The 57,671-nt window shown below is 39.5% G+C and carries 55 protein-coding genes and 1 pseudogene (2 of these 56 only partly in view); 36 read left to right on the forward strand and 20 right to left on the reverse strand.

Translation table 11 applies throughout. The annotated features are described in order from the left end of the window. The 5 genes from CZ487_RS13615 to CZ487_RS13640 all read right to left on the reverse strand — a co-directional run. Positions 1-1,262: the 5' portion of a spore germination protein gene (locus tag CZ487_RS13615; RefSeq protein WP_077212808.1), read on the reverse strand. It extends 181 nt beyond the left edge of the window; only the first 1,262 of its 1,443 coding nucleotides appear in the window; the start codon lies at positions 1,260-1,262; its stop codon lies off the left edge, out of view. After that, complete coding sequence (locus tag CZ487_RS13620) at positions 1,259-2,341, reverse strand: GerAB/ArcD/ProY family transporter (protein ID WP_077212810.1); 1,083 nt, start codon at positions 2,339-2,341, stop codon at positions 1,259-1,261. Before CZ487_RS13620 ends, CZ487_RS13615 begins: the two co-directional genes overlap by 4 nt. Before the next feature lie 443 nt (positions 2,342-2,784). Continuing rightward, a complete protein-coding gene (locus CZ487_RS13625) occupies positions 2,785-4,224 on the reverse strand; it encodes a DDE-type integrase/transposase/recombinase (RefSeq protein ID WP_077211710.1) in 1,440 nt (479 codons plus the stop codon). 406 nt (positions 4,225-4,630) lie between these two features. After that, complete coding sequence (locus tag CZ487_RS13630; protein WP_077211710.1) at positions 4,631-6,070, reverse strand: DDE-type integrase/transposase/recombinase; 1,440 nt, start codon at positions 6,068-6,070, stop codon at positions 4,631-4,633. Between the two features lie 1,074 nt (positions 6,071-7,144). Continuing rightward, positions 7,145-8,041, reverse strand: a complete 897-nt coding sequence (locus tag CZ487_RS13640; protein WP_077212821.1) for a sulfurtransferase — start codon at positions 8,039-8,041, stop codon at positions 7,145-7,147. Between the two features lie 104 nt (positions 8,042-8,145). Between CZ487_RS13640 and CZ487_RS27720 the strand changes: the two are divergent. Then, a pseudogene (locus tag CZ487_RS27720) lies at positions 8,146-8,247 on the forward strand (peroxiredoxin); the annotation flags it as partial. Between the two features lie 108 nt (positions 8,248-8,355). Here the strand turns inward: CZ487_RS27720 and CZ487_RS13650 are convergent. Further along, entirely contained in the window at positions 8,356-8,574 is a 219-nt protein-coding gene (locus tag CZ487_RS13650; RefSeq protein ID WP_077212824.1) for a hypothetical protein, read from the reverse strand. Positions 8,575-8,707: 133 nt separating this feature from the next. Here CZ487_RS13650 and CZ487_RS13655 point away from each other — a divergent pair, with 133 nt between their 5' ends. The 6 genes from CZ487_RS13655 to fdhD all read left to right on the forward strand — a co-directional run bounded on the left by CZ487_RS13655 (position 8,708) and on the right by fdhD (position 14,272). Further along, a complete protein-coding gene (locus CZ487_RS13655; RefSeq protein WP_077212826.1) occupies positions 8,708-9,541 on the forward strand; it encodes a formate/nitrite transporter family protein in 834 nt (277 codons plus the stop codon). Between the two features lie 3 nt (positions 9,542-9,544). Then, positions 9,545-12,526 (forward strand): formate dehydrogenase subunit alpha, encoded by a 2,982-nt coding sequence (gene fdhF / locus CZ487_RS13660; RefSeq protein WP_077212827.1) that lies wholly within the window; start codon positions 9,545-9,547, stop codon positions 12,524-12,526. Further along, the gene (locus CZ487_RS13665) at positions 12,501-12,998 is read left to right on the forward strand and encodes a helical membrane plugin domain-containing protein (RefSeq protein WP_077212829.1); all 498 of its coding nucleotides are present in this window, start codon (positions 12,501-12,503) and stop codon (positions 12,996-12,998) included. Before fdhF ends, CZ487_RS13665 begins: the two co-directional genes overlap by 26 nt. Positions 12,999-13,012: 14 nt before the next feature. After that, positions 13,013-13,225, forward strand: coding sequence for a heavy-metal-associated domain-containing protein (locus CZ487_RS13670; RefSeq protein ID WP_077212831.1), 213 nt, complete (start codon positions 13,013-13,015; stop codon positions 13,223-13,225). Positions 13,226-13,246: 21 nt separating this feature from the next. Beyond that, on the forward strand, positions 13,247-13,390 hold the full coding sequence (locus CZ487_RS26645; protein ID WP_154676036.1) for a hypothetical protein: 144 nt from the start codon (positions 13,247-13,249) through the stop codon (positions 13,388-13,390). 78 nt (positions 13,391-13,468) lie between these two features. Next, a complete protein-coding gene (fdhD, locus tag CZ487_RS13675) occupies positions 13,469-14,272 on the forward strand; it encodes a formate dehydrogenase accessory sulfurtransferase FdhD (protein ID WP_077212832.1) in 804 nt (267 codons plus the stop codon). Positions 14,273-14,327: 55 nt separating this feature from the next. Here the strand turns inward: fdhD and ade are convergent, their stop codons facing one another. Next, positions 14,328-16,091 carry an adenine deaminase gene (gene ade, locus CZ487_RS13680; protein WP_077212834.1) on the reverse strand — a complete coding sequence of 588 codons (1,764 nt, stop codon included), beginning with the start codon at positions 16,089-16,091 and terminating at the stop codon, positions 14,328-14,330. 329 nt (positions 16,092-16,420) lie between these two features. Here ade and CZ487_RS13685 point away from each other — a divergent pair, with 329 nt between their 5' ends. The 3 genes from CZ487_RS13685 to asnA all read left to right on the forward strand — a co-directional run bounded on the left by CZ487_RS13685 (position 16,421) and on the right by asnA (position 19,618). Further along, positions 16,421-16,894, forward strand: a complete 474-nt coding sequence (locus tag CZ487_RS13685; protein ID WP_077212836.1) for a hypothetical protein — start codon at positions 16,421-16,423, stop codon at positions 16,892-16,894. 40 nt (positions 16,895-16,934) lie between these two features. Beyond that, positions 16,935-18,152, forward strand: coding sequence for an L-2-hydroxyglutarate oxidase (lhgO, locus tag CZ487_RS13690; protein ID WP_077212837.1), 1,218 nt, complete (start codon positions 16,935-16,937; stop codon positions 18,150-18,152). Between the two features lie 515 nt (positions 18,153-18,667). Next, positions 18,668-19,618 (forward strand): aspartate--ammonia ligase, encoded by a 951-nt coding sequence (asnA, locus tag CZ487_RS13695; RefSeq protein WP_237562885.1) that lies wholly within the window; start codon positions 18,668-18,670, stop codon positions 19,616-19,618. 64 nt (positions 19,619-19,682) lie between these two features. Here the strand turns inward: asnA and CZ487_RS13700 are convergent, their stop codons facing one another. Beyond that, positions 19,683-20,099, reverse strand: a complete 417-nt coding sequence (locus CZ487_RS13700; protein WP_077212840.1) for a hypothetical protein — start codon at positions 20,097-20,099, stop codon at positions 19,683-19,685. A gap of 442 nt (positions 20,100-20,541) precedes the next feature. Here CZ487_RS13700 and CZ487_RS13705 point away from each other — a divergent pair, with 442 nt between their 5' ends. Then, positions 20,542-20,742 carry a cold-shock protein gene (locus CZ487_RS13705; RefSeq protein ID WP_077212842.1) on the forward strand — a complete coding sequence of 67 codons (201 nt, stop codon included), beginning with the start codon at positions 20,542-20,544 and terminating at the stop codon, positions 20,740-20,742. Positions 20,743-20,866: 124 nt separating this feature from the next. On the opposite strand, the gene CZ487_RS27185 is transcribed toward CZ487_RS13705, so the two are convergent. Both CZ487_RS27185 and CZ487_RS13710 read right to left on the reverse strand, forming a co-directional pair. Further along, positions 20,867-21,040 carry a hypothetical protein gene (locus CZ487_RS27185; protein ID WP_202617836.1) on the reverse strand — a complete coding sequence of 58 codons (174 nt, stop codon included), beginning with the start codon at positions 21,038-21,040 and terminating at the stop codon, positions 20,867-20,869. Positions 21,041-21,144: 104 nt separating this feature from the next. Beyond that, on the reverse strand, positions 21,145-21,357 hold the full coding sequence (locus CZ487_RS13710; RefSeq protein ID WP_077212844.1) for a hypothetical protein: 213 nt from the start codon (positions 21,355-21,357) through the stop codon (positions 21,145-21,147). A gap of 551 nt (positions 21,358-21,908) precedes the next feature. On the opposite strand from CZ487_RS13710, the gene CZ487_RS13715 reads away from it, so the two are divergent. The 3 genes from CZ487_RS13715 (at position 21,909) to CZ487_RS13725 (ending at position 23,087) form a co-directional block, all read left to right on the forward strand. Next, entirely contained in the window at positions 21,909-22,400 is a 492-nt protein-coding gene (locus tag CZ487_RS13715; protein WP_077212846.1) for a DUF2975 domain-containing protein, read from the forward strand. Between the two features lie 10 nt (positions 22,401-22,410). After that, on the forward strand, positions 22,411-22,632 hold the full coding sequence (locus CZ487_RS13720) for a helix-turn-helix domain-containing protein (RefSeq protein WP_077212847.1): 222 nt from the start codon (positions 22,411-22,413) through the stop codon (positions 22,630-22,632). A 125-nt stretch (positions 22,633-22,757) separates the two neighbouring features. Beyond that, positions 22,758-23,087, forward strand: a complete 330-nt coding sequence (locus tag CZ487_RS13725) for a hypothetical protein (RefSeq protein ID WP_077212849.1) — start codon at positions 22,758-22,760, stop codon at positions 23,085-23,087. A gap of 386 nt (positions 23,088-23,473) precedes the next feature. Here the strand turns inward: CZ487_RS13725 and CZ487_RS13730 are convergent, their stop codons facing one another. Next, positions 23,474-24,409, reverse strand: coding sequence for a DMT family transporter (locus CZ487_RS13730; RefSeq protein ID WP_077212850.1), 936 nt, complete (start codon positions 24,407-24,409; stop codon positions 23,474-23,476). A 306-nt stretch (positions 24,410-24,715) separates the two neighbouring features. On the opposite strand from CZ487_RS13730, the gene CZ487_RS13735 reads away from it, so the two are divergent. From CZ487_RS13735 to CZ487_RS13750, 4 genes are all read left to right on the forward strand, one after another. Continuing rightward, positions 24,716-25,651 carry a sugar ABC transporter substrate-binding protein gene (locus tag CZ487_RS13735; RefSeq protein ID WP_077212851.1) on the forward strand — a complete coding sequence of 312 codons (936 nt, stop codon included), beginning with the start codon at positions 24,716-24,718 and terminating at the stop codon, positions 25,649-25,651. A gap of 25 nt (positions 25,652-25,676) precedes the next feature. Next, positions 25,677-27,185 carry a sugar ABC transporter ATP-binding protein gene (locus CZ487_RS13740; RefSeq protein ID WP_077212852.1) on the forward strand — a complete coding sequence of 503 codons (1,509 nt, stop codon included), beginning with the start codon at positions 25,677-25,679 and terminating at the stop codon, positions 27,183-27,185. Next, the gene (locus CZ487_RS13745; protein ID WP_077212853.1) at positions 27,182-28,153 is read left to right on the forward strand and encodes an ABC transporter permease; all 972 of its coding nucleotides are present in this window, start codon (positions 27,182-27,184) and stop codon (positions 28,151-28,153) included. Before CZ487_RS13740 ends, CZ487_RS13745 begins: the two co-directional genes overlap by 4 nt. Positions 28,154-28,239: 86 nt before the next feature. Continuing rightward, positions 28,240-29,715, forward strand: coding sequence for a xylulokinase (locus CZ487_RS13750; RefSeq protein ID WP_077212854.1), 1,476 nt, complete (start codon positions 28,240-28,242; stop codon positions 29,713-29,715). A gap of 40 nt (positions 29,716-29,755) precedes the next feature. Here CZ487_RS13750 and CZ487_RS13755 read toward each other — a convergent pair whose 3' ends face one another. Together CZ487_RS13755 and CZ487_RS13760 are read right to left on the reverse strand one after the other, a co-directional pair. Continuing rightward, positions 29,756-30,496, reverse strand: a complete 741-nt coding sequence (locus tag CZ487_RS13755) for a metallophosphoesterase family protein (RefSeq protein WP_077212855.1) — start codon at positions 30,494-30,496, stop codon at positions 29,756-29,758. 13 nt (positions 30,497-30,509) lie between these two features. Further along, positions 30,510-31,241, reverse strand: coding sequence for a hypothetical protein (locus CZ487_RS13760; protein ID WP_084783264.1), 732 nt, complete (start codon positions 31,239-31,241; stop codon positions 30,510-30,512). An 83-nt stretch (positions 31,242-31,324) separates the two neighbouring features. Between CZ487_RS13760 and CZ487_RS13765 the strand changes: the two genes are divergently transcribed. The 6 genes from CZ487_RS13765 (at position 31,325) to dctP (ending at position 36,939) form a co-directional block, all read left to right on the forward strand. Beyond that, a complete protein-coding gene (locus CZ487_RS13765) occupies positions 31,325-32,506 on the forward strand; it encodes a DUF1835 domain-containing protein (RefSeq protein ID WP_237562886.1) in 1,182 nt (393 codons plus the stop codon). Between the two features lie 28 nt (positions 32,507-32,534). Next, on the forward strand, positions 32,535-32,840 hold the full coding sequence (locus CZ487_RS13770; RefSeq protein ID WP_077212856.1) for a TMEM128 family protein: 306 nt from the start codon (positions 32,535-32,537) through the stop codon (positions 32,838-32,840). 662 nt (positions 32,841-33,502) lie between these two features. Further along, entirely contained in the window at positions 33,503-34,291 is a 789-nt protein-coding gene (locus CZ487_RS13775) for an enoyl-CoA hydratase/isomerase family protein (RefSeq protein WP_077212857.1), read from the forward strand. A gap of 378 nt (positions 34,292-34,669) precedes the next feature. Next, a complete protein-coding gene (locus CZ487_RS13780; RefSeq protein ID WP_077212858.1) occupies positions 34,670-35,143 on the forward strand; it encodes a glycine/sarcosine/betaine reductase selenoprotein B family protein in 474 nt (157 codons plus the stop codon). Between the two features lie 63 nt (positions 35,144-35,206). Further along, the gene (locus CZ487_RS13785) at positions 35,207-35,449 is read left to right on the forward strand and encodes a hypothetical protein (RefSeq protein ID WP_139339573.1); all 243 of its coding nucleotides are present in this window, start codon (positions 35,207-35,209) and stop codon (positions 35,447-35,449) included. 398 nt (positions 35,450-35,847) lie between these two features. Beyond that, complete coding sequence (gene dctP / locus CZ487_RS13790) at positions 35,848-36,939, forward strand: TRAP transporter substrate-binding protein DctP (protein WP_077212860.1); 1,092 nt, start codon at positions 35,848-35,850, stop codon at positions 36,937-36,939. Positions 36,940-37,136: 197 nt separating this feature from the next. Here dctP and CZ487_RS26650 read toward each other — a convergent pair whose 3' ends face one another. Together CZ487_RS26650 and ltrA are read right to left on the reverse strand one after the other, a co-directional pair. Continuing rightward, positions 37,137-37,454, reverse strand: a complete 318-nt coding sequence (locus CZ487_RS26650) for a hypothetical protein (protein WP_154676037.1) — start codon at positions 37,452-37,454, stop codon at positions 37,137-37,139. Between the two features lie 42 nt (positions 37,455-37,496). Continuing rightward, a complete protein-coding gene (ltrA, locus tag CZ487_RS13800; RefSeq protein WP_077212863.1) occupies positions 37,497-38,753 on the reverse strand; it encodes a group II intron reverse transcriptase/maturase in 1,257 nt (418 codons plus the stop codon). A 631-nt stretch (positions 38,754-39,384) separates the two neighbouring features. On the opposite strand from ltrA, the gene CZ487_RS13810 reads away from it, so the two are divergent. Continuing rightward, positions 39,385-39,933: a hypothetical protein gene (locus CZ487_RS13810; RefSeq protein ID WP_077212864.1), complete on the forward strand. Its 549-nt coding sequence runs from the start codon at positions 39,385-39,387 to the stop codon at positions 39,931-39,933. Between the two features lie 57 nt (positions 39,934-39,990). On the opposite strand, the gene CZ487_RS13815 is transcribed toward CZ487_RS13810, so the two are convergent. Beyond that, complete coding sequence (locus CZ487_RS13815; protein WP_084783267.1) at positions 39,991-42,075, reverse strand: sigma-54-dependent Fis family transcriptional regulator; 2,085 nt, start codon at positions 42,073-42,075, stop codon at positions 39,991-39,993. Positions 42,076-42,277: 202 nt separating this feature from the next. Here CZ487_RS13815 and CZ487_RS13825 point away from each other — a divergent pair, with 202 nt between their 5' ends. Continuing rightward, positions 42,278-43,438 (forward strand): acyl-CoA dehydrogenase family protein, encoded by a 1,161-nt coding sequence (locus CZ487_RS13825; protein WP_077212866.1) that lies wholly within the window; start codon positions 42,278-42,280, stop codon positions 43,436-43,438. 106 nt (positions 43,439-43,544) lie between these two features. Further along, a complete protein-coding gene (locus CZ487_RS13830) occupies positions 43,545-45,227 on the forward strand; it encodes a long-chain-fatty-acid--CoA ligase (protein WP_077212867.1) in 1,683 nt (560 codons plus the stop codon). Between the two features lie 119 nt (positions 45,228-45,346). Here CZ487_RS13830 and CZ487_RS13835 read toward each other — a convergent pair whose 3' ends face one another. From CZ487_RS13835 to CZ487_RS13845, 3 genes are all read right to left on the reverse strand, one after another. Continuing rightward, complete coding sequence (locus CZ487_RS13835; protein WP_077212869.1) at positions 45,347-46,540, reverse strand: chromate transporter; 1,194 nt, start codon at positions 46,538-46,540, stop codon at positions 45,347-45,349. 17 nt (positions 46,541-46,557) lie between these two features. Then, positions 46,558-46,866, reverse strand: coding sequence for a PadR family transcriptional regulator (locus CZ487_RS13840; RefSeq protein ID WP_077212870.1), 309 nt, complete (start codon positions 46,864-46,866; stop codon positions 46,558-46,560). Between the two features lie 168 nt (positions 46,867-47,034). Beyond that, positions 47,035-48,030, reverse strand: coding sequence for an alpha/beta fold hydrolase (locus CZ487_RS13845; RefSeq protein WP_237562962.1), 996 nt, complete (start codon positions 48,028-48,030; stop codon positions 47,035-47,037). A gap of 312 nt (positions 48,031-48,342) precedes the next feature. On the opposite strand from CZ487_RS13845, the gene CZ487_RS13850 reads away from it, so the two are divergent. Next, positions 48,343-49,635, forward strand: coding sequence for a uracil/xanthine transporter (locus CZ487_RS13850; protein WP_077212873.1), 1,293 nt, complete (start codon positions 48,343-48,345; stop codon positions 49,633-49,635). A 41-nt stretch (positions 49,636-49,676) separates the two neighbouring features. Continuing rightward, positions 49,677-50,948 (forward strand): hypothetical protein, encoded by a 1,272-nt coding sequence (locus CZ487_RS13855; protein WP_077215318.1) that lies wholly within the window; start codon positions 49,677-49,679, stop codon positions 50,946-50,948. Positions 50,949-50,995: 47 nt separating this feature from the next. Here CZ487_RS13855 and CZ487_RS13860 read toward each other — a convergent pair whose 3' ends face one another. After that, positions 50,996-51,676, reverse strand: coding sequence for a response regulator transcription factor (locus CZ487_RS13860; RefSeq protein ID WP_077212874.1), 681 nt, complete (start codon positions 51,674-51,676; stop codon positions 50,996-50,998). 163 nt (positions 51,677-51,839) lie between these two features. Between CZ487_RS13860 and CZ487_RS13865 the strand changes: the two genes are divergently transcribed. From CZ487_RS13865 to CZ487_RS13895, 7 genes are all read left to right on the forward strand, one after another. Then, positions 51,840-52,733 carry a R2-like ligand-binding oxidase gene (locus CZ487_RS13865; protein WP_077212876.1) on the forward strand — a complete coding sequence of 298 codons (894 nt, stop codon included), beginning with the start codon at positions 51,840-51,842 and terminating at the stop codon, positions 52,731-52,733. 152 nt (positions 52,734-52,885) lie between these two features. Beyond that, positions 52,886-53,704, forward strand: a complete 819-nt coding sequence (locus CZ487_RS13870; RefSeq protein WP_237562887.1) for a C39 family peptidase — start codon at positions 52,886-52,888, stop codon at positions 53,702-53,704. A 165-nt stretch (positions 53,705-53,869) separates the two neighbouring features. Further along, positions 53,870-54,211: a PadR family transcriptional regulator gene (locus CZ487_RS13875; RefSeq protein WP_077212878.1), complete on the forward strand. Its 342-nt coding sequence runs from the start codon at positions 53,870-53,872 to the stop codon at positions 54,209-54,211. Continuing rightward, a complete protein-coding gene (locus CZ487_RS13880) occupies positions 54,208-54,747 on the forward strand; it encodes a DUF2812 domain-containing protein (protein ID WP_077212880.1) in 540 nt (179 codons plus the stop codon). The genes CZ487_RS13875 and CZ487_RS13880 overlap by 4 nt, the downstream gene beginning before the upstream one ends. Positions 54,748-55,010: 263 nt before the next feature. Then, complete coding sequence (locus CZ487_RS13885; RefSeq protein WP_077212881.1) at positions 55,011-56,555, forward strand: class I adenylate-forming enzyme family protein; 1,545 nt, start codon at positions 55,011-55,013, stop codon at positions 56,553-56,555. A 71-nt stretch (positions 56,556-56,626) separates the two neighbouring features. After that, positions 56,627-57,427, forward strand: a complete 801-nt coding sequence (locus CZ487_RS13890) for an enoyl-CoA hydratase/isomerase family protein (RefSeq protein WP_077212883.1) — start codon at positions 56,627-56,629, stop codon at positions 57,425-57,427. 220 nt (positions 57,428-57,647) lie between these two features. Further along, positions 57,648-57,671, forward strand: the start of a protein-coding gene (locus tag CZ487_RS13895; protein WP_084783269.1) for an MFS transporter. It continues 1,254 nt past the right edge of the window; only the first 24 of its 1,278 coding nucleotides appear in the window; it begins with the start codon at positions 57,648-57,650; its stop codon lies off the right edge, out of view.

The raw sequence follows: 57,671 nt of genomic DNA on the forward strand, positions 1-57,671 counted from the left end.
TAAACGCCCAAAAAAATCGAAAGTAGCAAAATATAGAGCCGTAAAACGGTAACGGTACCGACAAGGGATTGGTTAACGAGTGTGTAGCTGGCAACGGCTGTCAATGCAATCATGACGATCATCGTAGGGGATGCCATTCCTGCACGTATAGCGGCATCTCCAATAATCAATCCACCAACAATGGAAATGGTTTGTCCAACAACCGTAGGCATGCGAATCCCGGCTTCTCTTAATAATTCAAAAAGGGCAAGAATAAAAAAGGCTTCTAATCCAATCGGTAAAGGCAAGCCCTCTCGAGATACGATCACTGTAGCCAGCAAGGCAAAAGGGAGTTGGTCCATATTGACAGAGGATAATGCTACCCAAAACCCTGGCAGGAAAATAGCAATACATAAGCCAATAATCCGAAGAATACGACCAAACATCACAAAATAATAGGGGAAATGAATATCTTCAGGTGACTTAACGAGCTCGAAAATATTAATCGGACCAATTAACACAGAGGGGGAACCATTTACAATTAGAATAAATCTTCCCCGAAGCATGGTTTCTATCGCAAAATCTGGACGGGTTATATAATCAATCAATGGGAAGAGAGAAAAGCTTTTATCAGATAACCATTGCTCCAATTGGCCGCTGCTTATCACACTTTCCGATTCAAACTCACCCAAACGCTTTCTAACTTCTTCAATGACTTCCATATTGGCTTTATTTTTTAAATAGAGTAAAGATACTTCGGTTTTACTAAGAGATCCTAATACAAAGGACTCACAATAAAGCTGTTCAGACTTCATCCTTTTCCGAATCAGTGAGATGTTAACATTCATTTCCTCTGTAAAGCTATCCTTTGGACCCTTGATTGACACCTCTGTAGTAGATTCTTCCGGATTACGTTGAGGAATTTTGCCAATATCAAATACATGAAAAAAAGAGGTGCCTTCCTTGTAAAGAATAAGAAACCCCGAAAATACAGAATTCAGCATTTCCTTGATATTTCGGACATGCTTGACAGGAGGAAGTTCACCGATTTGATTCCGATGGTGCTCGTCGGTACTGATACTTAGAAGAATACGATTGAAATATTCATTTAGCTGAGAGGTATCCAGCATTCCTTTACAATAGAACACTTGAAGTGCTAAATCATCCTCCAGCGAAATAAATTCAATATCACCATAGTGTTTGAAAAAACTGTTGATATCCTCAGTAGTCAATTCTCCATTTTGTAAAGCCTTTTGTAATTCATCCATTTGGTTCTCGTTCATACGTCTTGATATCCTCTCTTAATAGGCAGATAACTGATCAAAAGCAGGGCAAACGTAAAGATTATGCTGCTAATAAAAGCAATTGGATAAAAGAATTTCCCGACCATGATTTGAACCCACATATCACTTGTTGGAACAGTTGTCACAACTGCTAATGCAAGAGACACGATTACGAGTAGTATGATTTTTTTTCGATTAGAACGCATCTTCAGGCAATCTAAGAGCAGATATAATCCTAAAGACACGCGAATAACCACTCCGCTTAACAATTGAAAAACGGCTAAAAAGTCTACATGGGAAACATATTCCCCCAAAGTAATCAGCCTCCACTGTTCAAATGCAGGGAAGCGCATATCTGCTGCTACAGTTGGCCCAAATGATGAGATGACCCCTAGCGTTGGACCGAGGATCAATCCAGTCAGAGTCGTGATCAGAATAAAAAGATTGAAAAAACTAAATGATTTCTTCATATGATGCTGGACCATCAAAAGAATTAGAAAATCTGCACTCCCGCCAAGAATGACGATGATCCCTTTTATAATTGGATCATAGCCTTCAACCAGTATTGGAAAAATGTAAGAATAATCTTTTTCCTGCATCGTGAAAAAGGCAACAAAATACCCTAACAACCATACGATTGGCAATAAAACCGCGGACATATAAACAATCGATTTCATTCCGCTATAGGCGGAAAAGGCGCATATTAATAGGAAGGGCAGCATAACCACAAACGATGGAGTTTGTGGAAGAAAATAAATATTCACCGATTGTATTAAGTCATAAAAGGATATACCACTAATGGTTAATACATAAAGGAACAGAAATGCAATAATCAAGCGTGAGATCACCTTGCCAGTACGTGCCTTTACCCAGTCGTACAATCTTTGTCTTTCTTGATTTCGTTTCATAATCAAAAAAATTAGGAATCCCCAAAGGATCAAGAAAAAATAAGCAATCAAGGCACACACCCATGCATCACGCTTTCCCGTCGTTAACAAGTGAGGCATAATCAACACATGATTCGATATACCAATAAACAACGTCAGCACAAAAAACATTTGAAGCCGGGAAAACGTCACAGTACCACCACCAATATCTGGGTCGATACTAGTTATTGTTTGGATATCATTCCATTTTATACAAGTTAAACTGTGATAAAGGTTTTGATAGAAAAGGAGGGGGAGCGGGGCATAAGGACAGCCGTTACCCATAAAATAATGGGTATTAATATCCAATTGAGAAAGATAATAAAATATAAAAAACGAGGTAGTGTAAAAAGTTCTATGAAAACTTAACACTAACCCTTTGATTCCTTCCAGTTTTTATGTGGTAAGGCCACGCAATCGCTCTTGACAAACACGCCAATGGTTTAACAAAAGGCTATCAAGGGCGAAGAGGACAAAAAGAAGGCATACCAAATAAGCCCTTGGTTGTTTCCATTTTAAACCATTGGCAAGTTCGGTTTGTCAAGAGTTCGCTCCGCCGATTGCTGAATAGCTTAAGGGCTCTGCTAAACAAAAAGTTAGGCTACCTGTTGCTCGATAATCCATTGTTGGGCTAACTCTATAAGCTTTGTCCAACGTGCTGGCATGGTGGGAAGCCCTTGTAATTGAGGGTTTACCACAGGCACTTTTCCTTCTAAGGATGCATGAGGCCGTAGAAAATTAAAATAGGCCACAAACAAAGTGACAAAGGATACAGATCCTTTTTCCGAACCAAATCCATGAGTCGAGCGATAGTTGCCTTTAAATGTTCGATTGAGCCTCTCTATAATCTGTTTTAAAGGTCTGTATTCCGTTGAGACTGGGTCTTCATTTGTAAGCCCAATCACTTGCTTCACATCAAAAGAAATATCATGCTGAGCGAAAAAGTGTTGTGCTAAAAGATAGATTGGGTTTCCATCCACTACAAAAGTAAGGTCTTTTGGAATCTCTTTCATCTTTACTAACACTTCATCTATCGCACGAATGGCTGACGCTGTATCTCGATTGGCAGACACCGGGTAAGATAGGATGATCTTTTTCACTGCGTCAAAAAAGAAAAACAAATAATGCCAGCGTCCATTCACTCGAATATAAGTTTCATCACCACAAAATTGATCTGAAAGATCATACGGATAGTGATCGACGTAAGGCTTAAGCAAGAGCGCAACACTATTTTCGTAGTTCAATATCGTCTGATGAGAAATCATAACTCCGTGAACATCCTGCATAATCGCGGCTGTTTTACGGGCCGAAAGGCCATAGTTTACATGATAGGTCAATATAAGTCCTAAGGTATGTGGGGATGCATAAATCCTAGATAAATCCACTCTCGGCAACTCTGGTGAATCTTTGGATAAAGGTTGAAATTCAATATGAAACTGACGAAAAATGTATCTCAGTTTAAATGCCTGAGGGTCCTTTCTAAACCTTTTCTTCTCTTTTGAAGACATTGCGTTTATTTTCTTTTGATAGTAAGAACAATCATTGTTTTTACATTTGTACACATCAAAGTCTTTACGTTCCTTGATTTTTTCTAGAGTCTTCGAACAATGAGGGCACTTCAAAATGGCCTCTTTGGAATAACGGCTTTTATCATTGAAAAGACAGGAACAGACTTTGCATAGATACTGTCCTTTATCTCCATTATTGGCATAAAGGTAATCTGATGGAGCACCACACTTTGGACAGTTCATAGATTTAGGGACTGAAATTTTTGCATTCTTACGCCTTTGAACAGGTTTAAGGGGTTTCCCGTTTTTCTCTAAGTATTCAGTAAGGAGAAGTTGATAATCGAGATTTTCTAGTAGTTCTATGATCGGTAGATCATCTACCTGAAGTTTACGATAGGGTTTATTCACCGGCTGTTCTGTTGGCTTATCAAACATACTTTTACCAATTAATAAGGTAAGTAATGTTCGAATCATTTGTTCTTGATAGTTTATAAAAGTTAATAAATAGGTTATAATTTGAGGGTACAAATTGTCACTTCCATTCTAGGTTGTTGGGTGTGTGGTAACCTCAATTATCCTTAGAATTCAGGGGGTGGCAATTTTTTTGCTTATAAAGCCCTCTATCAAGGTATTTAATAGCCTATTTCTTATAAAAGTTTTGACAATACGAATGGGAAGGTAGTGTAAAAAGTTCTATGAAAACTTAACACTAACCCTTTGATTCCTTCCAGTTTTTATGTGGTAAGGCCACGCAATCGCTCTTGACAAACACGCCAATGGTTTAACAAAAGGCTATCAAGGGCGAAGAGGACAAAAAGAAGGCATACCAAATAAGCCCTTGGTTGTTTCCATTTTAAACCATTGGCAAGTTCGGTTTGTCAAGAGTTCGCTCCGCCGATTGCTGAATAGCTTAAGGGCTCTGCTAAACAAAAAGTTAGGCTACCTGTTGCTCGATAATCCATTGTTGGGCTAACTCTATAAGCTTTGTCCAACGTGCTGGCATGGTGGGAAGCCCTTGTAATTGAGGGTTTACCACAGGCACTTTTCCTTCTAAGGATGCATGAGGCCGTAGAAAATTAAAATAGGCCACAAACAAAGTGACAAAGGATACAGATCCTTTTTCCGAACCAAATCCATGAGTCGAGCGATAGTTGCCTTTAAATGTTCGATTGAGCCTCTCTATAATCTGTTTTAAAGGTCTGTATTCCGTTGAGACTGGGTCTTCATTTGTAAGCCCAATCACTTGCTTCACATCAAAAGAAATATCATGCTGAGCGAAAAAGTGTTGTGCTAAAAGATAGATTGGGTTTCCATCCACTACAAAAGTAAGGTCTTTTGGAATCTCTTTCATCTTTACTAACACTTCATCTATCGCACGAATGGCTGACGCTGTATCTCGATTGGCAGACACCGGGTAAGATAGGATGATCTTTTTCACTGCGTCAAAAAAGAAAAACAAATAATGCCAGCGTCCATTCACTCGAATATAAGTTTCATCACCACAAAATTGATCTGAAAGATCATACGGATAGTGATCGACGTAAGGCTTAAGCAAGAGCGCAACACTATTTTCGTAGTTCAATATCGTCTGATGAGAAATCATAACTCCGTGAACATCCTGCATAATCGCGGCTGTTTTACGGGCCGAAAGGCCATAGTTTACATGATAGGTCAATATAAGTCCTAAGGTATGTGGGGATGCATAAATCCTAGATAAATCCACTCTCGGCAACTCTGGTGAATCTTTGGATAAAGGTTGAAATTCAATATGAAACTGACGAAAAATGTATCTCAGTTTAAATGCCTGAGGGTCCTTTCTAAACCTTTTCTTCTCTTTTGAAGACATTGCGTTTATTTTCTTTTGATAGTAAGAACAATCATTGTTTTTACATTTGTACACATCAAAGTCTTTACGTTCCTTGATTTTTTCTAGAGTCTTCGAACAATGAGGGCACTTCAAAATGGCCTCTTTGGAATAACGGCTTTTATCATTGAAAAGACAGGAACAGACTTTGCATAGATACTGTCCTTTATCTCCATTATTGGCATAAAGGTAATCTGATGGAGCACCACACTTTGGACAGTTCATAGATTTAGGGACTGAAATTTTTGCATTCTTACGCCTTTGAACAGGTTTAAGGGGTTTCCCGTTTTTCTCTAAGTATTCAGTAAGGAGAAGTTGATAATCGAGATTTTCTAGTAGTTCTATGATCGGTAGATCATCTACCTGAAGTTTACGATAGGGTTTATTCACCGGCTGTTCTGTTGGCTTATCAAACATACTTTTACCAATTAATAAGGTAAGTAATGTTCGAATCATTTGTTCTTGATAGTTTATAAAAGTTAATAAATAGGTTATAATTTGAGGGTACAAATTGTCACTTCCATTCTAGGTTGTTGGGTGTGTGGTAACCTCAATTATCCTTAGAATTCAGGGGGTGGCAATTTTTTTGCTTATAAAGCCCTCTATCAAGGTATTTAATAGCCTATTTCTTATAAAAGTTTTGACAATACGAAAAACGAACAGGTGAAAGGGTTATGAGATGAAGAAAAATCAGAACTCAAAGTATTATACATTGCTCATTTTTGTTCACTTTTTTCTTCTACTTTATGTTCTTTATAAAAAGAAAGATAGAAAGACGATACTCCTCACATTTTTGTCTATAGTAGGTTTAGCTTTTTATTTTGAATACCCGTTATATATATCAAAAGCATATAGTTATAAAACCAATCTCTTAAAAAATAAAGAACAAGACAATTCGTTTGGGTCTGTTTTGTCCCAAGGATTGTTTGTTCCAACGGTTGCGATATTCATATCTTCTTACCAATTAGGATGGAAAATAAAACTCTTATTTACCCTTTATTTTGTTTTTATCGAAAGAATATTTATCATGTTAAATATTTTTAAAAATAATTGGTGGAACACCATTTATACGATGTTCTCTATTTTTGTTTATTTTTTTATCAGTGATGGTTGGTATAAGGGGTTGAAAAAAGGAAACAAGTTCATTACAACTATGACTCACTACAATACCTTCCACGTAATTTATTTGAATTTTTTATTTTCACTTTCGATTTTTCAGAAATTCAGGTTCATACCTGTAAAATTTACAACAAAGCGATGGTATCATCACTACTCTTTTGTCAAAATATATATCACTCTTGAAACGTTATTAACGATGTATTTTTCTGAACAAAAGAACAGCAAATTAAAGGCACTTCCTTTGCTAATTGTTACCATAATAGACACGATCCTGAGGAAAGTAAACTTTTTAACAGTAAAAGGTAATTATTGGGTATCCATATTTCCGGTAAGATTTCTCTCGTATTTGTCATTATATTTATTACAGAAAGGAGATAGGTCTCGCTACTGAAGCAGTACAGCTAATTTTATATAAAAAAGATGGGAAGTTTTGCGTACCTCCCATCTTTATAGCTTATTAGAGATTTAAATCCCAGTAATCAACGGACAATCAGGATCGCTTGCCCATTCATTCATCGAGCCGTCATATACGGCTACGTTTTTTTGCCCCAGCATATTTAGAAGAAGTGCATTCCAGGTAGCGGCAATTCCACCCCCGCAATAGGTAATCACTTTTTTAGCAGGATCCAATGCACCTGTTTTTTCAAAAGTCTCTCGCAATTTAGATTCATCATACACTTGTCTAGTATTCGGGTCAGCATGACCTCCAAAGAAGACATTTACGCTGCTAGGGATATGACCTTTTCGTGGGTAAGTGTTTGTTTCACCTCGGAAATCTTCTGGTGATAAACTATTGATGAGAACTATATTTTCATTTTGCATGGCTTCTCTAACATCATCTTTCGTTGCCAGCAATTCTGGACGGCGTTGGCCGGTAAAATTCCCCTTAGGATAATGGCCGGGCTCAGTTGTGATGGGACGTCCTTCATCATTCCATTTTTGAAAGCCGCCTTCTAGTATAGAAATATCATCAAATCCTTCGTATCGCAGCTGCCACGCTAACCGTGAAGCCCACTGTGCTGCGACCACCGGACTGCCTACCAACGCCCCTTGATCGTAGATGACTACGTATGTTCCTTCTCCAACACCGAGTTCCTCCATTTTTTTGACAAATTGATCTCTTGGCGGCACGGTCATGGGAAGAGAGGCTTCAGGATCGGATAATTCATTCATTAAATCCGCATACACTGCCCCTGGGATATGACCTTTATTATAGGCGTCTCTGCCAGACCACATTCCGACCTGTTCTCCTTCTTTCTCAGGCATTTTCAAAAAGGTAGTGGCATCAATTATCCTTAAATTTGGATCTTCTAATCTAGCCGCTAGCCATTCTGTATTCACAATCAATGGATGCTTACTCATTTGTTCCCTCCGGTTAACCTTAATCAAAAACCTTCTAGATTAACCTTTCCAAAAAAAGAAAAACTATTAGGTCTTGAAGGTTTTTACCGCAGGTTTTCAACAGTGGCAGTAAATATGGCAGAAGAACCGGGGAAGGAGTCCCGGCTAATTGGGTACCCGGTCAACCAGGCATTATACGGGACCCGAAGTACATTGGCAGAATTTGAGGCAGCTCACATCTATTAGGTTAATAGGTAAAACACTAACTTTTATTAATGATTATGAAAAATAATGACAGGCGCCATCTGCTCAAGAAGGCTGCCTGTCCTTTTTAACTAGGGGAGCATATAAACTTCGTAGTTTGGAAGATCGGATAAGTTGGTCTTAAGCAAACGACCTTCTTGGACAAGCTCATCGATCGTCTGTTGAATGATTTCTGGGTTGGTTCCGTATAAATCAGCCATTTTCACGGTTGAAAGTGACATATACTTTGGTTGTTTTGTAGATGATGTAATCATTGATTCAACACTTTGAAACACTTGCTCTTTGTCCATGGTACTCCTCCTCATTTCTTTGGTGATATTTTTCATAATCACATCATTCTTTATACCTTGTGTTTTCGGTTATATGAATTATTTTTGATGTTTAAGAAATTCTATAAACATTACGAGAAAGGGAGGAGAATACATGGGGTTTCATCAACCACAGCGAATTGCTGAGTTAGCGGTTGAAGCCGGAGCTCGCAAGGCTTCATTGCCATTGGTAACGATGCTTATGCTTGGTTTTCTTGGCGGAGCTTTTATCGCAATGGGGTTTCTTCTTGATATAAGAATTGTGGCAGGGCTTCCGGCTGAATGGGGGACTTTTAATACTTTTTTAGGTGCAGCCGTGTTTCCGGTAGGTCTCATTTTACTTATTATTGCTGGCGGCGAACTCCTTACTGGGAATATGATGGCCGTGACCATTGCTTGGGCCTCACGTAAAACAACTACATCTAAATTACTGAACAACTGGTTCTGGATTACAATTAGTAATTTTGCAGGCAGTATTTTTGTTGCTTACTTGTTTGGACATGTCATTGGATTAACAGAAACCGAGCCATATTTATCAAGCACAATTGCCATGGCAGAAGGAAAGCTCAATGCTGGATTTTGGGCAAGCCTCATATCTGGGATTGGCTGTAATTGGATGGTTGGTCTTGCCGTATGGTTATCCTATGGTGCAGATGATATTGGCGGGAAAATTCTCGCGATTTGGTTTCCAATTATGGGATTTGTCGCGATAGGCTTTCAACACGTAGTTGCAAATATGTTTTTAATACCCGCAGCGATTTTTGCCGGCTATTTTAGCTGGGTTGACTATTTCGGAAACTTCATTGCTGTTTTCATTGGGAATGTAATCGGGGGAGGTTTATTTGTTGCCTTTGCCTATTATATTGCGTATATCGGCAATGCGGAGCCTGTTGTGGAAAAAGGAAGTAATCTATTGCAAATAAAAAACAGACAAAAAGCAAGGAGGTAGAGCATGCAGGAATCTACTTTTTCTATCCAAATCAATGACAAAGAATATTCTGCAAAAAAGGGCCAGACAATCCTAGAAGTTGCACAATCACAAGATTACTTTATTCCGAGCATCTGCTATCATCCAAATCTAGGTTCAATTCAAACTTGTGATACTTGTTTTGTGAATGTGGAAGGAGAAATGGTGCGTGCCTGTACAACCAAGGCAGAGCCAGATATGAAGGTTGACACGCTTTCAAGGCCAGTAAAGGATGCACAATATGAAGCGATGTCGAGAATTTTAAAAAATCATGAGCTGTATTGTACGGTTTGTGATAACAACAACGGTAACTGTGTCGTTCATAATACGGCGGAGTACTTGGAAGTAGAGCACCAAAAATACGAATTTGTACCGAAACCTTATCCGCCTGACAACTCGCACCCCTTTTACCGATACGAACCGGACCAGTGTATTTTATGCGGCCGCTGCGTAGAAGCCTGTCAAGATTTGCAGGTCAATGAAACGTTAACGATTGATTGGAAACGAGAAGCTCCTCGTGTCATTTGGGACAATGATGTTCCCATTGACGAATCGTCCTGCGTATCTTGTGGACATTGCGTGACTGTATGTCCTTGTAATGCGTTAATGGAGAAATCCATGCTTGGAGAAGCGGGCTACTTAACGGCTATCCCGCCAAAGATTCTTGAGCCGATGATCGATTTAACAAAAGAAGTAGAACCGGGTTATAAGGAAATTTTTGCGATATCTGAAGTAGAAGCAGCAATGAGAAAATCCCGCATCAAACGAACAAAGACCGTTTGTACTTATTGCGGGGTCGGATGCAGCTTTGAGGTTTGGACGAAGGATCGTGACATTTTAAAAATAGAACCGCAGGCCGAAGCTCCTGTAAACGGAATTTCAACTTGTGTAAAAGGCAAATGGGGGTGGGACTTCGTCAACAGCGAGGAACGTCTCACCAAGCCTTTAATCCGCAAGGGAGACGAATTTGTTGAGGCAACATGGGACGAAGCTTTAGGTTTAATTGCAACGAAACTGAGTGGTATTAAGGAAGAGCATGGACCCGATTCAATCGGTTATATTGCTTCTTCAAAATGTTCCAATGAAGAGAATTATATTTTTCAAAAGTTTGCACGTGCGATAATGGGAACGAATAATATCGATAACTGTTCGCGTTATTGTCAGTCACCTGCATCGGCTGGTTTAATGAGAACGGTCGGAATTGGGGCTGATTCGGGAACGATGCGTGATATTGAACAGACAGAATTAGTCATTGTCGTAGGGGCGAACCCGGCAGAGTCTCATCCAGTTTTAGCGACGCGTATTAAGCGGGCTCACAAACTGCATGGGCAAAAATTGATTGTTTCTGATATTCGTAAACATGAGCTTGCGGAACGTGCTGACCTTCATGTTCATCCTAAGCCAAGCACCGATATTGTATGGTTGAATGCGGTGGCAAAATACATATTCGATCAAGGCTGGGAAGACAAGGAGTTTTTACAAAATCGAGTAAACGATGTTGAGAAATATAAAGAATCCCTTGAGAAATATACGCTCGAGTACGCAGAAGAAATTACTGGTTTATCCCGTAAAGAACTGATCCAGCTGGCTGAAATGATTCATGAAGCGAAATCAGTTTGTATTTTATGGGCGATGGGAATTACCCAGCATTTAGGAGGTACTGACGGAAGTACCGCGATAGCCAATCTCTTGCTTGTGACTGGAAACTTTGGACGTCCTGGTACGGGAGCATATCCTTTAAGAGGTCATAACAATGTTCAAGGCGCATGCGACTTTGGAACAATGCCTGCTTGGTACCCAGGTTATGAGCCTGTTCAAAACAAAGAAGTACGTGAACGATATGAAAAAGCTTGGGGCGCTAGCTTGCCAGAGAAACCTGGCTTGAATAATCATCAGATGGTCGAGGCTATTGATAATGGAAAACTGAAAGCGCTGTACCTTTTCGGTGAGGATATGGCGATTGTTGATTCCAACTCCAACCATGTGGAAGCATCGTTTGAAAAGCTAGAATTCTTTGTCGTTCAAGACGTCTTTTTCTCAAGAACAGCACAGTATGCGGATGTTATTTTACCAGCTGCTCCAAGTCTTGAAAAAGAAGGAACCTTTACGAATACGGAACGCCGCATTCAGCGATTCCATAAGGTGCTTGAGCCGCTTGGGGATTCAAAGCCAGACTGGTTGATTTTTCAAGAAATCGCTAATCGTCTTGGTGCTAATTGGAATTATCAGCACCCAGGGGAAATCATGGCAGAAGCCGCTTCGTTGGCGACGGTGTTCCGAGGGGTAAGCTATGAACGTCTGGAAGACTGGGAAAGCTTGGTTTGGCCTGTTGATCAAGATGGTACGGATACTCCGCTTTTATATGAAGATCGTTTTTTCTTCCCTGATGGGAAAGCACGGTTATTCCCAGTGGAATGGACTCCGCCGTTTAACGCCGGGGAAGAGTATGACCTGCATTTAAATAACGGAAGATTACTGGAGCATTTCCATGAAGGGAACTTGACGTATCGTTCAGAAGGATTAACGCATAAAGTACCGCATCCGTGGCTGGATGTTTCTGAAGAATTGGCGCAAGAGCGGGGCCTTGAAGACGGTTCACTGGTTCGCTTGGTATCCCCTTATGGCCAAGTCAAAGTCCGTGTGATCGTGACCGATCGCGTTAAAGGAAATGAGATTTACTTAACAATGAATAGCAGTGAAGAATACGAAGCCGTTAACCGGTTAACAAGCAGTTATCATGATAAAATAACCCACACTCCAAACTACAAAGAGATGGGTGTGAAAATGGAGATCCTTGAAGAAAAAGGTGAATCTCCTTTGCCAAAGGTTAATTACCGTTTTGGCAATCGGATTCCGCAGCTTAGTGTAAAAGTTGAAGATAAATGGGCGCGTCCTGATTTTACACCAATTCCAGAATTGTTTAGTGCAGAGGGGGAGGCATATGGCGAAGGCAATCAGGCAAATTAGTAAATCGGTTCCAAATCCCGTGACAGAACAGATGCAAGCTGTATCAGAACTATTGAATGCGATAACGGAGAATAAAGAAGTACTGCTCACCACGATTGACATTTTAAAAGGACTGCATGAAATGGGGGTTTTAGACGCTGCCAAAGCAATGCTGGAGCAGCGTACAGATATTGGCGCAATCGCCATTCAGCAGATTAATCAGCCCGCCATGCATAATACGATCAAAAATGCTATGAATGCGTTTAAATTTTTAGGATCCATTGACCCGGATCAGCTTCAAGCGATTCTCAATGGAGTTAGTCAAGGATTCGACCGGTCTGCGGAAGTTTTAAAAAATGGTGAAAATCAAAGTTTATGGAAGTTAGGGACTAGCTTGCGTGACCCTGATGTTAAAGCCTCCTTGTCTACGATGATGGAATTTTTACATGGAATGGGAGAAGCGTTCAATCAGGACCCGAAAAATGTTCATTAAAGGGAGGTTGAAGGATGGAAAAAGCCAAGTTGAAACTTGAGGGAGTAGAATCCCAGGATGATGCAGATAAAGTCCTTCATGCTTTACACGAAGTTTGGGGGATTCGAGAGGCAGAGGTCAATTTTAACAGTAAAGAAGCACTGTTCAGTTTTGATGAGAAGTCTGCCTCATTGCAGGATTTTGAACAAGCGGTGATTGATTCTGGTTTTCATGTGACGAAGCAGTAGGAGTGAAAGGAGGGAAAAAGGATGAAGGTTTGTGAAGTTTGCGGAACAGAGGAAGAATGGAGTCAAAGTGAGAAGGACGAAACGAGAATGGAAACAGGGTTGCTTCACGTTTGTGATACTTGTCAGCAAGACCGAAATTTTCATCCATTTGACCGTTTTGAATAATGGGAAGGTTGGTGGGCGTACCATTTATCAGAACTGCCCATCAACCGGCCACTTCTTTAATTTGAAGGAGAGATGGGTGTGAAACCAATACAGGTAAAACGGCAGACCTTGAGATTTACCAATGGCAATGCCGAACAAACCGAGGATCACATCGTAACCGAATACCCCGTAACGGTTAAATTGAATGGAAATGAACTTGTGACGATGGTCTGCACACCAGAATACATCGAGGACTTAGTGATTGGCTTTTTAGCCTCTGAAGGGGTCATTCGGAGATATGAGGACATTCAAGATATATGGATTCAAGAAAAAGATGGATTTGTTCATGTCAAAACAGAGAAAGTGAATCCCTTTTATCAAAAAATACAAAGCAAAAGATACATTACCTCATGCTGCGGGATGAATAGACAAGGTTTTGTCTTTGCTAGTGATGCTTTGACGGCAAAGAAAGTAAATGGAGTTCAGGTAAAGCTCTCAGTGGACGATACCTTTCGCTTGATGAATGATTTGCAGAACGCTGCGACTGTATTTCAACAAACCGGCGGCGTCCACAATGCGGCACTATGTGATGTGAACGGGATGATCCTATCAAGAATGGACATTGGCCGGCATAATGCTTTAGATAAAATTTATGGCTACTGCTTAAAAAATCAACTGTCAATATCTGATAAAATCATTGCATTCAGCGGTAGGATTTCCTCTGAGATCTTAATAAAAGTAGCAAAAATCGGGTGTGAGATTGTTCTTTCAAAATCAGCCCCAACCGAACTAGCACTGGAACTAGCAGAACAATTAGGCATCACCACCATCGGCTTTGTTCGCAACCGCTCCTTGAATGTATATACCTATCCCGACCGAATCTTAAATGCGTCAAATCTTTAAAGAGGTGACAGGCTCTTCTAGAAAAACTAGGCAGGGCCTGTTACTATTTTGTCTTTTATGACTGGACGTTTGGATTTTGGGGGTTTTGATTACAGCTTACTGGCAAGTGATGAAACTTACCGACGTGAAACAACCCTTGAACAGTGAGTTTCAATTCCGGAATAACGGGTAATGCCAAAAAGGATAAAGTGAGAAAGGGATTAAACTCAGATGTCACTCCCAGTTTCTTTAAAGCGTCATTTACGTTTGTCAGTTTTTCATTGACTTCGGTGTGGGACAAAGGGGACATAAGGCCGCTAATCGGTAACTCTAGTGAAGCTAAAATCGCTCCATTTTTTACGACGATTAAACCACCCTGCATCTTTTTTAATTGTGTTGATGCCAAAAGAATATCATCATCGTTTTCTCCACAGACTATCAGATTATGTGAATCATGCGAAACCGTCGAAGCAATCGCACCAGCCTTTAAACCAAGACCCTTGACAATCCCAAGGCCGATTTTACCTGTCAGACGATGTCTCTCAATCAAAGCAATTTTCATTAAATCTAAGGTCGGAGATGTTTGAAAATGCCCTTGTAAATTTGCTGGGACTTGAACAATTTGATGCCGGGTCATTAGACTGTTTGGAATCACCTCTATCACGTTCGCGTACTCTCCAGCAAGGGGAATGGTTAAATCTTCACGACAGATGTCGTTAAAAACAACTGTTTTTGACAGATCTGCTTTTTTAGCTGGATTTGGTTTTAGTATTTTCTTGAAAATGCCATCACTTACGACTTCTTCTCCATTTTTTATCACCTGTTTAATCTTCATTTCTTTTAAATTTTCTACTATGAGCAAGTCAGCCTTGTACCCTGGTACAATTGCACCGCGATCCCCTAATCCGAAACACTCTGCTGCATTAAGTGTTGCCATTTGAATGGCTGTGATGGGGTCGATCCCGGAAGAAATCGCCAATTTCACATTATGATCAATGCTTCCTTCCATGAGAAGGTCATCTAAATGTTTATCGTCCGTGACGAATAGGCAGCGACGGGAATTCATGTTATTGACAACTCCAATGATGTTTTTTAAATCCTTTGCTACTGTTCCTTCACGAATCATGACATACATTCCTTTTTGAAGTCGTTCTTTTGCTTCTTGGGCCGTTGTGCATTCATGATCGGTTCGGATTCCTGCCGCCATATAGACGTTCAAGTCATTTGCAGTTAATCCAGCACCGTGGCCATCGATTTTTTTTCCAAGTGAAGAAGCTTTGCGCAATTTCTTTAGGATTTCTACTTCTCCACCATGAACTGCCGGGAAATTCATCACTTCTGCAAGTCCAAGGACTCTAGGATGATGGAAGAATGGCAGTAAATCCTCCATTAAGAGCTTAGCTCCAGCAAATTCAAATTTAGTCGCTGGAACACAAGAGGGGAGCATCACGAACAAGTCAAATGGGAGGTCTTCGGATTGATCAAGCATATACTGAATGCCTTGAATTCCAGAAACGTTTGCGATTTCGTGGGGGTCCGAGATGGCGGTTGTGACACCATGCATAAGAAGAACCTTAGCAAACTCTTGGGGTGTGACCATGGATGATTCCACATGGACATGACCATCAATCAGTCCAGGGGAAATGTAGGAACCTTTGGCATCAATAATTCGATGTCCTTCAAAACTTCCAATTCCAGCAATATACCCATCGACAATGGCAACATCTTCTTTTATTATTTCTCCATTGAATACATCAACTATATTCCCGTTTCTGATCACGGTATCAGCAAGTTCTCTTCCCGATGCAACGGCAACCCTGCGCGATAAACTATCTTCCATGAACCATCACTCCTTATCAGAATTAATAGGGTACATACCGCTGACAAGCCTCCTGAATGACTTCACCTCAACATAAGCGGCAGGATCTTTTATATTTTATTTACCAAAGCAATTTAAAATGTTCATTTTAGGAAGTTCGCAGGGACGCCCCGAATTTTCTTGTTTCACATTATGTTCCACAAAGTGTCAATTGATATGAATTTACCATTTAGATTGAATTTTGTTAGAGACTAATTAAAATTACTAGGAAAACAACAAGGAGTGATAGAATAATATAATAAGAACAATAAGCTTAAATCATTTGCATTAGTCAATAAGGGGGTTACGCAATGGATGAGATGGAGTTTATCACAAAATTACAACTCATAAGAAAAGGTTTTCACGGATTGACGAATGAGCGGGAATACGAAATTGTTGAGAGAATTGGAAAAGATACCGTTTATTCTGATTCTTTTATTCAACCATCCTTTATTGTGAGCAAAACAGGGAAACAAAGAATTTTCTATAAGATATATGGTTCACCTAAATATTTTGCAGGCTTATATAGTTTGTATGCGATTGTCCGTGCTGCCAAAAAAGTAGCAGATGAGGAAGGAGCGTTTACCAATCTCGAACTGATTGATGAAACGGACTATCAAGAGATTGTGATCGAATATGTCCATAACAAGGGACATATCTCAGGATTAGAACTTTTTAGAACGATAGAAGAGGGAAGGATCATGCTAGCTAAAAAAATAAAAGATGAATTGTTAGAAGAAGCGAAACATTATAACTTAATTGACAGCATGGATCTTTTTTTATAGATAACTCTGAACTACTATTTAGGAAAAGGGGGGGCTGCTAGTGTATGATTTTGCCATTGTAGGCGGTGGAATTGTTGGACTATCAACAGGGATGGCGATTTTTCAACGATTCCCAAATGCTAAAGTTGTTTTGATTGAAAAGGAAGCAGCAGTGGCCCAGCATCAAACAGGTCATAATAGCGGGGTCATTCATTCTGGTATTTATTATAAGCCTAATAGTCTTAAAGCGCGGTATGCTCGTCAAGGCAACCAATCGATGAAAGAGTTCTGCCTAGAACATGGAATTGATCATGACATTTGCGGGAAGGTGATCGTGGCAACGAAGCAGGAGGAGATACCACTATTGGATAATCTCTATCAAAGAGGCCTGGAAAACAAATTGAAGATTAGAAGAGTCGGACCTGATGAATTAAAGGATATGGAGCCGCACGTAAATGGTCATGGAGCGATTGTTGTTCCTCAGGCAGGAATAGTGGATTATCGACAGGTCAGTGAAAAGTTTGCCAGCCTTATAGAAGAGCATGGTGGTGAGATTGCTCTTAATACGAAAGTCGAGAAAATCTATGAAGAATCTGATGAAGTAACGATCGAAAGCAGCCGTGGATCGTTTAAAGCACGCTTTATGATTAACTGTGCAGGCCTTCATAGTGATCGAGTCGCGTTAGCAGCGGGCTATAAAACAGATATGAAGATTCTTCCATTTCGAGGGGAGTATTATAAGTTAAAGCCTGAAAAACGTTATCTAGTAAACAATCTCATCTACCCTGTGCCAAACCCGAAATTCCCGTTTTTAGGTGTTCATTTTACGAGAATGATCGGCGGGGAAGTGGAGGCAGGGCCAAATGCCGTTCTTAGCTTTAAACGTGAAGGCTATAAAAAAACGGATTTTGATGCAAGAGACTTAGCAGAAGCACTAACATACAGCGGCCTTTGGAAGATGGCAGGAAAATTTGCAAAAGAAGGACTGGAAGAATATGTTCGCTCTTTTAGCAAGAAGAGATTTACAAAAAGCCTGCAAGAATTAATTCCTGAAATACGAGAGGAGGATTTAATTCCTGCGCCAGCGGGTGTTCGTGCCCAGGCCATCAAGAATGACGGAAATATGGTCGATGATTTTCAAGTGATTTATGGAAAAAGGACCATCCATATTTGCAATGCGCCTTCCCCTGCAGCCACCGCTTCCATTGAAATAGGAAGAGAAGTTGTAAAACGACTGCCAAAGCTGACTAATCTAAAAGAGACAGCATTGATTGTATAATTACTTTTAGAGGCGGATATCGAGAAAAAGAAAAGTTTAGCGGATTATAGTCATTGTCCAGTTTGTGAATTCTGAATTTTTAGATATATAATAAAACCTATGTGTTCATAGTATATGTTATAAAAAATTGATATACTAAAGATCCTTGGCAGGGGCATAAAGTACCGTGAAAAGAGCAGGAATCTCAAACATAGAAGATACCTGCTCTTTTCCTATTTTCTGTGAATGACATTTTCTTTAAATTACGTTCCTTATAATTTCCCTTTATTTTGTAACATGAAAAATGAAAGAGATGTAGTAACAACACTCGAGTTTAATCATAAAGTATAACGTTCGTTACGTTGAGAAATTGATGTCATAACCCACTCCGAAAGTAAAGGGAAGAAGGAAACTTATAAAAGTATTTGTGCAGTCACTTAAATTGAATGAATAGTTAACTGGAGGTGGTTAAGATCAATCATACAGTAGTAATTCCCAATGGATACAAATCAATTCTAAATTTAAGACAGACTGAAATGGCCATAAATGAGCTAAAGAAGCACTTTGAAGAAGAGCTCTCTGCAGCACTGAATTTAATTAAAGTATCGGCCCCTTTATTTGTCAGCGAAGGCAGGGGAATCAACGATAATTTAAATGGTGTTGAAAGAATGGTCACTTTTGATGCCTTGGATATTAAAAATAAACAAATTGAAATCGTCCAATCGTTGGCAAAGTGGAAAAGAATCGCCCTTGCTCGATATGGTTTTGACATTGGTGAAGGCCTCTATACAAATATGAATGCAATTAGAAGAGATGAGCTCTTAGATAATCTTCACTCTGTCTATGTTGATCAATGGGATTGGGAAAAAGTGATTTCAAGGGAACAACGTAACCTCCATACATTACAAGCAGAAGTTTTAAAGATTTATCATGCCATGAAATCAACTGAACGCCATATGTATGAATATAACCACGTGCTAACACCTGCATTGCCAGAAAGCCTTTCCTTTTTTACTACCCAGGAACTAGAGACTCTGTACCCAGATCTCACTCCGAGTCAAAGAGAGAATACTGTTACTAAAGAATATGGAGCCGTTTTCATTATGCAAATTGGCGGTAACTTACGTTCTGGAGAAAAACATGATGGACGGTCACCAGATTATGATGACTGGAATCTAAATGGAGATCTTCTATTTTGGAATCCTATTTTAGAGAGAGCTATTGAAGTGTCATCAATGGGAATAAGAGTTGATGAAAAAGCACTGCTAAAGCAATTAACGCTTGCAAACAGCGAGGAACGGAAAGAATTAGAATACCATCAATCCATATTAAGTGGAAAGCTTCCTTTTACAATAGGCGGAGGAATTGGGCAGTCAAGGATATGCATGTTTTCCCTAAAGAAAGCACATATCGGCGAAGTTCAAGCTTCGGTCTGGAATGATCAAATCGTAGAAGATTGCGAAAAGAATAATATTATTTTGTTGTAATGTGGTGAAAGAATCCTCATCTCTACTGATGATGAGGATTCTTTGATGCAATCATTTCTTTCTATTAATCATCTAACTCTACAAAATCTTCATGTTTGAATACCATTGACAATACTTGACGTCCATCGAAGGTCGTACCTGATAATGTTACTACAATGCCTTCTGCATCTTCATCGGTATCACCAGCAATTTCAACACGCAGCATATTGTTCCCCGTGAAAGTATTTGCTCCAGATTCTATTCTGACAACTGCACAGTCTCCTGCAGGAATAACGACTTTTTCACGGAAAAATTGTACTTCTGGCGGAGTGTTAGGTGGGTATAAAAGAATATCTGCACATTTATGAACAGTCAATATCACAGATGAAGTAGTGTCCGCGAGATTTTTGAAACCAATAAATAAATACTGTACGGCGCCTGTAGCTGTATTATCAATAGATAATGGTACAAAAAATGGGCCTGATGTGATTCTGTTAGCCATTCGGAAATCCCTCCTTTCCTTATGAATGTGCTATATCTATATTCCAACTTGATTGATACTGAATGGACAAACTGTTCACTATAAACGCCAAATTTTAAAATTTACATTTCTTTAATAAAAAAAGAAGAGGCCGCAAAGGATCAGCCTTCTTCTCAAATGATTTATTCTTACTTTTGGGGCGGTAAAACCGCTCCTTATCGACCACGAAACTCCACACCAAGTTCAGCTAATTGTTCCTGTGCCTCCTCTTTATTGTGCATTTACCTGAGCAGCTGGTTGGTGGTTTTTTCCTCCTTTAAGATTAACTTGAGTTTCTTAATGTTTTCTGTTATTCTATAGAAGAATTATTTTTGACCGGTGTAAAGAATAGACTTTTCGTTCTGATGATCGCTTTGGGCAAGGATAGTAACAATTGTGCACAATGCACTGGGAGGCAACAAATATGGAACAAGGTACAGTTAAATGGTTTAATGCAGAAAAAGGATTCGGATTTATCGAGCGCGAAGGTGGAGAAGATGTATTCGTTCACTTCTCTGCAATCCAAAGCGATGGTTTCAAATCATTAGACGAAGGTCAAAAAGTAACATTTGACGTTGAGCAAGGCCAACGTGGACCACAAGCTGCTAACGTTCAAAAAGCTTAATTTTGACTAAAACATGCAAAAAACAGACTCTTGTACAAGAGTCTGTTTTTTTGTTTGTTTATATTAATGCTGAAAAAAGCCCTACTCGAGGATCGAATAGGGAATAAAATGTTATGTTTCCTTTTTAGTCATTTTTCATTAACTCATCTTCGAAGTAAAAAGTTGAAGGGTGCTCTTTTACAGTATAAGAATACTGTTTCATATTTTTTACATACATCCATTTATTTATTGTTACATATTCATCTGTTGTTCTGATTGTTACTCTTTCCCCACTCTGAAACTTATTTTTACCCGCCACACTTACACCTCTTTTTTTATAAGTCCAACGCTAATCTTTGTTCATGAGTAGCGATTTGCTTTTTTATTATTTGTATTCCTATCAATAATTATAAGAACACTCGCTTATTCCGACGCATACTTAATAATCCCGTGTAAATAAACGGAGTATTCCCGTTCCAAATACTCTCTTAATTTAATTCTTCCTTCACTTTCTAACTCTGTCGTCCATTCTCGAATGTTCTGTTCATCACTCGTCTTCGCAGTTGGAATCTCAATTGTGAAAAAATTTCCTTGACTAGCTTTCTGCAGGTTTTTTAATAATATTTCCTTATTCATCGGGTCATCCCTTTCTGTACTACATTAAAATATTCGACATACACAAATAAATACCTTGTAATCTGAACATTTTTAACGAGAAAACCCCAATAGGGAGGCAGACTGCTATTCATAGGTAAAAAGAAGCCGTTTCTAAGAAGCGGCTCCCAATACCTGCTTGAATTTTACTTCTGCGAATCTTTTAGGGCAGGTTCTTTAGTCTGGGGTGGTGATAAACGGTCTAAAGCATCCGCAATCCTTTTTAATTGTTTAATCATTTCTTCGGACTGTTGATCGTTCATACCTATTCACATCCTCCCTAAGTCGTTTTGACTTAAATTAAATATAACATAAACCTGATAATTTTGATTGTTATCTAAAGTTGATGTTTTTTTAACGAGAGAATCAGGTTGATTTAAAGAGTATTTCCTATGAGAAATGCTCTTTATTTTTTCTAAAAAGTAAGTAAAATCCAAACAATAATAATTTAGTTAAATCCAATAATTATTTATTGTAAATCGATAAATAATATGCTAAATTCAATATGACACTAAATAAACGAGGTGCTTTTTATGAAACGAGGTTCAACACTTTTTTTAAAGGTGGCTGTTATTTTTATTGGGATTCCAGTACTAGCGGCATGTCTATTCTTGCTGCCACAGATAGCGAATGAAGCAAATGAGGCGGCAAGTAGAGGCTCAGATTTGGCTTTTGTGGTTTATGCCATTTTAATGGTTATGTATGTTTCGGCGGTCCCGTTTTACTTCGCATTGTATCAATCATTTAACCTTTTAAGCTATATCGATAAAAACCAAGCTTTCTCGGAGTTATCTGTTAGGGCTCTAAAGAAAATCAAAAACTGTGCCCTTATTATCAGTGGATTATATGTTGTAGGAATTCCATTCGTCTATATTCTTGCTGAGGTAGATGACGCACCAGGTCTCATCCTTGTCGGAATGGTCATGATTTTTGCTCCACTAGTGATTGCTGTATTCGCGGCGGTTCTGCAAAGGCTCTTACAACAAGCGATTGATATAAAATCAGAAAATGATTTAACGGTTTGAGGTGAAAACAATGGCGATTATAATCAATATCGATGTAATGCTGGCTAAAAGGAAAATGAGCGTAACAGAACTTTCGGAGAAGGTTGGAATAACAATGGCTAACCTTTCTATTTTGAAAAATGGCAAAGCAAAAGCGATTCGAATATCTACATTAGATGCGATTTGTAAGGCTTTAGACTGTCAGCCAGGGGATATCCTTGAATATCAAACTGACGCTGACATTCAAGAATAAGGAAATGAAGGGGGTGGGGGGAAATTAAAAGGACTTTTCTACTTTTCATTACAATTTGTCTTATGGTTTTATTGTCCGCTTGTAAGGGGGCTTCAGGTAATCCTATTGAACTAAATGAGAATAATATGATCGTTAACATTAAGAACAACAGTCAATTTGATTTTTATGGACTAGAAGCGGCGATCCTTGACCATTCACCAGGTGTGGTGAATGCCGATGGCTCGCTTGTTGCAAAAGGACAGGAACTCAGGTTTGAATTATTAAAAGAAGATTTTGAGTTAGAGGGAGAAGCTGAAATGGAATTTTTCATTTTGACAGACACTAACACTGATGATGACGGAGATCGAGTACCCATCAACAAAAAATTGACTCTTGAATTAGCAAGTAATAAGGAGATTTCTCTCGAATTGACAGGTGATTCGATACAAGAAGCTGATATAAATTGGGGAAAGTGAGCGGGTGAATTCTAGCTCAAATCATCCTGTGATTCAGACAACATGCTTTTTAAGCGGAGAATTTCCCTCTATGTATTGAGAGGAGTCTTAAGAAGCAGTAATAAGCGGAGAAATTACCCTTATCCTCTCTAATTAAGGCAAAATCCAAAGATTTGGATGATATAACGGGAAAATCTGCCCTTATTTTTAAAGGAATATAGGTATTCCCCAATTTAAGGGTAATTTTTCCCTTTATTTTTCAACACAGTTCAATCAACATATTTGCCCAAACTATTGATAAAGAAATAAAAAATAGTGTGAGAAATCAATACGATTTCTCACACTAGCAGTTTACTGGAATGCAACTTTATAGAGAACCCGTTTGTAATGGGAGGGAGGCGGTCTTTTTATACACTTTCCTGCCTAACAAGATTAGTAGGATTCTTTCTTTTGAAAAGTTTAGTATTCGTCCCAACATATACACCTGAAAGAACAAAAGCTGCACCAACGCCATGTGCCCAGGTGAAGGTTTCGCCCAAGAAAATCGTCGCCATAATAACGGCAGAAACAGGCATGACGTTAATAAAGATTGATGCTTTAGCAGCGCCCACTTCTTTGATCCCGTTGTAGTACATAATAAAGGCAATGACCGTAACAAATATGCTCATATGAGCAATTGCAATCCAAGTGGCGCCGCTCGCTTGAGTTACATCTTGCCACGTAGTTTCGGTAACAGCTAAAGGGAACAATAACAAGGTTCCAAAAGCAACGGCATAGGTCGTTGATTCAACCGAACTGTACTTCTTCAAAACTACTTTTCCCACAACACTATAGAGAGCCCAGCAGACAACAGCCCCAAGCAGAATAAAATCGATTGGTTCAAATCCGAACTGGAAAAGCGCTAGTACATGTCCGTCCGTAATAATAAACACGACACCGATCAGCGCAATCGCCATTCCGATTACATTGTTCTTTGTGATCCTTTCTTTTAAGAACAAGCCCGATAACAGAACAATCAATACCGGATTGGAAGCGATAAACAACGAGCTTTTGATAACAGGTGCATGTTTCGTGGCTAGGAAAAAGAAAATATTGTATAACGCAATTCCAGTCAATCCCAAAACAGCAAATAAACCATAGTCCTTCAAAGTCGGTTTCTTCCGATTCTTCTCCATGATCCACATTAATGGAAAAAGTAAAATTGCCGCTCCTAAAAACCGAAAAAAGGCAACCGTGGCAGGCTGGAAATCCTCGACAGCTACCTTCCCAGCAATAAATGCACTTCCCCAAGTGGCGGTTGCCAATACCAGCATCGAATAGGTGAGATATGTCCTCTTTTTCATCGTTTCCCCTACATTCTATTATTATTTATAGATAGTATTGTACCATCTTTTTCGAAAATCGAAATACATTTTTTGTAAAAGTAAGGATTAACGATTGATATTATAACTACCCAATATTCAAGATAGGCACCGTTAAAAGGGATGTATTTTTATAAAAATAGTCGGATTTCCTCAATTTATGTTATTCTAATAAAATCAAACAATTCCAAACTTTATTGACATTAATAGTTTGCAAATGTAAATTATTAATATATTTTGTAAAAATTCTTTATTTTTTAAGAAATTTTTGAGGGGGAAATACTAGAAATGAAAAAACTATTGTTTATCTTGGCAGCCTTCATGCTGGTGCTCTCGTTAAGCGCATGTGGTGAGGAGAGCAGTACGGCAAGTGAGGGAAGTGGAGAGACCGCAAAAAAAGTAGCAATCATGACTCCATATTTATCGTCTGTTACCACGAAACAAATGGTAGATACATTGGAAGCAAGTGCTAAGGAAAAAGGTTGGTCAGCAAATATCGTTGATACGAATGGTGATGTAGGTGCACTGGCATCACGGATGGAAGATGTTATCTCCTCTAAAGTAGATGCGATTATTTTGGTAAGTACAGATCCAAATCAAGTGCAATCTCAAATTCAAAAGGCTAAGGAAAATAACATTCTCGTATTTGGAAGTGATTCCAGTTACATTGACGGAATGACTGCTAATGCTACAAGTGATAATGCCGAAATGTCAAAACTGATGACAGAGTACTTAATTGAACAAATCGGTGAAAAGGGGAATTTGATCGTTTTCACACACCGTCCTCATCCAGGTGTGTTAAAGAGAACAGAAATGCTTGATGAGATTTTGAAAGACTATCCAGACATTAACGTGATTACTGAACAGGAAATTAAAGTACCAGGTCCAATTGAAAACGCCCGTCAGCAAATGGAAAGCTTATTGCTTGCGAATCAAGAAGAAGGATCGATTACGGCTGTTTGGGCAGGCTGGGATGAACCGGCTATTGGTGCAGCACAGGCAATCGAAGCTGCAGGTAGAGAGAACATTGTCGTTACTGGAATTGACGGGAACAGCCAGGCTGTTGAAATGATTGAAAAAGGATCTTCTATCAAAGCTACTGTGAAACAAAATTTCGACGGAATGGCTGAAATTGTTATTGAGCAAATGGAAAAAGCTTTTAACGGAGAAGAAGTGGATGGTACTGAGCTATATGCACCAGCGGAATTAATAGAAGGAAAGTAACGAGATCGATATAGGAGGAGGTAACATGGCATTACTTCAGATTGACAACATCTCCAAAGTTTTTGGAAAAACAAAAGCATTGGATGACATCTCAATGTCCATCCAAGAAGGGGAAGTTCATGCATTAGTGGGGGAGAATGGCGCCGGGAAGTCTACTCTTATTAAAATTCTAACGGGTGTTTATTCTCCAAGTGAGGGCCAGCTCCATTGGCAGGGCAAACCCGTGTATGTCAGCAGCCCAAAGGATGCACAGGATATCGGAATTAACGTCATTCATCAAGACAGGCAGCTGATCTCTTCCTTTACAGGTCTAGAAAATTTATATCTCAATAAACCGTACCCTAAAAAAGGACTGCGCATTAATTGGCAGGCAATGAAAAAAGAAGGGGCAGAATTAGCAGCAAGATGGGGGATGAATATTCCCCTTCAGAAAACAGTCTCCGACATGACCCCTTCCGAAAGAACGATGCTCGAGATCGCGCGTTGTATGATGTCAGAATCGAAACTATTAATCTTAGACGAACCCACTGCTTCTCTAACAGACAAAGAATCTGAACTTTTATTTCAATTCATAGAACGAGTAAGAAATGAAGGAGTAGCCGTTATTTATATTTCACATCGTCTGGAAGAGGTTATTAGCCTATGTAATAGAGTTACGGTGTTAATGGGCGGAAAGCTCATCAAGACTTTAGCAAAAGAAGAAGTAACAGAGGAACGTCTCGTTTATTACATGACGGACGGTCAAACTTCTGTTAAAAAGGGGAAGCAAACAAAGCGAACCAACGGGAAAGCGCTCGTAAAGGTACAAGATTTGAAAACGGCTGACGGAACGGTGAGAAAAGCAAATTTAGAATTATATGAAGGAGAAATTCTCGGCGTATACGGCCTCGCCGGTGCAGGAAGAACAGAAACGATGGAAGCAATCTACGGTCTGAGAAAAGTAGAGTCAGGCACTATTACCCTTCATCAACAACAGGTTCCGAAACCAAGCCCTTCAGAAGCAATCTCTAAAGGAGTCGTTCTGATCCCGGAAAATCGTCATGAAGATGCGTTAATTATGAACAATTCCATCTTGGAAAATATGTCTCTGCCTATCTTGAAAAGAATGACAAGAGGCGGGATCTTACAAAAGAAAGAGGAAAAAAGTTTAATCAAAAAAGAAATGGAACGATTCCAAGTAAAGGCTTCAGGCATCCATCAAACAGTTGGGGAGTTAAGCGGCGGAAATCAGCAAAAGGTTGTTTTCGCAAAAGCATTGTTGACCAACCCTTCTATTTACATATGCGATGAGCCGACTCAAGCTGTCGATATTATGACTAGACAGGAGATACACCAATTTTTAAGAGGACAAGTTGGCGAGAACAAGGGCGTGATTTATGTTTCCTCTGATTTGCACGAAATCTTAGAAATTAGTGACCGCATTATTGTCATGAGTGAGGGAGAAACAGTCGCCAATTTACAAAATGATCATTTAAAGCCAGACGATATATTAGAAATTTGTTATAGGTTTCAGAAGGGGGTTGTAACGCAATGATGATTCAGACAGAAAAAGGCCCCAAAAAACGATGGAACATTAATATGCTTAGTTCCTACGGGACAATTATAGCAGGAATTCTCATCGTCCTTATTTTTAGTCTATTAAGTCCATCTTCCTTTGCGACAGTGGACAATTTTATGAACATTACCAGACAAATTTCTTTGTTAGTCGTGATTGCAATTGGGGCCACGCTGGTCATGTCAGTGAATGAATTTGATTTATCAATCGGAGCGATGGCAAGCTTGGGTGGTGTGGTATCAGCAAAGCTGGCAACAGAAGGGGTTCCGATTATCCTTTGCGTTCTCATTCCGTTATTGGTTGGTTTATTTGTAGGGGCGGTCAACGGTTACATTATTACCCGTTTTAATGTTTTGTCGTTCGTCACTACATTAGCAATGGGAACGGTTATTGGCGGGTTTACGTTCTGGTTTACCGAAGGGGCAACCATCTTTGAAAATATCCCTGAAGGATTTAAATGGCTAGGCCAGACTGTTGTTGCCGGCATTCCAATGTTATCGATCATGATGGTCATCATCGTCCTTGTGTTTTGGTTCTTCATGTCGCAGATGGGAATAGGGCGCCGTTTCTATGCGATTGGTGGAAACGAACGAGCATCAAGGGTTTCAGGTGTACCAATCCAGCGATACAAAACATTAGCCTTTGCGCTTTGCGGAATGTTAGCAGCTTTTACAGGTGCCTTACTCGCATCACGTCTCGGTTCAGCTCACCCAACAGGTGGAGATGGCTATTTCTTAAATGCGTATGCTGCTGTCTTTCTTGGAATGACAGTGGTCAGAACCGGCGTGCCGAATATATTTGGAACGTTATTTGGTGCAGCAGTCCTCGGAATCCTTGCGAATGGCTTAACGATCTTGCAGATTCCGACGTTTTTACAGAATGTCATTACAGGGCTGATCATCATCGCAGCACTTATAATTCAAAAGCTTGGCCGTGAAAAGGGATGAAGTGACATGATGAAGGCTGCCATTCTGGGAATGTTCGGCCTTCATTTAGGACCTAATGAAACAAAGGATGAAAAGGATGTGTAAAAATGAGCTATATTGCCGTTTTTGATCTAGGAACAACAGCGATAAAAGGAGTGTTAGTAAGCCGAGATGGACAGCTTCATTTTGGGCATGCCTTACCGATCGAGACGAAATATGGTTACAAGCAAGAAATCGAACAGAATCCAGAGCAGTGGTGGGAACGTGTTCAATGTATTACCCGCCAGTGGTTCTCTGAGGATGGAGTATCTCCTGAAACCATTGAAGCAGTGACCTTTAGCGGACAAATGGAGGATGTCATCTTAATTAAAGAGGGAGAGCCTGCGACAAATGCCATTCTTTATTCTGATCAGCGTGCTGCAAAAGAAGCGGAATTGATTCAACAGAAGATTCCTCAATTAAGTGAAATTACGGGAAATGGGATTACTTCATCAACGCCCCTCGCTAAATTATTGTGGCTGAAAGAGCATGAGCAAGATGAGAAAGGCGAGGAAGTTCACGTTGTTTTTAGTGCAAAAGATTATCTTATTTATAAATTGACGGGCAGGATCGTAACCGATATTGTCACAGCAGCCACAACAGGAATGATGAATCTTCAAACAAGAAAATGGCATGCTGATTTATTGAGTTTATTACATATTGAAGAGTTCGTATTACCGAATCTTTTATCACCTGAAGAGAAGGCGGGCAAGGTTTCCACAAATGGGGCGAGCCAAACAGGGTTCCTAGAAAACACACCTGTCCTCTGCGGCGCTGGAGATGCTGGTGCGAGCACACTGGGTGCTGGGGCCATACTCGAGGGTGATTGTTATATGTATTTAGGAACGACAGGATGGATTGCCGGGCCAACGAAGGACTATTCCCCTCAAGATAACGGGGTGTTTACATTGGCACATATTGTCCCTGATTTGAATATTGGTATTGCTCCTTTATTAAATGCGGGCAATGTACATGATTGGGCAATGAAGACCTTTTTGGGGTGTGACGATTATGACGCCCTTGAGGAGGAAATGCAAAAATCGCCGCCAGGTGCAAATTCTCTATTCTTTTTACCATACTTGCATGGAGAACGATGCCCGATTCATGACAGTGACGCAAAAGGAGCTTTTTGGGGCATTGGACCGGAAACAAAGAAAGCAGATTTCTTAAGGGCGGCTCTCGAAGGGATCTGTTTCTCTCTTCTTCAAATTACAGAAATGCTAGTCGGAAGTGAGGTTGGCTCGATCGCGCTAATTGGCGGCGGGGCCAACAGCAAAACATGGTGTCAAATGATTTCGGATATGACCAATAAAACGGTAAGGGTACCACATAATACGGAGTATTTACCATCTCTTGGGATTGGAGCAACAGCCTTTAAGTACTTGGGCTGGACAGAGAACTATCGGGATTTTGTAGAAGAGTACATAGCATCCTCCGCAAATTCAGTGAATTACTACCCGAACGCAGAACATCATGAACTTTATGCTGAGCTCTATAAGAAGTATAAAAAACTATATCCTTCCATGGAGAAGATGTACCGTTAACATTCCAAAGGACCGACTGTTCTAAGAAACAGTCGGTTCTCTATTTTTTAAATCCTCTATATTGTCCTGTCGTTAATTCTTGTAAATACTCATTAAGCTCCGGCATTTCCGCTTCTCTTGCCAGGCGGATAGCTAACTCGATATCATATGGAACGCGGACAAGCTGAATGGAGAAAAGTCCATTTTTTTCTTGATTATATTCCCCTTCTAAGATCGCATAGGAGGCGGAGGTTAGGTCAAGCGGGTTTCCAACACTCCCCACATTACATAATGTTTTTCCTTTAATATGCTGTTGAAAGGCATTATGAACATCTCCATAAAGCACGACGTCGGGTTCCTTTTTTCCAGCAGTATTTTCGGTGTGCTCCGTGTTTTCGAACATACTCAAGCGCCGGTCGATCGTGTCCCACGGCTGGATTCTTTCATACACACTTCTTGGTGAAGCGTGAAACATGCGAATCAGCTTTCCACTCATCACAAACTCAACTGAAAACGGCAGTTCGCATAAATAGTTCATATGCTGCTTCGTTAATTGGTTTTGGTGCCAATTGATGACTTCAGAATCTTGAGGTTTCGGAATAAAATCATCCCAATTACCTTTAATTACCGTTTCACAATGATTTTGAATCATGTCGATGGACTCTCTAGATTGTGGTCCTTTGCCAACTAAATCACCGAGACAAAGGATTCTTTTAATGTTTCTAGCATGTATATCAGCAAACACTGATTGTAGTGCAGGGATATTCCCATGGATATCAGAAATAACAGCGATTTTTTCCATTTTAAAAAAACTCCTAATTGATTGATGTAAAATACTTCTCGATTTGCCTTCTCATATCCTCCTTATTTTCCCGGAATTGTCGATGTCGATGACCATTACTTCCTGAAGGATGAGGAAAACCCTTTAAAAGAGGCTTATTTTTACAATAGAACTCAAGAACGCTGCTGACATTTACGCCTAAAGGAATAATCAAGGGATTTTCAAGTCTAGCGATATCATTCATAAAAGTGCTTTTTACAGATTGTAACAGTATTTCTGTCCGTAATATATTGGGCCGTGATCCGTTGAAATTTTGGCCATTGAAAAATACAGCATGCGGAAGGATGGAGGTATTATATACAAGATGACTGGCTGTACTAAATAGCTCACTTGAAGAGGAAATGCCCAGGTGCTGCGGCAAATCAAGTTCATCTAGCATGCCCACGAGGTTTTTTCTCATCGTCCCTTCAAAACTTGCCCTTTTTTTCACTTGGTGAAGAAGTTCTTCATCCGGTAAATGTTTATTCTCAATCACCGTTGTATATGCTTTTTTCATCTGGTGAAGTCCAGGTGTAATGCCAGCAACCACCACTCTGGCTTTCTCGTTTATGTAATCGAAAGGTGTGTAATACATTTCAAGCTTTTTGTTCTCATCTTTTTCCAATAAAAAAGTTGGAACTAAAAGGTCACTTTCTGATAATGGCAGTAACAGTGTCAGTATTTTTTCTTTATATAGATGAAATTTAGACCCAGTAACCAATCCCATGTTCATTCCCCTAATCTGTACAAAGTTGCCAACTATATTTTACAGTAATGAATTTAAAACTGCTAATCAGCAAGAGATTATTGATGCCATCTCGTTTTTTAAGGATAGAACATTTGGTAAATATGGTATATTTAGACAGAGAGGAGTTGATTATCATTCAAACGAAAGTAAAGTTCCCATTTATTTATTTTTTTGTAGAACCCAATGTGGTCTTTGTTTTTAAAATAAAAACGACAGATTATGTAACGGTATCTACTGTGTCTGACAATGGTGAGTGGGAAACGTATGAATTGATGCAAGGTGAGACATTTGATGCCTTTCATCATGAAGAAACCAAACCTCTTGAGGGCAGAGGATACTTCATTCAACATAATGATTTAAATGCAATGGTAGAAATGATTAATAAAACCATACAACTTCACCGTCGTTATTCAAGGATTCACAGCGGAGCGAGTGTACATATTGTATCACCGGAATTTGCGGCTGGGACATTACGAGTGGGATTACAACATCCAAAGACTGTAATTGGTTTTCCAGACTTTCTTTCAATTGGTCCTTTATGGAAGCTGGATGAAAAAATAGGCCAAGTTAACCGTGAAGAATGGTTAACTGACAACATTAATTTTGAATTGGATGAAGTTGAATATCAAACTAAATGCAACAATGTACTGCGTGAAATCGAGGATCTCTCAAGCGACGTTCCGATCTATATCTGGTATGGAGAGAACGCTGATGAACAAACAGGACTTCGTTTTATTTTAAATGTGTTGAAAAATAAAGAGAATGATCTTTTTCTGATGAACTCTACAGCACTATATAAAAAATATTTTCCCACTAAAAAGAATGAAAACTCTGTTTTTCATACAGGACAGATTGAACCGAAAGAAATAAAATTTCTATTTGAAAAAGGAGAACATCATCCATTATCACAACAGGAAAGAGTGCATTACCAAAGTCAATGGGAATCTTTATCTCAAACGAAAGAAGTCCTTCGTGTATGGGAAAAAGATAAAATCATCGGGGTTCCAGAAGATTTTTATGATGAAATAATCATCAAAACTCTAGAAAAGCTGCACCATGATCAAGAAAACAAGGATTTTATTAACACGGGGATGGTGATCGGATCTATATTAGAAGAAATGGAAGAGCCCATTGGTCATTTTTATTTAGAATATCGAATTAGACATTTGATCTACAGCGGGAAACTTGAGCTAAAGGGAATCCCAAAATCGATGAGGCATTATCGGATCAAACTGCGTTCATGATTTTAAGGGGAAGAAAGGAGGCAATGCTATGGGTTGGCTTAATGTTGGAAGTCTTGTGCTTGGACTTATCGCTTGGATCCTTCCGATTGTGAATCTTACAAGCTATGATAAGCATAACAATCGTAATTGGATCGTTCTTTCTATTATGAGTATCAGCGCCTGTGCAATTGCGCTGTGCTTCCAAATAATTTATAACAATCATTTGGTGAAAATTGAGGATTGGTCTGCTCTGATGGATACGTCGGGTGCTGTGGCATCCGTTTCAGCCGTACTGCTCATTGTTACTTTCCTTTTAAATAGTTTTACAATGTTGGTGCATCGTGCCAAACAGTAATGTAAGGTTAACTCGAATGGTTTTGAATAAATCTCTAGTCTGATAATTGAATTTTGTAAAATAGTACCCCTAGCTAATGAATCTAATTATCCTGTGTAAGAAGAATAAACGGAAAAATTCCCCTTAAATTAGGAAATACCCATATTCCTTTAAAAATAAGGGCAGATTTTCCCGTTATATGATCCAAATCTTTGGATTTCGCCTTAATTAGAGAGGATACTTTTAAGCCCCCTTATTACTGCTTCTTAAGACTCCTCTCTATAAAATAGAGGGAAAATCTCCTCCTATGAATTAAACACCAATCCCAAGAATGCTTTTTCATAAGTTATTTAACCAGGTTTTTCACCTAAGAGAACGCGTTACTGGAAGAAGGTAATGCTTTTTTTAAGAAAATCGTATTGCCCTAGTAAGATGGAATCTAGTTTTATAACTGATTATTAAATTATTCTATACAACTTAATGGATTAATGATATAATTCCGATTAGTTATAATAATCTGAAAAATTAATAAATAATGCTATTTTTCAGTTGTCATCTGAGTTGTAACGCTACTAAAAAGTAGTGGCTATACATAATATGCTGTAAATCTGCCGAACTAGTGAATTTCATTTCAACAGATCGGTATTACTACTATAGCTATTAAATATTGAGGAGGAAAATATATGGAACATATTCTCGTAGATACACAGAATGGAGTTCGAACATTAACATTAAATCGACCTGAAAGAATGAATGCAGTTAACGAACAGCTTGGTACTGAAATCGTCCAAGCTATCATTGAGGCTAATAAGGATGATGAAGTTCGTGTTATTGTCATCACTGGAAAGGGACGCGGATTTTGTGCCGGTCTTGACTTAACTGATTTTGTGAAGAGGGACCCATCCACATATTCTCGTCATAAAAAATTAGATGACTTAGGCTGGATTGGCCATCAAGCATTAGAAATTGTCAATGGTGACAAACCAGTGATCGCAGCCATCAACGGAATTGCTGCAGGTGCGGGACTATCACTAGCACTTGCTTGTGACCTGCGTTTTATCTCAGCTGGAGCAAAAGTAACAGCTGGATACATTCGCCGCGGCTTGAACCCTGATGGCGGAATGACTTATTTCTTACCGCGTTTAGTAGGACCAGCTAAAGCTGCAGAATTGATCTTTACGGGCCGCGACATTCTTCCTGAAGAAGCTGAACAGATTGGTTTGGTTAATGGAGTATTCGCTGATGATGAATTCCAAGATAAGGTGATGGATTTTGCTAGACAGCTAGCTGAAGGTCCGCCAATCGGAATGACGTTTTCTAAGAGATTGCTTGCAGCAAGCGCTGACAGCGACCTTACAAGCATCTTAAAAAGAGAATTAGGTTATATCAAAGTTGGCTTCGGTACAGAAGACGTAAAAGAAGGCGTAAGAGCCTTTGCAGAAAAACGCAAACCTGTGTTCCGTGGAGAGTAAGTTGCTAACTAAGGAAAGCATGAGATCACCCTCATGCTTTTTTCTATTGTGAAACAAGAAAATTCGGGTCGTCCCTGTGACCTTATGGACCAAATTGAGCCTTAAAGGAGGGAAAGTGGACGTAAGAATGTTTCTTATGGACCAATGGAATTGAAAATGGCCCCAGTTCGTCCATAAGAAAGCTTCTAAAGGCCAAAATAGGGTAGAAATTGAAGGGAATGGTTCTTAAGAGCACACAAAGGGGTAAAAACAAGATAGAGGAAAATAAAAACTAGATTCATAACTATATCAGGATAGACAAACCGCTGCATAATGAAGTAAAATTTAATTATATTAATATTCATAATTATAAAAAAATAAATAAAGGAGTTGTTCCATATGGCAGTGTCTTACATTGAGCATGTTAGACGGAGATTTCCGAACGTACCGCCGTATCAGTGGCATGAGTCAACTGATGTACCGTTCGCTGAATTACAGAAACCGCTGAGTGAAGCGCGAGTTGCTTTGCTTTCTACTGGCGGAGTATACCTTAAGGATCAGCAGGCGTTCAAGCCGGACAAGAACGATTTAACTTATCGAAAAATATCCAAGGACACCGACCCTCGTGATTTGCTTATCAGTCATGATAGTTATGATCATAGCGGTGCAAAGAAGGATATTAACTCTGTATTACCGTATCAACGTTTACAGGAACTTGAAGACGAAGGCGTCATCGGGGAGTTATCACAACAGTCTTATACTCTAATGGGACGGATTTTTAAGAAGACAACCCTTCTCGATGAGATTATTCCTGCTATCATTGGGGAGCTGCGTGACGAGAAAGTAGATGCAGCGTTTTTGGTGCCCGTCTGACCTTTATGCCATCAGACCGTGGGTCTGATTTCGCGAGAATTAGAAAAGGCTGGCATTCCAACGGTGACATTGTCATCCGCGCTGGATATTACAGAAAAAGTGCGCCCGCCGAGAACGGTTTTTGTCAATTATCCTCTTGGCCACACTGCAGGAAAACCAAATGATGTGAACGATCAGAAATCTATTTTACAGGAAGCGTTACAAATGCTCCAGCACGCAAAGCCTGGAGAAATCAGAGTGTTGGATAATGTTTGGCATGAAAGTAACTGGGATGAAGATTTACCTAAAATAAATGAGTCAAAATAGATTATTAAATAGAAAACAGAAATCACTTCGCTCTTGATGAAGTGATTTCTGTTTGTTAAGGATTAAACTTGAACCCGACCGCGGAAGAAATTAGCTCATAAGGATGAATTTCATTTGGGCCGTATCTATAGAAAAACAATAATATCAAAAGTATTCCAAAAATAATTCCAATATGTTCCTATTTAATTTCTATCTGGGAAAACCTAGTAATAGACAGGTATTTATGAATAATCATAAGTTTAATAAATTTCTAAATTTTATGTTGACAAAACATTAAAAATATTTAAAAATACAATTATAGTTATTATTTGAAAACGTTTACATAGTATGGTTAAAAGCATCAACTACGTTCCGAAAATTTGATAGTAACTATATTCATAATGCTAAGGGGGATTTCAATGAAATCAAAAAAGTTTAAGTTGTTAGCGGCAGTAATTACAAGTTTTTCTATTTTTGCAGCGGCATGCAGTTCCAGTTCTTCAAATACGGACAGCCAAAACGGAGGAGAGAAAGAAGGAAATACGGCAAAGGAAGAAACAGTCACCCTTAAGGTTGCGACCTATTTCGCCAATACCTCGCAAACATATAAATTTGTGACAGAACCGTGGATGGACAAAGTAACAGAACTTACGGAGGGCAAAGTGCAATTTGACGTATATCCAGGAGAACAACTAGGTAAAGCCCATGATATGATTAATTTAACAAAGGACGGCGTAACAGATATCAGTGTGTACCCAGCTAACTACTTTGCAGATACAATGCCATTAAGTAACACGCTGGCTGGTATGCCGGAGCTAAGTATAAATTCAGATCAAGGAACAAAAGCGTATTATGATTTAGTACAGCAGAACGAAACCGTTTTAGAAACGGACTTTTTGAAAAACGGTGTAAGGCCGCTGACCTTTAATGTCTCGCCAACATACGAAATATGGACAACAGGGAAAGAGATTCGTGTTCCTAGTGACCTAAAAGGATTAAAGGTTAGAACGCCGGGTGGAGTAGCAAATGAATTCTATGAATATATGGGAGTTGTTCCAGTGGCGACCTCTCATTCGGAAGTCTATGAGGCTCTTGAAAAAGGAGTAATTGAAGCTTTAAGTGGATCAAGTGTTTCAGTGGATAGTAACGGAACTACCGAACTTCTGAAATATGCCGTTACTCCGCATATCGGAACGGCTATAAACTGTTTAGTCATTAATGAAAAAGTTTGGCAAGGTCTCTCTGAAGATGTTCAAAAGGCTATGATAGAAGCTGGAGAGGAGATTGCTCAGCAAGCAGTTAAGTATGATGAGGACACGGAAACAATCAATAAAGAATTCATAGAAACGGATGGTGTATTTGCGGAACTAACAGAAGAAGAGCAGGCTGAATGGAAGAAAGTCTCAGAAGAATTTACACAAACTTGGTTAAAAGAGCATCAATCAGATGGACATCCATATGAGGAAGTCATGAATATGTATAAAGAAAACCTTGAAAAATATAAACAATAACGCAAAAAAATCACTTCGTACGCAACGAAGTGATTTTTTCTATTTAGAACTAAGGATGAGTGTGAAACTTTCCCTGTGAAACAAGAAAATGCGGGTCGTCACAGTGACCTTCTATTTTCTCCAACGCACTAGGGTTCCGTCTACACATCATAGATATCACTACATATGCTATAAGGACAAGGCTAGGAGGTGTTTTATTATGAAAAGACAGTACTTTGGAGGTTTTGGTCAAGGTATGGGTTATGGTTATCCGTCCCAACAAGGATATGGTTATCCACAACACCATGGGTATGGAGGTTATCCATCACAATATGGATACGGCAGCCACCCACAACATCATCACGGACATGGCGGCTACCCATCTCATCATGGCCATTCACACCACCACCACGGGCATGGTGGTCATCACCATCCGCATCACGGGCATCACCCTCATCACGGATACGGCGGTTATTATCGTAAGGATTCCTAATTGTAATCGAGTAGGAGGAGGTGATTAACCTCCGACCTCTCACACCACCGTACGTACGGTTCCGTATACGGCGGTTCAATTAAGATTAATGACGCAAGATTTCATAACGTTCATGTAGACTTTTAAGCCCTCGGTTATTCCAATAGGAGTTGCCGAGGGTTTTGTGTAATATTGGACTGTTCGAGATACGCCAATAGCCTTTTCGGCTATTCCCCCATTCATAGGCTTTCCACTCCGGTACACCTAGGTTTATAAGGTTGCGTATCTTCGTCTTTGGTTTCTTCCAGTTTTTCCATAAGCACATACGAAGCCTTCTACGAACCCATCCTTCTAAATCTTTGAAGATTGATTTCGTGTCAGCTAAAGCAAAATATCCACACCATCCTAACAGGTATTGGTTCAATTTCTGAATCCGATATTCCATTGGATATGGCATCTTTCTTGAGGTGATTTCTCGTACTTTCTTCTTCATTCGCATTAGGCTTTCTTTTGCGATACGAACCTTCGGCTCTTTTCCAGACGTAAAACTAAATCCAAGAAACTTTCGTTTCCAAGGACGGTCTACTGCGGATTTCTTCTCATTCACTTTCAAACGGAGTTTTCTCTCGATGAATCGTTGAATGCTTGCCATTGTTCGTTCTCCTGCCCGTTTTGATTTGACGTAAATATTACAGTCATCGGCGTAACGAACGAATTTATGCCCTCGTTGTTCTAACTCCTTATCTAGTTCGTCAAGAACTAGATTAGAAAGTAATGGACTTAATGGGCCACCTTGTGGCGTTCCTTCTTCTGTACTTGAAACAACCCCATTAATCATGACACCTGCCTGTAGATATTTGCGGATTAGCTTTAATAGTGGTTTGTCGTAGACTCTCTTCGATAATTTGCTCATGAGTCTATCATGATTTACCTTGTCGAAGAACTTTTCTAAGTCCATGTCTACTACCCACCTGTATCCGTCTTTGATATATCCCTTTGCTTTCCTTACTGCGTCATGTGCACTTCGATTTGGTCGAAATCCATAACTATGTTCGGAGAACATTGGGTCATATATCTTCGATAATACTTGGGCAATCGCTTGTTGTATCAAACGATCTGTCACGGTTGGAATACCTAGTAGCCGAACACCGCCATCAGGTTTCGGGATTTCGACTCTTCGGACAGGCATCGGCTCATATGTACCCTCGAATATTGCCTCTTTAATGGATGACCAGTTTTCGACTATGTGCTGTCGTAGGTTTTGTACGGGCATCATATCTACTCCGTGGCTTCCTTTATTCTGTTCTACACGCTTTAGCGCTAAAAGCATATTCTCCCGTGACAGGATTTGATTCAAAAGCATCGTTATTTCTTCCTTCCGTGAATAGCTTATCTTCTTATAACAGTAGTCACTCCACCCTCCAAAAGGTCCCCCACGGAATTCACCGTTTCCTTCCTCAAGTGAGGTACTACGTTTTCTGTGTTCATCATGACTAACTGAATACCAAGGGCTATTCTCTCCTAATTGTTCAGTCCTTCCGAATCGTTCTAGACCGATTCGTACTATGACCTCTGCTGACTTCTGATGGTTCAGCTACTTATCACTAAGTAGGTTATGAAGAGTACTTCACGTATCCATCAGACCTCCCCGGGTAAGAGTGCAATCTTTCCTTCCAACTATCTGCTTCATTTACTCTGCATCACCTTTGACAGAAAGGACTTTGTTTTGTTTTGCAAACTCATCCAATGATACCTAGCCTTGTATGAAGTTCGTGTTCCTCAGACCGGAAGTTTGCCGCTCGCTTCCTTCAGATTCCGCGTCACCACGGACACCCTTGCGTTAAGCTAACCGTTACTTCTGCCTTCACGGTTCGGGACTTTCACCCTAGAGATTACACCCATGCCGGGCGCACAAAAAAGAGGGCAGCACGTCTTGCGGCTGCCCTTTTATGAATCTCTAGAAGAGGGGCATGCTAATATGGGAGGGCATGCTTATGATTATTTTTCATGGTTCTTTAAAAAGATTTGATCATTTTAGTAAGGATGTAATGGTTCAAAACTTTAATAATGATATCGATACAATTGGATACTGGTTCACATCTGTAATTGAGGCAGCGAAGCCTTTTGCGTTCGGGACTGAAATGGTGCACGAAAAATCTGAAACCGAGTTCTGGGACGATGGGGAACCGAAAGTCTTGCAAGTGGAAAGGGAAGTGCATGGTTTTATTTATAAAGTCTATTTGGACGAAGCTGACTTAAAGGTATACAACGCTGAGGATTCCTATGACGCCTTTATGAGAGAACGAGATAAATTCTGTGACTATTTAGGTTCTAGAAGAGGAAACATGAGCTGGAAGGATGGAGCCATCCTATTAAATAAAGTAGAAGCTAATGCAGCATTTCGTAAACATCTCATGAGACAGAGCTATGATGGCCTCGTCATACGAAACACTTCAATACATAATATACATACAGACTTATATTGTATTTTTTCAGAAAAGCTTCTACCAATAATAGATGTCGTATCTGTGGATGATATTTAACATGACTTACTATAATGTAACATGCAGCTGACCAAAAAGGGGAACAGCTGCATACCTTCACTGTATATTATATTTTTTTATTTTTGAATAGAGCCATGGGCGGCTGATGCCGAGTAATTTACTCGCTTTAGTCTTATTTCCATTCGCTTCCTTCAAGGCGGATTGAATCATTTCCTTTTCGGATAATTGCATCATATCTTTATAAGTTGAATTTGTCCGCTCAGGAAACACAGTATAATCAGCCAAACGATCAAACGCAGGAATATCCACTGCATCTATGTAATCGCTTGTTTTGAGGTTTGCCGCTCTTTCAAGTACATTATGCAATTCTCTTACGTTTCCAGGCCAGGAATGCTTCATTAATTTTGTTAAGGCAGAATGTGTAACTCCTCTTATATAAAATCCACTCTTATTCAGCCTTTTGATCACCTCTTGAATAATATCTGGTAAATCTTCCATTCTTTCTCGTAAAGGCGGAATGTTCAAACGAATAATATTTAATCGGTAGTATAAATCTTCTCGAAACTTTCCGTCCTTTATTAGTTCTTCAATATTTCGATTCGTTGCCGCAATGATTTTTGTATTTAAATGGATGGTTTTCGAACTTCCTATCGGTTGAAATTCTTTTTCCTGTAGAACACGCAGTATTTTTGTCTGAAGTGGGAGGGGCATGTCCCCAATTTCATCTAAAAAGATGGTGCCGTTTTGAGCAAGTTCGAATTTTCCTTTGACCCCGCCTTTTTGGGCACCTGTAAAAGCACCATCTGCATAACCAAACAGTTCTGATTCTAGCAGTTCGGATGGAATAGCTGCACAATTCACTTGAACAAAGGTTCCCTTTTGACCAGAGCTGGCATGTATGCCTTGTGCAAATAACTCCTTTCCAGTCCCGCTTTCGCCGATAATCAAAACAGTCGACATACTTCTAGAAGCAAGGGTTGCTTCATGCTTTACTTTACGAATAGCATCAGATTCTCCTGCAATATCAAATAATGTATATTTTGTTCCTTTTATTTCATTGATCTCATTTTGATAGGCAGATAACTGTTTTTCAAGTTTTTTCACCTTCGTTAAAGCCTCGTGTAAATGCGTTAAGCCGCGATACGTTATTTTACATATGGCACTGATGGTTTCTCCACTTTCCTTGATAGGCAAAATAGAAATAAGAGATTGCTGGCCATTAATAATTTGAGGAACATTCTGAACACTAATCCCGCTTTTAATGACATTGTCAATTTCGAGTTCAGGAAACAGTTCTGAAGTCGATTTTTCTAAAATAGAACTGCTGGATAATCCAAATAAATCAGTAAACCCCTTATTCACCATGGTAATTTTTGATCTTTTATTAACTAGAATAATAGCGTCATAGGCAAATTCGATCACAGATCGAAGTTTTTGTTCCCACTCCCTTGTCAGCTGCAGCTCGTTAATGGTTCTCTCTATTCTTGTTACATCTTCAATAATAACCATGGCACCTACCAGCTCATCGTGTCTGATTAGAGGATAGCATTGAACATATAAACTTAATCCGTTCAGTGTTAGTTGTTTTTTTGCCGCATTGGACCTTTCCATCAATATCTCTTCAATTAATTCCTTCATCTCACTCAAGTTTTTCATTTGTTTGAATGCATCTGTCTCGTGATGCTTGATATTCAATAGACGATGTGCCAAAGAATTAGAGGCGCTGATTTGAAAATCTTTGTTAATGGAAAACAGGCCAAAATTCAGATGATTAAATAGAAGTTCAAACTGCGATTCCAAATGACTATAGATAAGATTGTACGAACTTAAGGCTTGTTTGGTAGAAATCACACCTATAGGTTTCATTTTTTCATCTACTACTGGAGCATGTCCAATTCTTTTTTGTAGAAGCAATCGCCTTGTCTGATCAATGTTATCATTTGGGCGAATGTAGACAGGTTCAGGTTTATAATAATGATCAATCGTTGTCTCAAAGGATGGTTTGGTCGTTAATATTTTAAAGATTTGGTTTTTGGTAATGATTCCGATCAAATGGTTGAATTCATTGACAACAGGAAGCATATCGGAGTGTGTTTGTGTAAACATTGGAAGCACATCTCCGAGAGTTTGATTTTTGGAGCAGCAAACGAAATTGGTCGTCATGATATCTTTAACGAGCAAAGAAATCCCTCCTCATATGGTGTTAATTATAGCAAAAAGGGTTGCAAGCGTTAACACAATTTGTTAAATATTTTTACACTTTACAATTTTCTGTTAATAATAGTTTACACACTCCTGGAAAAACAATTCATTTTATAGAGGTCACAACTTGGCATAGTTCTTGCATCAATATTTTTAAGCAAATTTATAAGAGGAGGAAATCATGAACCTATCAGCTGCCATTGAAGAAGAAATTACACTGTTTAAGAAATCAATCGAAGCTTTTGCTAAAAAAGAAATTGAAGACCATTATAGCAGATGGGAGGAAGAAGGGATCCTTCCAAAAGAACTGTGGAGAAAGTTGGGAGAAGCGGGATTTCTCTGTGTTGATATTCCAGAAAAATACGGTGGGTTAGGCGCACCTTTCCAATTTGCTGCCAGTATTGTCGATGAATTCAGCAGGCTCGGCTATAATTCCGTTTCCGGCAATATAGCGGTCCATGCCAACATCGTAGCTCATTATATTTTAAATTCTGGTACAGAAGAGCAAAAAGCTCATTATCTGCCAAAAATGGCCTCCGGTGAATACGTAGGTGCCATTGCTATGACAGAGCCTGGTGCCGGCAGTGATTTACAAGGGATTAGAACTTCGGCTAATAAAATTACAGAGACAGGAGAGTATGTCATTAATGGTTCGAAGACGTTTATCTCAAACGGTCAAAACTTTGATTTCGTCATCGTTGTGGCGCGGACAAACCAACAAGTGCCTGCATCAAGAGGGACCAGCTTATTTATAGTTGATGCTCATACCCCTGGATTAACGAAAGGGAAAAATTTAAAGAAAATGGGGCTGCACTCTGCGGATACGTCAGAACTATTTTTAGAGGATGTTACTATTCCTTCCAGTCAAATCCTTGGTGAACTAGATTATGGGTTCATAACATTAATGAAAGAATTACCCCGGGAACGGACGATTCTAGCTGTGGGAGCTTGCGGAGCAATGGAAGGGGCTTTAGAAATCACGGTTCAGTATATTAGTGAGCGGGAAGCTTTTGGAAAGCCACTTAGCCAAATGCAAACCATTCGTCACAAAATTGCTGAAATGACGACGGAAGCTAAAGTGAATCGTGCATACGTGAATCATTGTCTGGCTTTACTTGAGAAAAATCAATTATCTGCAGCTGATGCGAGTATCGCAAAATTATCAACCACTGAAGCACAGGGCAGAATCGTTGATGGATGTGTCCAGCTATTTGGAGGCTACGGTTATATGGAGGAATATCCGATTTCAAGAGCCTATGTAGATGCAAGGGTTCAACGTATTTATGGCGGTACCTCTGAAATTATGAAAGAAATTATTAGTAAGGATATTTTAGGAAAGTAATAGATTTTTTCTACCTGAAGATGTATAAAAAGGGATAATTTCTAAAAAGTATTCTGATTATTCCTACTAATAAATTTATTAACGAGATTTAAGGGGGATTTTGTATATGAAAATAGTAAAAGGATGTCCATCCACATCTATGAATGATGTTCAATTAAATACGACCACATTGATTAAACACGCCGTGCGTAATTTTCCGGATCGAGAAATTCTCTATCGCAGTAGTGATAATCAAGTTCAGTGTTATACATATAAGGATGCGTATACACGGATGATGAAAGTTGCGAACTTCCTTGAAAATAAATTAGGAGTTAAACCTGGTGACAAGATCGGAGTGTTAGATTGGAACACACAGCGCCATTTTGAACTGTACTATGCGATACCAGGTATTGGGTCAACACTTCTGCAAATGAATCTTCGTATTTCAACAGATGATCTATCATATGTCACAAATCACAGTGAAGCACAATATGTGTTTGTCGACGAATCTCTATTATCGGTAGCTGAGGCAATTGCGCCAAGTTTGAAAACAGTAAAAGGGTTTATTGTCATGTCAGATAAGCCTATGTCTGAAATAAAGACGACATTATCTCCAATTTACCATTATGAGGAAGAGATACAGAAAGAAAGCGACTTTTATGACTGGCCGATCATTGATGAAACGACGGCATACAGCGCTTGCTATACTTCAGGTACGACTGGCAGACCAAAGGGTGTGTACTATTCTCATCGTAATATCTATTTGCACACGATGGCCGCGGCTACCTATTTTGGAGTCAACAGCCATGATTGTTTGCTCGTCATTGTACCGATGTTCCATGCTCAATCATGGGGACTCGTTCAAGTAGCAACGATGATGGGGGCGAAAATGATTTTTCCGGGAAGATATGCAGCGGAGGAAACTGCACCTCTTGTGGATCTGATGATTGAGGAAAATGTGACCATTGCAGGTGGTTCACCAGCTATTTTCCTTCCAATGCTCCATTATATTCGAACATTAGAGAAAAAGCCTGACCTTAGCAAAGCAAGATTTTTATCTGGAGCCTCAGAACCACCGGTTTCCATGATGAGGGGCTTTAAAGAACTGACAGGGGCAGAAATTATACATGCGTATGGCGCAACAGAAACGACTCCATTGGTAGCAGGCAACTACCTAATCAGTCCTACTTTACAAGGGAAATTAACAGAGGAAGAAAAATGGGATTTAAAACGGAAACAAGGACTGCCGATAACAGGAATTGACTTTAAGCTATGTGATCCTGAAACGGGTGAAGAGGTGGCGCGTGATGGCAAAACGGTTGGAGAAATTTGCCTGAGAGGCCCATGGATTACAGGTTCCTATTACAATTCCCCGGGAACTGAAAGCAGTTTCCGAGATGGCTATTGGAGAAGCGGTGATGCCGGGACGATCGATGAAAATGGTTATGTGAAAATTATGGACCGAATTAAGGACGTCATCAAAAGTGGTGGTGAGTGGATTTCCTCGATTGATATGGAAAACACGTTAATGGGCCATCCTGATGTTTTAGAGGCTGTTGTCGTCGGAATCCCACATGAAAAATGGCAGGAACGCCCGTTAGCGCTAGTTGTTACTAAAGATAATAAAGAGATTCCTAGAGAAGAACTTGATGGTGTCTTATTCGAACGCTTTGCTAAATGGCAATTGCCAGATCAAATTTTATTCGTCGAAGAAATCGCAAAGACGAGTGTCGGCAAATTTAACAAGAAAGAAATTGTTAAGAAGTACGAAAATCTATACAATGAAGATGAAGTGTCTTCGGAAATTTAACATAAAAAAGAATCCATTTTGAACGTTCAAAATGGATTCTTTTTTTGTTGGTAAACGTTATTCCTGAATGGGACATGAAGGGCCCTGTTTCAAAACATAATTAACCGAACCATTTATTATTAAAGAAATGTCATGAGAGTACCGCCGATGGCACCTGTTAAAACAATGATCCATGGCGGCAGCTTCCAATATACCAGCATGCTGAAAAGGATAGCTGCAAAAGCAAAATCAATCGGAGCTAGGATAGAACTGGTCCAAATCGGATGGTAAAATGCTGAAACTAAAATCCCGACAACAGCTGCATTAACGCCCATCAACGCACCTTTGATTTTGGGATTACGGCGTAGTGAATCCCAAAATGGCAATGTGCCTAGTACGAGTAAAAATGCAGGAAGGAAGATAGCTGCTGTGGCTAATAATCCGCCTTGCCAGCCGCCCATGACCGCTCCTAGATAAGCAGCGAATGTAAAGAGGGGACCCGGAACCGCTTGTGCCGCACCATATCCTGCCAGGAATGCCTCTTCACTTAACATACCTGCCGGAACAAATTCTCTTTCAAGCAATGGTAACACGACATGCCCGCCGCCGAATACCAACGAACCTGAGCGATAGAAACTATCAAACATGGCAATCCAATTGAGAGAAGTGACTTCTCTTAACACTGGCAACAGAAAAAGTAAGCCAAAAAATAAGGTTAAGCAGGCGATTGCAAAAGCTTTCGAAACTGGAAAATGCAATGCTGCATCGTTGTCGTCTAATTGTTGTCGATAAAGTAGAAAGCCAATAAGTCCAGCTAGTATGATAACCCCAACTTGCGTAAAAGCTGTTTGCCAGAGAAGGGTACCAACTAATGCAAATAAAGCGATTGTTTTTCTTGTTAAATCCGGCGTTAAATTTTTCGCCATTCCCAAAATGGCGTGGGCAACAACCGCCACCGCGACAATCTTCAAACCATGAATCCAGCCTGCTTCGCCAATATTGAGTCCCTGAAGAATGAGAGCAAAGATGATCAGTGCGATCACGGAAGGGAGGGTGAATCCAATAAAAGATACAATGCCGCCTAAAACACCAGCCCTCATTACGCCGATCCCAATGCCGACTTGGCTGCTCGCCGGTCCAGGTAAGAACTGGCATAATGCGACGAGATCAGCATAACTTTTTTCATCCATCCATTTTCTTCTCTGGATGTATTCGTTATGAAAATAGCCAAGGTGGGCAACAGGTCCCCCAAATGAAGTGAGACCAAGCCTTGATGAAACCAAAAGAATTTCGAGAAGAGACTTAATGCCTCTGTTTTGATTATTTTGTGCCATAATACACTCCTTTTTCGTTAGTCCTTAATTTCTTTGAAAAGTTCATATGCCTTATTTCTTGCTTCATCTAGAACGGCATTGCCTTTTTCAGTTGTGGTATAATACTTTCTAATTTTTCCTTCAACATTCTTTTCCTCTTTGACAAGAAGCCCATCGGACTCCATGTTGTGAAGAATAGGGTAGAGGGTGCCCGAACTGATGTTATAGCCATGTTCTCGAAGTTCCTCCACCATCCACGCGCCAAAAATAGGATGTTCTTTCGCATGATGCAGAATATGAATTTGGATGAAACCAAGAAATAATTTTCTCAGTATTTTCTCTTCCAACTTATCGACCTCCTTTGGTGTGATAATATCGGATATCAATATCGATTTCCGATATCAGTGATGTACCCGTATCATATAATCATTTCTTTTGTAAATCAAGGACATTTACACAAACTTTACATTAAACAGATTAACCCCGCAGGGATAAACACTGCAGGGTTATTATCATTATGTTTGCAGCACTTTTCTCATCGCTTGTAAAAAATCCTCTGGTCTTTCTAACATAGGGTGGTGTTTCGCTTCTTGTATTAACATTAACTCTTTCTGAGGTGCACTGATTTGGTTGAAATATTCAATCCCTAGAATCGAGGGGACTTGCCAGTCGTTTTTCCCTAATAGGTAAAAAATAGGGACTTTATAGGTTAACGGATAATCATACAAACTAAAATGATATAATTCTTCAAAAAGACCTGGCAGTAATTTTGCGCAGACATTTTTCGCACTCAAATCAGCCGGATGAAACAACGGACTTTGCTTGATCAGCTCCAAATTCTTTTCCGTATTAACGCTGATCATTCCCATTTTCTTTTGCTGATCACGAACGACCCACATTTTTCTTAGAAACTCTTCTGCCCGCTCTCCTGGATAATCACCGAGTGCGTTAAGACGTTCTAAGCCTTCAGTATCTCCATTCTCTTGCAGTCGTCGAAGTGTTTCCTGGTAGCTAACGATTTCATTCGGAATGGGTGAAATAACCTGACCAACACCGATGTAAAAAGCAACATCTCTCGGACGCTGATTAGCATAAATCGACCCAATCACAGTTCCCCATGAATGCGCAAAGATCCCAATTTTATCTTTATTGTATTTCATTTTTAAATATTGGACGATTTCGTCTATGTCTTTTAGCAGGTTCTCAAAAGTAGGGACCGCCTCATGATTTTTTAATGCCGTTTTGCCTGCACCGCGCTGATCCCAATAAACCATCGTGAAATGAGAGTCCCAATCTTTCAGTAAGTAAGCTTTATTTGAAAAAGCATTGCCCGGTCCTCCGTGTAAATGAAGGATAACCGGATTTTCCGGATTACTGCCAGAATGATAGAAGAACTGTTCAATGCCATTGATATCCACATACTCAGCAGTATCAATAAAGCTGCTGTGACCTGCTTTTTCACGATTTTCATAGCGATAATTTTTTGAAATGACCTTGCTTGTAGTTATCATTTTCAATACAGTATCCTCATTTTCTAAAATATTAATCTTATTATAACATTCGGACAGGGAACAGGTCGTCATCGAACAAGTTATTGGATTTGAGGCAGTTATCGACCGGTCATGTTACTGTCAATGAGCAGAGTTGCCAGTTTTGAGGCCGTTAAGGACGGGTCATACGGCCCGCCAGTCATTATATTAATATTGCTAATATTATAGATTTTGTTATGATATAAAGTAATTTAAAATTTTTCCAGTACATGGTTTAGTAGAAACACAACCAAGCGTAATTGGAGCATTTTAGCCGAATGGAGTCGAAAGAGAGTGAATTCAGCACGTATATCTGTCACATTGTTAGCTGGTTTTCAATGGTTATTCTTTATGTTTGCGAATACAGTCGTGATCCCAATTTCAATCGGTGCAGCCTTTGGGTTGGAGCAGGTGGAGATCGTTTCTGCGCTTCAACGGTCGTTTATTTTTACAGGAATCGCCTGCCTGCTGCAAGGGATGATTGGTCACCGGCATCCATTAATGGAAGGACAGTCCGGGTTGTGGTGGGGCGTGATCTTAAGCCTGGCAGCCACCGCAAGTGCCTTAAACATGGATTTAGTCGTAGTTGGAGGAAGTATTGCTGTTGGGTCCATCATCGCTGGTGTACTTGTTTCCATATTAGGGATGCTGGGACTAGGTAATCTTTTAAGGAAATGGTTCACACCAGTCGTGATGTTTGTCTTTTTATTGCTGCTTGCCAACCAGTTGATTTTTATCTTTTTAAAAGGAATGCTGGGGTTAAATAGCAGCGATTACATCAATATGAAGGTTGCTATTTTTTCTTTTATACTGGCAGGAATAACGATTCTGGTTAGTGTAAAAGGGAAGGGCATCCTTAGCAATCTCTCTTTGCTTGTTGGGATGATAATTGGCTGGATTGGTGCATCCATTTTATTTCCAGAAGAAACGACCACGATTATTACCGGACCTTTCCTGACTTGGTTTCCTTGGGGAGCACCTAGTTTCGAGTGGGGAATTGTGCTGACTGCGGTTGTTACCGGTTTATTAAATACGACGAACACGATTGCTACATTAAAAGGGGCAGAAGATATCTTCCAAACAGAAACAACAGCGAAACAATATCGATCTTCGTTCATTTTATCGGGAGGCTATACCGCTTTCGCCGGGGCTGTTGGATTGGTGCCATATGCACCGTACGCTTCGTCGATTGGATTTCTCCAAACAACGGGGATTAAAGAACGGCTGCCGTTTTTTGTAGGATCTGTTTTGTTTATTGTTTTAGGTTTAATCCCTTCGCTTAGTGCATTTTTCTCAACGATCCCGACTAATGTCGGAAACACGATATTATTTGTTGCCTATTTGCAGCTATTTGGTTCAGCTTTACGAAATATTAATGGAATGCAATTTACCTCGAAAAATATATATCGAATTGCCATTCCAGCATTACTTGGAATGTCCATTATGAACATACCGAAAGAAGCCTTCACGACAATGCCGACACTTGTTCAGCCTCTCGTTTCAAACGGGTTATTAATGGGGATTTTGGCTGCATTATGCACGGAATTTATCTATTACTCTGCCATTAAGGTCAGAGGAAGAGGGTAATGATAACCTTTCCTATTTTGCTAGAAAAAGGGGAAAAGCAGATGGATAACAAAATACAAAAATTAATGGATATAACCAAATCAAAGTTTGGTTTAGAAAATTATTATATCGGTAGACATCGACTTGATCGAAGAGTAACGATTTTCAATGATACGGTCTACACCTTATGTATGGAGTGGTTTCCGAATCACACAAAGGATCATGAAGATGATGACAGCAATCCAGAAGGAACGGCTGTTATCGAAATGGATATACATAGCGAAAAATATAGAAGTGTTATTTTTGTAATGGGAAAAACTTATGCAGATCACGGCGTGGAATTTGATAACAGTGATAAAAATGACATCTTTAAATGGCTAGAAATAGAAACGGACCTTAAAAACGGAAGACATTTTCAATTGCAAAAAGAGAAAGAGGGAGAGTTTCACTTTAAAGAATGCATCGACGGTGTAGACGTTTCTCCTTCAGGGTACATCGACATTAAAATGAATGAAGAAGGAAAGCTGACTTTGTTCTCCATACACGGGCAATTTCCTTCGAAGGATTCTGTAAAAGAAGAGAAATACACATTATCCCTTGAAAAAGTAAAACATCTAGCAGAGGATCAGTTGCAATTGCTAGACTATCCTTCTTTTGAAAAGAAAAAACGATTCCCTATTTACGCGGTAGAAGAAATTTATATAACAAACTCTGGAATGTCCACCATCCCTTTTGAAAGCAGGGAGGATGCGAAGTCCATGATCCAACTAGACCAAACCATTACTTGGGATCAACCACTGCAGGAAACTTTTCAAAGAAAAGAAATCAATTGGTTGGAGGATATATCAGTAGAGCAAGCCTTTTCTCGTGAACCATCCCCTGAGTCTTTCCCCATTATGATGGACGAGCAAGAGCATTGTCTTGCAGCAGTGAAAGACTTTTTACGTAAAGAATATCGGGATGAATCGGGAGAGTGGATCTTAAAATCGATGCATCGCGATAAAGGTTATATTCATGCAACATTAAGACATAAAAACCAGACAGTATCTGTTTTTCAAAGAAAGCTAAAATGTATGATGAACGGAAAGAATTTTGAAGTCGTCAATTTTATGGATAACAAACCTATGTTAGAGATGTTTGACCAGTTTCAAGAACCAGATGAAGGTACCATCACAAAGGAAGAAGCTTTTGAAAAATTGAAGGACTTGTACGAATTAAAACCATTTTATGTTTATGAAGCTGCTGTGAAACAATATCTCTTGTGCGGAAAATTAGATTGTCACTATGGCGTGAATGCCTCAACAGGAGAAGTGATTGCGTTAGATGATTTATAAAAAAGGATAGCTTCCAGCTAGAAGGGGAAGCTATCCTTTTTCTGCGTTTATTCGAAGATCCCCATCCGTAATGCCATTGCCACGGCTTCCGTTCTGTGCTTCGCTCCTAATTTTCTAACAGCGGATGTAATATAATCACGTGCTGTAAATTCACTGATTTTCATCGTCGATGCCATTTCCTTCATGCTGTAACCTAATGAAAGTTTATGCAGCACTTCAACTTCTCTTTTGCTTAATTGATGGTCGCCTCTTGAGTTCTGATCACCCGATCCAAATGCTTTCTGAAAATATAAATACACACTATCAATGAGATCCTGCGGCAAGGGGTGTGTCCCATTATACTTGTCGAGAATAACGCCTCCAACGACTGTTTTATCATAACAAATGGGGATAAAAATGAAGGAAGTCAGCTTGTAATCTTCGACGTATTTTTGAGGATAGTTGTTATCTCTAATCTGTATATATTTGGGTTTATTCTGAATAATAGCCTCGTAAATAGGCGGGATATTTCTTATATCCTCTTTGATCGACTTTATGGAGTAACAAACATCTTCGTCTACCACAAAAAGCCCTTCTCCAACATAACTTAAACGTGAAAAAGAATAAATAGATGCACGTTTAAATGGGAAAAATTGCGTGCAGCCTTGGATCATTAATACTGCTTTTCGCTTCGGGTCTCTAACTTTGGCAACCTTTTCGACAAAAGTCTTCATCTTCACATCGAGCATCCGACAACTTTCACCCCTACATTTTCAGATATTTTTTTTCAACTGAAAGTAACTTATAGTAAACTTGTAAGCCCTTTCATTAATATTTCTAAATATTCTGTCAGCAAAACCATTTTACAATGATTATTAATAAAAAACAATGTTATAGAAGGAGTTGCTTGTTATGGAACAAAGAAAAATCATTACGACAAGTGAAAGAGGGTTACAGGAGGAATCTTTGCCATTTCGCTTGTATCAGAAAGCGAAGAAGTTTGGTGTTTGGAATCCAACTGATATCGATTTTAGTCAGGATGTAGAACATTGGGCCATCCTCCCTGAAGAGAAAAAGGGGGAGATCCTGCGGCTTATTTCTCAGTTCCAAGCGGGTGAAGAAGCCGTAACCCTGGATTTGCTGCCGCTGATCATGGCGATTGCAAAAGAAGGAAGACTTGAAGAGGAAATGTATTTAACAACCTTTTTATTCGAAGAAGCGAAGCACACTGAATTCTTCCGGCTTGTATTAAATGCGATTGGCGAAAAAGGTGACCTTTCTGTCCATCATACGGATACGTACAAAAAGATTTTCTATGAGATCCTGCCAGAAACGATGAATCGCCTCATGACGGACCAATCGCCTGAAGCTATCGCTGAAGCTTCAACTGTCTATAACATGTTTGTCGAAGGAGTTCTCGCTGAATCAGGCTATTATTCCTTCTATCGTTCACTCGAAGCTGGCGGATTGATGCCAGGTTTGTTAAAGGGAGTTGGTCTTCTTAAGCGCGACGAGTCAAGACATATTGGTTATGGGACGTTCTTGCTTCAACGGCTTATCTGCGAGCATCCGCATCTGTATGATCAAGTGTCAAATCGAATGAATGAATTGCTGCCGCTTGCCTTTATGCTTAATCGCGAAGGCTTTAAAGGACAGGAAGTTAACTCTTCCGGTGCTACATTAGAAGATTCAATGCAATTTACACAAAAGCAATTCAACGCTAGAATGGAAGTTTTATCAAGAGCTAAAGGGAGAAAAATCGAAGAGATTTATAAATTATCAGAGTCAGAGGTTGGTGTCATATAATAACAAAAGGCGGTTTCTCTGCTTATACCAAGCAAGGAATCCGCCTTTTTTGTATATTAATCGTTTTTAGTAGCTAGGATAGGCTCTTTTTAGTATGATCATGGTAATAACTTGCTTGATTGAAAAAGAGAGAAACTGGAGGAGTATAGCAGTTGAAGTTTTTAGTTATGGCTGCGGTCATTTCGGTGGGGATCTTTGTAACCGTTGCTTGTATGGGCGTGCAAAAAACAGGTGTTTTCAGTGATACTGCAGAAAACGATCCAGAAACGACCATTGCCCAACAAGAGGAAGATCACGCTGATGCTGATTCTGATCACAGTATGGAGAAAACAGAAGAAATTGAAGACGAGATTGATGAAATCGAAAGCCAAGAGCCAATGGGGTCAGCTATGTTAGAAGGAGTTCCTCATATTCAGCAAATGCCAGAGCTGGCACGCGGTTGTGAGGTAACAAGCCTCGCGATGATGCTCCAGCATGCAGGCGTTTCTGTCGACAAAATGACCCTTGCAAAAGAGATTAAAACGATTCCTTTTCGTGATAAGAATGGTGTAAGAGGAAATCCATACGATGGATTTGTTGGTGATATTTATACGTTTGAGAAATCGGGCTTAGGTGTATATCATGGTCCTATTGCCGATTTAGCTCGAACCTATTTACCTGATAGAATTATAGATTTAACAGGAGAGAGCATAGAGTCTGTCTATCGTATGCTTGAAAAAGGGTTTCCTGTCTGGGTCATTATTAATTCACGATTTGCTCCACTCCCGGAAAGTGAATTTGCGATTTGGGATACAGCAAGCGGACAGGTGAAAATTACTTATCGGGAGCATAGTGTGCTGATCGTAGGGTATGACGATGAATCTATCTATTTTAACGACCCTTTAGCGGCCCAACCTTATACTGCTGTGCCAAGGGAAAATTTTGAGAAAGCTTGGGTGCAAATGGGAAGTCAGGCGATTAGCTATCAATAAATAGGAATTCAAAAATTCAATTAAGCGCACAAAACTAGGCTGGTTCCTTATTGGGGATCAGCTTTTTGTGCTTTTTCATCTATTTTTAAAAAGATATTGATTAATATATCATTAAATGATATATTCTATTTAACAATATATCATTTAATGATACAGGGGGATATTATGGCACGCACAGATTCTTTGGAAATGGGCGAACTTACCGACACGGCTTACTATATTTTGTTGTCGTTAGTGGAAGCCCGGCATGGGTACCTCATTATGAAAAACATTGAAAGCATCACAAATAATCGTTTCTCAGTAGGACCTGCCTCGATGTATACAACCATAAAAAAGCTATTATCAGCTAACTTAATTAGGATTTATGATGATTCTGACCAAAAGAAAAAGACATATATTGCAACAGAGAAGGGCATTGAGCTATTAGAAAAAGAAGTGCAGCGAAGACGAGAAATGGTCATCCATGCTGAAAAAGTATTAAAACAAAGAGGGGAGATAGAAGGATGAAGAAAACAAAGTATATACCTAGTGGTGGATTGGCCTTTACTGAAGAAAAAGATATGAAAATACTGGCTCAATACGCAAAAAAAGGATGGATGGTTGAACGTTTTACTAATTTTGGATATAAATTAGTCGTAGGAGAACCTAAAAACATCGATTATTCCTTGGATTATCAGAAGGGTGCAGACGAAGAATACTTCCTGTTTTTTGAAGAAGCGGGATGGTCACATGTATGCTCGATTGGCGACGAAATTCATTTGTTCTGCGCAACAGCTGGCACAAAGCCAATATATACAGACACACCAACAACGATTGAAAAATATGAACGTGAAAAGAAACAAATGGGGAAATCTGCTCTGCCGCTTTTAATTTCTACGATTGTCTTTCTATTTCTGAGTAATATCGATTGGGGATTTGAACTCGCAGGAGTTGTGATGTGGATTTTAGGAACTCTTTCTCTCGTTTTACTTATTTTCCCTGGACTTCCTTACCTTGGTTATCAGTACAAATTGATGAAATTAAAAAAAGGATCACTCCATTAATACTATTTTTAATGGCTGTCTGCCACTACGCAATTCCCTTAAGCGATATGGCAGACAGCCTTTTTGTATTTTTTATCGTTTATGTGATTATTCTAGATTTTTTTAAACAATTAGTATAATATTGAATTATTATTAATAATTTAGAAAATTATTAAAATTATAACTTTGCAAAAGGAGTCTGTATATCTTACTTTGCAATAGTTGTAGTCGTTAGCATCATGTTTACATAATGTAATTCTACCGAAGTGGAGGTTGAAGGTTAAATGAGTTTTTTTGATACTATTCCTGTTGTTATTCCAGAATTAATGACGCAGCATGCTAGAAATAATCCGAATAAAACGGCCGTTATTTTTGAGGATCAGCGTTTTTCATGGAAAGAACTAAATCAACGAATTAATGTTGTGGCCAATGCCCTAATTCAAAAAGGTTTGAAAAAAGGCGATAAGGTTTCTGTATTCATGACAAATAGGCCGGAAAGTATTGAAATTATGTTCGGAATTATCAAAGCTGGCGGGGTGCTTGTACCGCTTGCCACGATGATTGAACAGGATACACTCCTGCATATGATTAAAAATTCAGAGTCGAGTCTTGTCTTCTTCAGCTCTGACAATAGCGAATCTATCAACTATGTGAAAGAAAATCATCAAGTGGAAATGGTTGAGGTCGGTCCTTCAGGAGATGGAAGCTACCAGCAATTCATCCAAAATGGATCACTTAAGGAGCCAAATATTGAATACGCTTTCGAAGATGATTGCATAATTCTTTATAGCTCCGGGACGACTGGAGTTCCAAAAGGGATTCTTCATTCCCATTATTCTCGATTTATTTTTGCCACAAGATTAGCGGTCAGCAACAATTTTGATAAACATGCCATTACGTTACTAACAACTCCTCTTTATACGAATAGTACATGGGCTCCAATGCTGCCTACATTGGCGTATGGCGGAACCATTATCGTTATGAAAAAGTTCAGCCCTGAACGATTCTTTGAATTAAGTGAAAAAGAAAGGCCAACTCACTCGCTGATGGTACCGACACAATACTACATGATCCTGAATCACGAGAAATTCCAGGGAACTGACCTTTCTTCTTACAAGCAGCTCGTTTCGGTAGCAGCGCCGCTACATAAAAATACGAAACTAGAAATCATTAAGAAGTTTAATTGTAAATTTACCGAGCTTTATGGATTGACGGAAGGACCGGGGACAAGCCTTCAACCTGAGGATGTCTTGGAGAAACCGGATTCTGTAGGGAAGGCCTATTTCGGAATGGATATCCGCATTATTGATGAAGAAGGAAATGAATTGCCTCCGGGTGAAGCGGGGGAAATCGTCGGCCGTGGCGGCACGATGATGAAAGGTTATTACAAGCTTCCTGATAAAACACAAGAGGTCATCTGGTTGGACGAGAATGGCCGTAAATTCCTGAAGACCGGGGATATGGGCAAAATTGATGAAGATGGATTTTTATATATTTTAGGAAGAAAGAAAGACATGATCATCTCTGGCGGGCTTAATATCTACGCGGCTGACTTGGAAAATGTCTTGGGTACACACGCTGAAGTAGCGGATTGTGCCGTCATTGCTGTACCGCATGAAAAGTGGGGAGAAACACCACTTGCCATTGTCACGCTTAAACAGGGGTCTACCGTATCAGCAGAGGAAATTAAGACTTGGCTGAATGAAAAAGTTAATAAATTCCAGCGTGTAGCGGATGTAGAAATCATTGATGAGTTCCCGCGCAATGCTCTGGGGAAAATTCTTAAAAGAGAATTACGTGAAGAAAGAAGCGAATTATTTATTCGCTAATGTTTCTGTAAAGATTTGATTATTAGATAATTTTACTATATTAATAATTTAATAAAAGGAGTGTAGGTTAAATGACAAATGAAGCAAAGCGTTATGAGACGATTACTTTCGAAAAAAAGGGTGAAATAGCTGTATTAACTTTTAACAGACCAGAAAGATATAATGCGATATCTCTTCAATTAAGAGATGAAGTAGCAGAGGTATTAGACAGCTTGAAATATGATAAGGAATGCCGGGTATTGATCGTTACAGGTGCTGGAAAAGCATTCTGTGCAGGTACTGATTTAAAGGAACCGCGCCTATTTGAAGGTGATGAAAATGAAAAGGTGCCGTATCTGTATGAATCTCAAAAAAGATTGTCCGATTTAATTGTTCGTTTTAGAGCTATTCCTCAACCTGTAATTGCAGCAGTGAATGGAGTAGCAGCAGGGGGCGGCATGTGCTTTGCGCTTGCTTCTGATGTGCGAGTAGCTGGTCCGGATGCTAGATTCATAGCTTCCTTTGTCAACGTTGGACTTTCCGGCGGAGAATTAGGTTCAAGTTATTTCTTGCCTCGTTTAGTTGGTATGTCCGTTGCATCTGAATTGCTGTTAACAGGCCGCGAAGTAAAAGCGGAAGAAGCGCTGCAAATCGGTTTGGTATCACGTCTAGTTGGTCAAGATGAGGTTCTTCCAACTGCGTTTGAAATCGCTAATTTAATGTTAGAAAAATCTCCGCTTGGTTTAAGACTAACGAAGGAAAAGCTAAACACAACGCTTCAAAACGATCTTGAAGGTGCACTTCAAGTTGAAAACCGTTCACAAGTGTTATGTGTGTTAAGCGGCAGCTTTGAAGATGCGAAAAAACGATTTGAGAATCGTAAAAAGAATTAAATTTATACTGTACCTATAAGAGAAAGCCAAACCTTTCATTTTGGAGGGTTTGGTTTTTTTAGAAGGATAGATTCATAAACGAGTCAATATGATTGTCTAATCACTATTATTTTTTTAGAATTTTCCAAAAATACAATTGACAAACATTCTCTTTAAAAATAAGCTTGAATTACAATGTTTACCATTTAAGTAAATAACGGTTCTAACAAGGTGGTGCGTAATGGTTGGAAAAATGCCACACAAG

This window comes from Robertmurraya dakarensis, from assembly GCF_900156875.1.
Lineage (GTDB): Bacteria > Bacillota > Bacilli > Bacillales > Cytobacillaceae > Robertmurraya > Robertmurraya dakarensis.

Coding starts and splice junctions, on each gene's coding strand:
- CZ487_RS13640 (WP_077212821.1), bottom strand. CDS start 8,041: ATGAGTAAGCATCCATTGATTGTGAATACAGAATGGCTAGCGGCTAGA.
- CZ487_RS13650 (WP_077212824.1), bottom strand. CDS start 8,574: ATGGACAAAGAGCAAGTGTTTCAAAGTGTTGAATCAATGATTACATCA.
- CZ487_RS13655 (WP_077212826.1), top strand. CDS start 8,708: ATGGGGTTTCATCAACCACAGCGAATTGCTGAGTTAGCGGTTGAAGCC.
- fdhF (WP_077212827.1), top strand. CDS start 9,545: ATGCAGGAATCTACTTTTTCTATCCAAATCAATGACAAAGAATATTCT.
- CZ487_RS13665 (WP_077212829.1), top strand. CDS start 12,501: ATGGCGAAGGCAATCAGGCAAATTAGTAAATCGGTTCCAAATCCCGTG.
- CZ487_RS13670 (WP_077212831.1), top strand. CDS start 13,013: ATGGAAAAAGCCAAGTTGAAACTTGAGGGAGTAGAATCCCAGGATGAT.
- CZ487_RS26645 (WP_154676036.1), top strand. CDS start 13,247: ATGAAGGTTTGTGAAGTTTGCGGAACAGAGGAAGAATGGAGTCAAAGT.
- ade (WP_077212834.1), bottom strand. CDS start 16,091: ATGGAAGATAGTTTATCGCGCAGGGTTGCCGTTGCATCGGGAAGAGAA.
- CZ487_RS13685 (WP_077212836.1), top strand. CDS start 16,421: ATGGATGAGATGGAGTTTATCACAAAATTACAACTCATAAGAAAAGGT.
- asnA (WP_237562885.1), top strand. CDS start 18,668: ATGGCCATAAATGAGCTAAAGAAGCACTTTGAAGAAGAGCTCTCTGCA.
- CZ487_RS13700 (WP_077212840.1), bottom strand. CDS start 20,099: ATGGCTAACAGAATCACATCAGGCCCATTTTTTGTACCATTATCTATT.
- CZ487_RS13705 (WP_077212842.1), top strand. CDS start 20,542: ATGGAACAAGGTACAGTTAAATGGTTTAATGCAGAAAAAGGATTCGGA.
- CZ487_RS13710 (WP_077212844.1), bottom strand. CDS start 21,357: ATGAATAAGGAAATATTATTAAAAAACCTGCAGAAAGCTAGTCAAGGA.
- CZ487_RS13715 (WP_077212846.1), top strand. CDS start 21,909: ATGAAACGAGGTTCAACACTTTTTTTAAAGGTGGCTGTTATTTTTATT.
- CZ487_RS13720 (WP_077212847.1), top strand. CDS start 22,411: ATGGCGATTATAATCAATATCGATGTAATGCTGGCTAAAAGGAAAATG.
- CZ487_RS13725 (WP_077212849.1), top strand. CDS start 22,758: ATGATCGTTAACATTAAGAACAACAGTCAATTTGATTTTTATGGACTA.
- CZ487_RS13730 (WP_077212850.1), bottom strand. CDS start 24,409: ATGAAAAAGAGGACATATCTCACCTATTCGATGCTGGTATTGGCAACC.
- CZ487_RS13735 (WP_077212851.1), top strand. CDS start 24,716: ATGAAAAAACTATTGTTTATCTTGGCAGCCTTCATGCTGGTGCTCTCG.
- CZ487_RS13740 (WP_077212852.1), top strand. CDS start 25,677: ATGGCATTACTTCAGATTGACAACATCTCCAAAGTTTTTGGAAAAACA.
- CZ487_RS13745 (WP_077212853.1), top strand. CDS start 27,182: ATGATGATTCAGACAGAAAAAGGCCCCAAAAAACGATGGAACATTAAT.
- CZ487_RS13750 (WP_077212854.1), top strand. CDS start 28,240: ATGAGCTATATTGCCGTTTTTGATCTAGGAACAACAGCGATAAAAGGA.
- CZ487_RS13755 (WP_077212855.1), bottom strand. CDS start 30,496: ATGGAAAAAATCGCTGTTATTTCTGATATCCATGGGAATATCCCTGCA.
- CZ487_RS13760 (WP_084783264.1), bottom strand. CDS start 31,241: ATGGGATTGGTTACTGGGTCTAAATTTCATCTATATAAAGAAAAAATA.
- CZ487_RS13765 (WP_237562886.1), top strand. CDS start 31,325: ATGCCATCTCGTTTTTTAAGGATAGAACATTTGGTAAATATGGTATAT.
- CZ487_RS13770 (WP_077212856.1), top strand. CDS start 32,535: ATGGGTTGGCTTAATGTTGGAAGTCTTGTGCTTGGACTTATCGCTTGG.
- CZ487_RS13775 (WP_077212857.1), top strand. CDS start 33,503: ATGGAACATATTCTCGTAGATACACAGAATGGAGTTCGAACATTAACA.
- CZ487_RS13780 (WP_077212858.1), top strand. CDS start 34,670: ATGGCAGTGTCTTACATTGAGCATGTTAGACGGAGATTTCCGAACGTA.
- dctP (WP_077212860.1), top strand. CDS start 35,848: ATGAAATCAAAAAAGTTTAAGTTGTTAGCGGCAGTAATTACAAGTTTT.
- ltrA (WP_077212863.1), bottom strand. CDS start 38,753: ATGCTTTTGAATCAAATCCTGTCACGGGAGAATATGCTTTTAGCGCTA.
- CZ487_RS13810 (WP_077212864.1), top strand. CDS start 39,385: ATGATTATTTTTCATGGTTCTTTAAAAAGATTTGATCATTTTAGTAAG.
- CZ487_RS13825 (WP_077212866.1), top strand. CDS start 42,278: ATGAACCTATCAGCTGCCATTGAAGAAGAAATTACACTGTTTAAGAAA.
- CZ487_RS13830 (WP_077212867.1), top strand. CDS start 43,545: ATGAAAATAGTAAAAGGATGTCCATCCACATCTATGAATGATGTTCAA.
- CZ487_RS13835 (WP_077212869.1), bottom strand. CDS start 46,540: ATGGCACAAAATAATCAAAACAGAGGCATTAAGTCTCTTCTCGAAATT.
- CZ487_RS13845 (WP_237562962.1), bottom strand. CDS start 48,030: ATGATAACTACAAGCAAGGTCATTTCAAAAAATTATCGCTATGAAAAT.
- CZ487_RS13855 (WP_077215318.1), top strand. CDS start 49,677: ATGGATAACAAAATACAAAAATTAATGGATATAACCAAATCAAAGTTT.
- CZ487_RS13860 (WP_077212874.1), bottom strand. CDS start 51,676: ATGCTCGATGTGAAGATGAAGACTTTTGTCGAAAAGGTTGCCAAAGTT.
- CZ487_RS13865 (WP_077212876.1), top strand. CDS start 51,840: ATGGAACAAAGAAAAATCATTACGACAAGTGAAAGAGGGTTACAGGAG.
- CZ487_RS13875 (WP_077212878.1), top strand. CDS start 53,870: ATGGCACGCACAGATTCTTTGGAAATGGGCGAACTTACCGACACGGCT.
- CZ487_RS13880 (WP_077212880.1), top strand. CDS start 54,208: ATGAAGAAAACAAAGTATATACCTAGTGGTGGATTGGCCTTTACTGAA.
- CZ487_RS13885 (WP_077212881.1), top strand. CDS start 55,011: ATGAGTTTTTTTGATACTATTCCTGTTGTTATTCCAGAATTAATGACG.
- CZ487_RS13890 (WP_077212883.1), top strand. CDS start 56,627: ATGACAAATGAAGCAAAGCGTTATGAGACGATTACTTTCGAAAAAAAG.